The 57,179-nt window shown below is 62.2% G+C and carries 49 protein-coding genes and 1 tRNA gene; 30 read left to right on the forward strand and 20 right to left on the reverse strand.

Going from position 1 to position 57,179, the window contains the following annotated elements:
- The 5 genes from NCCP436_RS09260 to chrA all read left to right on the forward strand — a co-directional run.
- The coding region (locus NCCP436_RS09260) for an OprD family porin (RefSeq protein ID WP_259651474.1) at positions 1–1,311 on the forward strand (1,311 nt) is incomplete at its 5' end.
- A gap of 69 nt (positions 1,312–1,380) precedes the next feature.
- Positions 1,381–2,373, forward strand: coding sequence for an aliphatic sulfonate ABC transporter substrate-binding protein (locus NCCP436_RS09265; RefSeq protein WP_220803709.1), 993 nt, complete (start codon positions 1,381–1,383; stop codon positions 2,371–2,373).
- 3 nt (positions 2,374–2,376) lie between these two features.
- Positions 2,377–3,207, forward strand: a complete 831-nt coding sequence (locus tag NCCP436_RS09270) for an ABC transporter permease (RefSeq protein ID WP_220803710.1) — start codon at positions 2,377–2,379, stop codon at positions 3,205–3,207.
- The gene (locus NCCP436_RS09275) at positions 3,204–3,935 is read left to right on the forward strand and encodes an ABC transporter ATP-binding protein (protein ID WP_220803711.1); all 732 of its coding nucleotides are present in this window, start codon (positions 3,204–3,206) and stop codon (positions 3,933–3,935) included. The genes NCCP436_RS09270 and NCCP436_RS09275 overlap by 4 nt, the downstream gene beginning before the upstream one ends.
- A gap of 514 nt (positions 3,936–4,449) precedes the next feature.
- Positions 4,450–5,784: a chromate efflux transporter gene (gene chrA, locus NCCP436_RS09280; RefSeq protein WP_220803712.1), complete on the forward strand. Its 1,335-nt coding sequence runs from the start codon at positions 4,450–4,452 to the stop codon at positions 5,782–5,784.
- Here chrA and NCCP436_RS09285 read toward each other — a convergent pair.
- Positions 5,779–6,234: a GNAT family N-acetyltransferase gene (locus tag NCCP436_RS09285; RefSeq protein WP_220803713.1), complete on the reverse strand. Its 456-nt coding sequence runs from the start codon at positions 6,232–6,234 to the stop codon at positions 5,779–5,781. The genes chrA and NCCP436_RS09285 overlap by 6 nt on opposite strands.
- Before the next feature lie 119 nt (positions 6,235–6,353).
- Between NCCP436_RS09285 and NCCP436_RS09290 the strand changes: the two genes are divergently transcribed.
- The 10 genes from NCCP436_RS09290 to cysW all read left to right on the forward strand — a co-directional run bounded on the left by NCCP436_RS09290 (position 6,354) and on the right by cysW (position 14,965).
- Positions 6,354–6,992, forward strand: a complete 639-nt coding sequence (locus tag NCCP436_RS09290; protein ID WP_220803714.1) for a peroxiredoxin — start codon at positions 6,354–6,356, stop codon at positions 6,990–6,992.
- Positions 6,993–7,001: 9 nt separating this feature from the next.
- Positions 7,002–7,595 (forward strand): NADPH-dependent FMN reductase, encoded by a 594-nt coding sequence (gene ssuE / locus NCCP436_RS09295; RefSeq protein WP_220803715.1) that lies wholly within the window; start codon positions 7,002–7,004, stop codon positions 7,593–7,595.
- 82 nt (positions 7,596–7,677) lie between these two features.
- On the forward strand, positions 7,678–8,643 hold the full coding sequence (locus NCCP436_RS09300; RefSeq protein WP_220803716.1) for a sulfonate ABC transporter substrate-binding protein: 966 nt from the start codon (positions 7,678–7,680) through the stop codon (positions 8,641–8,643).
- Positions 8,644–8,751: 108 nt separating this feature from the next.
- Positions 8,752–9,900, forward strand: coding sequence for an FMNH2-dependent alkanesulfonate monooxygenase (gene ssuD / locus NCCP436_RS09305; RefSeq protein ID WP_220803717.1), 1,149 nt, complete (start codon positions 8,752–8,754; stop codon positions 9,898–9,900).
- Between the two features lie 53 nt (positions 9,901–9,953).
- Positions 9,954–10,748 carry an aliphatic sulfonate ABC transporter permease SsuC gene (ssuC, locus tag NCCP436_RS09310; RefSeq protein ID WP_220803718.1) on the forward strand — a complete coding sequence of 265 codons (795 nt, stop codon included), beginning with the start codon at positions 9,954–9,956 and terminating at the stop codon, positions 10,746–10,748.
- Entirely contained in the window at positions 10,745–11,545 is an 801-nt protein-coding gene (gene ssuB, locus NCCP436_RS09315) for an aliphatic sulfonates ABC transporter ATP-binding protein (RefSeq protein ID WP_220803719.1), read from the forward strand. Before ssuC ends, ssuB begins: the two co-directional genes overlap by 4 nt.
- Positions 11,546–11,588: 43 nt before the next feature.
- Positions 11,589–11,804: a molybdopterin-binding protein gene (locus NCCP436_RS09320; RefSeq protein ID WP_220803720.1), complete on the forward strand. Its 216-nt coding sequence runs from the start codon at positions 11,589–11,591 to the stop codon at positions 11,802–11,804.
- A 260-nt stretch (positions 11,805–12,064) separates the two neighbouring features.
- Positions 12,065–13,081, forward strand: a complete 1,017-nt coding sequence (gene cysP, locus NCCP436_RS09325) for a thiosulfate ABC transporter substrate-binding protein CysP (RefSeq protein WP_220803721.1) — start codon at positions 12,065–12,067, stop codon at positions 13,079–13,081.
- Between the two features lie 220 nt (positions 13,082–13,301).
- Positions 13,302–14,141, forward strand: a complete 840-nt coding sequence (cysT, locus tag NCCP436_RS09330) for a sulfate ABC transporter permease subunit CysT (RefSeq protein ID WP_220803722.1) — start codon at positions 13,302–13,304, stop codon at positions 14,139–14,141.
- Positions 14,138–14,965: a sulfate ABC transporter permease subunit CysW gene (gene cysW, locus NCCP436_RS09335; protein ID WP_220803723.1), complete on the forward strand. Its 828-nt coding sequence runs from the start codon at positions 14,138–14,140 to the stop codon at positions 14,963–14,965. Before cysT ends, cysW begins: the two co-directional genes overlap by 4 nt.
- A gap of 51 nt (positions 14,966–15,016) precedes the next feature.
- Here the strand turns inward: cysW and NCCP436_RS09340 are convergent, their stop codons facing one another.
- From NCCP436_RS09340 to NCCP436_RS09360, 5 genes are all read right to left on the reverse strand, one after another.
- Positions 15,017–15,394, reverse strand: coding sequence for an Hpt domain-containing protein (locus NCCP436_RS09340; protein WP_220803724.1), 378 nt, complete (start codon positions 15,392–15,394; stop codon positions 15,017–15,019).
- Positions 15,384–15,773, reverse strand: coding sequence for a response regulator (locus NCCP436_RS09345; protein ID WP_220803725.1), 390 nt, complete (start codon positions 15,771–15,773; stop codon positions 15,384–15,386). Before NCCP436_RS09345 ends, NCCP436_RS09340 begins: the two co-directional genes overlap by 11 nt.
- 74 nt (positions 15,774–15,847) lie before the next feature.
- Positions 15,848–19,588, reverse strand: a complete 3,741-nt coding sequence (locus NCCP436_RS09350) for a PAS domain S-box protein (RefSeq protein WP_259651475.1) — start codon at positions 19,586–19,588, stop codon at positions 15,848–15,850.
- Positions 19,585–20,700, reverse strand: coding sequence for a response regulator (locus NCCP436_RS09355; protein WP_220803726.1), 1,116 nt, complete (start codon positions 20,698–20,700; stop codon positions 19,585–19,587). Before NCCP436_RS09355 ends, NCCP436_RS09350 begins: the two co-directional genes overlap by 4 nt.
- A gap of 2 nt (positions 20,701–20,702) precedes the next feature.
- Positions 20,703–23,003, reverse strand: a complete 2,301-nt coding sequence (locus NCCP436_RS09360) for a bifunctional diguanylate cyclase/phosphodiesterase (RefSeq protein ID WP_220803727.1) — start codon at positions 23,001–23,003, stop codon at positions 20,703–20,705.
- 159 nt (positions 23,004–23,162) lie between these two features.
- Between NCCP436_RS09360 and desA the strand changes: the two genes are divergently transcribed.
- From desA to NCCP436_RS09375, 3 genes are all read left to right on the forward strand, one after another.
- Entirely contained in the window at positions 23,163–24,353 is a 1,191-nt protein-coding gene (gene desA / locus NCCP436_RS09365) for a delta-9 fatty acid desaturase DesA (RefSeq protein ID WP_220803728.1), read from the forward strand.
- Positions 24,354–24,453: 100 nt separating this feature from the next.
- The gene (locus NCCP436_RS09370; RefSeq protein WP_220803729.1) at positions 24,454–25,431 is read left to right on the forward strand and encodes a sensor domain-containing diguanylate cyclase; all 978 of its coding nucleotides are present in this window, start codon (positions 24,454–24,456) and stop codon (positions 25,429–25,431) included.
- Between the two features lie 414 nt (positions 25,432–25,845).
- Complete coding sequence (locus tag NCCP436_RS09375) at positions 25,846–27,165, forward strand: OprD family porin (protein WP_220803730.1); 1,320 nt, start codon at positions 25,846–25,848, stop codon at positions 27,163–27,165.
- 68 nt (positions 27,166–27,233) lie between these two features.
- Here NCCP436_RS09375 and NCCP436_RS09380 read toward each other — a convergent pair whose 3' ends face one another.
- The 4 genes from NCCP436_RS09380 to NCCP436_RS09395 form a co-directional block, all read right to left on the reverse strand.
- Entirely contained in the window at positions 27,234–27,581 is a 348-nt protein-coding gene (locus NCCP436_RS09380) for a DUF2388 domain-containing protein (protein ID WP_220803731.1), read from the reverse strand.
- 123 nt (positions 27,582–27,704) lie between these two features.
- Entirely contained in the window at positions 27,705–27,959 is a 255-nt protein-coding gene (locus NCCP436_RS09385; protein WP_220803732.1) for an NfeD family protein, read from the reverse strand.
- 162 nt (positions 27,960–28,121) lie between these two features.
- Positions 28,122–29,906, reverse strand: coding sequence for a GspE/PulE family protein (locus NCCP436_RS09390; RefSeq protein WP_220803733.1), 1,785 nt, complete (start codon positions 29,904–29,906; stop codon positions 28,122–28,124).
- A gap of 132 nt (positions 29,907–30,038) precedes the next feature.
- A complete protein-coding gene (locus tag NCCP436_RS09395; protein ID WP_220803734.1) occupies positions 30,039–30,374 on the reverse strand; it encodes a hypothetical protein in 336 nt (111 codons plus the stop codon).
- A gap of 129 nt (positions 30,375–30,503) precedes the next feature.
- Between NCCP436_RS09395 and NCCP436_RS09400 the strand changes: the two genes are divergently transcribed.
- Positions 30,504–30,974 carry an Lrp/AsnC family transcriptional regulator gene (locus tag NCCP436_RS09400; protein ID WP_220803735.1) on the forward strand — a complete coding sequence of 157 codons (471 nt, stop codon included), beginning with the start codon at positions 30,504–30,506 and terminating at the stop codon, positions 30,972–30,974.
- Between the two features lie 133 nt (positions 30,975–31,107).
- Here the strand turns inward: NCCP436_RS09400 and dctM are convergent, their stop codons facing one another.
- The 9 genes from dctM to rfbB all read right to left on the reverse strand — a co-directional run bounded on the left by dctM (position 31,108) and on the right by rfbB (position 41,011).
- Positions 31,108–32,388, reverse strand: a complete 1,281-nt coding sequence (gene dctM, locus NCCP436_RS09405) for a C4-dicarboxylate TRAP transporter large permease protein DctM (protein WP_220803736.1) — start codon at positions 32,386–32,388, stop codon at positions 31,108–31,110.
- Complete coding sequence (locus NCCP436_RS09410) at positions 32,388–33,023, reverse strand: TRAP transporter small permease (protein WP_220803737.1); 636 nt, start codon at positions 33,021–33,023, stop codon at positions 32,388–32,390. Before NCCP436_RS09410 ends, dctM begins: the two co-directional genes overlap by 1 nt.
- Positions 33,024–33,107: 84 nt before the next feature.
- Positions 33,108–34,103, reverse strand: a complete 996-nt coding sequence (gene dctP, locus NCCP436_RS09415) for a C4-dicarboxylate TRAP substrate-binding protein DctP (RefSeq protein WP_220803738.1) — start codon at positions 34,101–34,103, stop codon at positions 33,108–33,110.
- A 284-nt stretch (positions 34,104–34,387) separates the two neighbouring features.
- Positions 34,388–35,773 carry a sigma-54 dependent transcriptional regulator gene (locus NCCP436_RS09420; protein ID WP_220803739.1) on the reverse strand — a complete coding sequence of 462 codons (1,386 nt, stop codon included), beginning with the start codon at positions 35,771–35,773 and terminating at the stop codon, positions 34,388–34,390.
- The gene (locus NCCP436_RS09425; RefSeq protein WP_220803740.1) at positions 35,770–37,584 is read right to left on the reverse strand and encodes an ATP-binding protein; all 1,815 of its coding nucleotides are present in this window, start codon (positions 37,582–37,584) and stop codon (positions 35,770–35,772) included. Before NCCP436_RS09425 ends, NCCP436_RS09420 begins: the two co-directional genes overlap by 4 nt.
- A gap of 84 nt (positions 37,585–37,668) precedes the next feature.
- Positions 37,669–38,523, reverse strand: coding sequence for a dTDP-4-dehydrorhamnose reductase (gene rfbD, locus NCCP436_RS09430; protein WP_220803741.1), 855 nt, complete (start codon positions 38,521–38,523; stop codon positions 37,669–37,671).
- Entirely contained in the window at positions 38,520–39,068 is a 549-nt protein-coding gene (gene rfbC, locus NCCP436_RS09435; RefSeq protein ID WP_220803742.1) for a dTDP-4-dehydrorhamnose 3,5-epimerase, read from the reverse strand. The genes rfbD and rfbC overlap by 4 nt, the downstream gene beginning before the upstream one ends.
- Positions 39,065–39,937, reverse strand: a complete 873-nt coding sequence (gene rfbA, locus NCCP436_RS09440) for a glucose-1-phosphate thymidylyltransferase RfbA (RefSeq protein ID WP_220803743.1) — start codon at positions 39,935–39,937, stop codon at positions 39,065–39,067. Before rfbA ends, rfbC begins: the two co-directional genes overlap by 4 nt.
- A gap of 9 nt (positions 39,938–39,946) precedes the next feature.
- Positions 39,947–41,011 carry a dTDP-glucose 4,6-dehydratase gene (gene rfbB, locus NCCP436_RS09445; RefSeq protein ID WP_220803744.1) on the reverse strand — a complete coding sequence of 355 codons (1,065 nt, stop codon included), beginning with the start codon at positions 41,009–41,011 and terminating at the stop codon, positions 39,947–39,949.
- A gap of 70 nt (positions 41,012–41,081) precedes the next feature.
- Between rfbB and NCCP436_RS09450 the strand changes: the two genes are divergently transcribed.
- The 11 genes from NCCP436_RS09450 to NCCP436_RS09500 all read left to right on the forward strand — a co-directional run bounded on the left by NCCP436_RS09450 (position 41,082) and on the right by NCCP436_RS09500 (position 56,819).
- Entirely contained in the window at positions 41,082–41,234 is a 153-nt protein-coding gene (locus tag NCCP436_RS09450) for a hypothetical protein (protein ID WP_220803745.1), read from the forward strand.
- Between the two features lie 120 nt (positions 41,235–41,354).
- Entirely contained in the window at positions 41,355–42,491 is a 1,137-nt protein-coding gene (gene bcsQ / locus NCCP436_RS09455; RefSeq protein WP_220803746.1) for a cellulose biosynthesis protein BcsQ, read from the forward strand.
- Positions 42,492–42,512: 21 nt separating this feature from the next.
- Positions 42,513–44,648, forward strand: coding sequence for a UDP-forming cellulose synthase catalytic subunit (bcsA, locus tag NCCP436_RS09460; RefSeq protein WP_375709481.1), 2,136 nt, complete (start codon positions 42,513–42,515; stop codon positions 44,646–44,648).
- Positions 44,645–46,924: a cellulose biosynthesis cyclic di-GMP-binding regulatory protein BcsB gene (bcsB, locus tag NCCP436_RS09465; protein WP_220803748.1), complete on the forward strand. Its 2,280-nt coding sequence runs from the start codon at positions 44,645–44,647 to the stop codon at positions 46,922–46,924. The genes bcsA and bcsB overlap by 4 nt, the downstream gene beginning before the upstream one ends.
- A 3-nt stretch (positions 46,925–46,927) precedes the next feature.
- A complete protein-coding gene (gene bcsZ / locus NCCP436_RS09470) occupies positions 46,928–48,103 on the forward strand; it encodes a cellulose synthase complex periplasmic endoglucanase BcsZ (RefSeq protein ID WP_220803749.1) in 1,176 nt (391 codons plus the stop codon).
- Positions 48,082–52,182: a cellulose biosynthesis protein BcsC gene (locus NCCP436_RS09475; protein WP_220803750.1), complete on the forward strand. Its 4,101-nt coding sequence runs from the start codon at positions 48,082–48,084 to the stop codon at positions 52,180–52,182. Before bcsZ ends, NCCP436_RS09475 begins: the two co-directional genes overlap by 22 nt.
- Before the next feature lie 9 nt (positions 52,183–52,191).
- On the forward strand, positions 52,192–52,845 hold the full coding sequence (locus tag NCCP436_RS09480) for an SGNH/GDSL hydrolase family protein (protein WP_220803751.1): 654 nt from the start codon (positions 52,192–52,194) through the stop codon (positions 52,843–52,845).
- A 49-nt stretch (positions 52,846–52,894) separates the two neighbouring features.
- Positions 52,895–53,554, forward strand: coding sequence for an SGNH/GDSL hydrolase family protein (locus NCCP436_RS09485; protein WP_220803752.1), 660 nt, complete (start codon positions 52,895–52,897; stop codon positions 53,552–53,554).
- Complete coding sequence (locus tag NCCP436_RS09490) at positions 53,554–54,222, forward strand: alginate O-acetyltransferase AlgF (protein ID WP_220803753.1); 669 nt, start codon at positions 53,554–53,556, stop codon at positions 54,220–54,222. Before NCCP436_RS09485 ends, NCCP436_RS09490 begins: the two co-directional genes overlap by 1 nt.
- A 10-nt stretch (positions 54,223–54,232) precedes the next feature.
- Positions 54,233–55,648 (forward strand): MBOAT family protein, encoded by a 1,416-nt coding sequence (locus NCCP436_RS09495; RefSeq protein WP_220803754.1) that lies wholly within the window; start codon positions 54,233–54,235, stop codon positions 55,646–55,648.
- 10 nt (positions 55,649–55,658) lie between these two features.
- Complete coding sequence (locus NCCP436_RS09500) at positions 55,659–56,819, forward strand: cell division protein FtsQ (RefSeq protein ID WP_220803755.1); 1,161 nt, start codon at positions 55,659–55,661, stop codon at positions 56,817–56,819.
- Between the two features lie 266 nt (positions 56,820–57,085).
- Here the strand turns inward: NCCP436_RS09500 and NCCP436_RS09505 are convergent.
- Positions 57,086–57,161 (reverse strand) — tRNA-Thr (locus NCCP436_RS09505).
- Positions 57,162–57,179: the final 18 nt, after the last annotated feature.

The following is a 57,179-nucleotide window of genomic DNA, read 5'->3' on the forward strand; positions in this document are numbered from 1 at the left end:
ACCTCCCTGGCACTGGCTGTAGCCGCCAGCACCCTGGGCCTGAGCCAGGCAGCCGTTGCCGACTTCATCGGCGACAGCAAGGCCAGCCTGACCCTGCGCAACTTCTACTTCGACAACAACACCGTCAACACCGCCAACAACAATGGCGAGGCCAGCGAGTGGGGGCAGGGCTTCATTCTCAACTACCAGTCGGGCTTCACCGAAGGCACCGTGGGTTTCGGCGTTGACGCCGTCGGCCTCTTGGGCGTGCGTCTGGATGGTGGTGGTCGTGCCACCAAGGCCGGTCGTGACCGTACTCCGGGTGCTCTGTTCCCGCTGGAAAGCGATGGCAGCGCTGTCGACGAGTTCAGCAAGGCCGGGCTGACCGGCAAGGTTCGTTTCTCCAAGACCGAGGCGCGCATCGGTACCCTGACGCCGAAACTGCCGATCCTGGTATCCAACGACGGCCGCCTGCTGCCGCAGCTGTTCGAAGGTGGCCAGATCACCTCCAACGAAATCGACAACCTGACTCTGACCGCTGGTCAGATCGAGCGCGCCGTGGGCCGTGCTTCGAGCAACAGCACCGGTCTGTCGGTCAATGGCGGTAGCGAAGCGAGCAACAAGTTCTACTTCGCTGGCGGCGACTGGAAGGTCAACAAGGATCTGACCGCGCAGTACTACTACGCGAACCTTGAGGACTACTACAAGCAGCACTTTGCCGGTCTGACCCACAACCTGGGCCTGGGCGAAGGTTCGCTGAAGACGGATCTGCGCTACTTCCGCACTTCCTCCGACGGCAAGAACGGCAAGGAAGCAGGCTACGGGGTTGGTGGCTACACCAAGAATGGTGACGGCAAGATCGACAACAACACCTGGAGTGCAGCCTTCACCTACAGCCTGGGCGGCCATGCGTTGCTGCTGGGTTACCAGCGCGTTTCCGACGACAGCAACTTCGTCCAGCTCAACCAGGGCGGTATCGAAGGTTCGGCCGGTGCCAGCGTGTATCTGCTGACCGATCGCTTGGTAACCAACTTCACCCGTGCCGGTGAGCGCACCACTTTCGGCCAGTACAGCTACGACTTCGCCAGCGTCGGTGTGCCGGGTCTGAAGGCGTCGGCAGCCTACCTCAAGGGCACCAGCATCAAGGTGGCTGGTGGCAGCGAGGCGAAGGAGTGGGAGCGTGACGTGGCCGTGGACTACGTGTTCCAGGACGGCGCGCTGAAAGGTCTGGGTCTGGGCTGGCGCTACGGCGTACTGCGCAGCGACCTGGCCAGCCAGGCCGACACTGATCAGCACCGTCTGATCGTCAGCTACACCCTGCCACTGCTGTAACCCCCCTGTTGCCATCTCCTGACCGGCCCGCCAACGGGCCGGAAGGCGCTTTACCCGAAGGAGATGACCATGAAGAAGAACCTCTTGCGTACCGGCCTGGCGGCCCTGATTGCCGCCTGGCTGCCGGCCAGCGTGCACGCCGCACCACCGAAGGAAGTCCGCCTGGACTACGCCTACTACGCCCCCACCAGCCTGGTGCTCAAGCAGCAGGGCTTGCTGGAAAAAGCCCTCGCGCCGCAGGGCATCGCCGTCAAATGGGTATTCAGCCAGGGCAGCAACCGCTCGCTGGAATACCTCAACGGCGGTAGCACCGATTTCGCTTCCACTGCCGGCCTGGCCGCCGTGCTCAGCCGCGCCAACGGCGCGCCGATCAACACCGTCTACGTCGCCAGCCGCCCGGAGTGGACAGCGCTGGTGGTGCCCAAGGACTCGCCCATCCAGTCGCTGGCCGACCTCAAGGGCAAGAAGGTCGCCGCCACCAAGGGCACCGACCCTTTCCTGTTCCTCCTGCAAAGCCTGCAGAAGGCCGGGCTGGACAAGAACGCCGTGGAAATCGTCCACCTGCAGCACCCGGACGGCCGCGTCGCCCTGGAGCGCGGCGACGTGCAGGCCTGGGCCGGGCTCGACCCGCTGATGGCGGCCAGCGAGCTGCAGGCCGGTTCGCGCCTGCTGTACCGCAACCGCGACTTCAACAGCTATAGCGTGCTCAGCGTCACCGAGAAGTTCGCCAAGGAGCAGCCCGAGCTGATCCAGCAGGTGATCGCCGCCTACGAGCAGGCGCGCCAGTGGGCCATCGCCAACCCCGATGACCTGGCTCAGTTGCTCGCCGACGAAGCCAAGCTGCCGCTGGAAGTGGCTAGGCTGCAACTGTCGCGCACCGACTTCAGCAACCCGCAGCCGGGCGCCGAACACATCAAGGCGCTGAAAGCCGCCGCGCCGATCCTGCTCGACGAGCAACTGGTGCGTCCGGGTACCGACGTCGCCCAGGTGGTCGACCAACTGATTCAGCCGCAACTGGCCGCTCAGGTGATCGGCAGCAACCTGGCCAGGGCGGGGAACTGACCGATGGGCGCGCTCAATCTCGTCATCGGTCGCTGGGCTGAACGGCTTCCAGGCTGGCGGCCGGCACTGACCGACCTGCGCGGTTGGGTGGTGCCCCTGCTGCTGCTGGCCCTGCTGGAAACCCTGGTGCGCAGCGGCGTATTGCCCGCGCACCAGATGCCTGCGCCGAGCCAGGTGGCGCAAACGCTGTACCTGCTGGCGCAGAGCGGCGAGCTATGGCGGCACCTGAACGCCAGCCTGCTGCGCGTCGGCGCCGGTTTTGCCATCGGCGCCGCGCTGGCCATCGTCATTGGCACCTGGGTGGGCTTGAGCCGCCGCGCCGAAGCCTATCTGGAGCCGACCTTCCAGGCGCTGCGGGCGATTCCCAGCCTGGCCTGGGTGCCGCTGTTGCTGCTCTGGCTGGGCATCGACGAAACGCCGAAGATCGTGCTGATCGCCCTCGGCGCCTTCTTCCCGGTGTACCTGGCGCTGCTCGCCGGCATTCGCAATATCGACCGCAAACTGGTGGAAGTCGGCCGGCTCTACGGCTTGTCGCCGCTGGCACTGGTGTGCCGGATTCTCCTGCCCGCTGCGCTGCCTAGCCTGTTCACCGGCCTGCGCGGCGCGCTCAGCCTGAGCTGGATGTTCCTCGTCGCCGCCGAACTGATCGCCGCCACCCGAGGCCTTGGCTATCTGCTCAGCGATGGCCGGGAAACCTCGCGGCCGGATCTGGTGATCGCCGCCATCCTGCTGCTGGCGCTGCTCGGCAAACTCAGCGACAGCCTGCTCAAGGCCTGGGAAACCCGAGCCCTGCGCTGGCGCGACAGCTTTCAGGGCGGGGAGGGCGGAGCATGAGTGCGCTGTTGAAACTGCAGAACATCCACAAGGCCTTCGCTGACGTGCGTGTGCTCGAAGACGTCAGCCTGAGCCTGGCTGCTGGTGAAGTGGTCAGCCTGCTCGGCCCCTCGGGCTGCGGCAAGAGTACCTTGCTGCGTATCTCCGCCGGGCTGGATCAGGACTATCAGGGCGGGCTGGAACTCAACCCGCTGCTCAACTTCGGTCGCGGTAGCGGCATCGGCGTGGTGTTCCAGGAACCCCGGCTGATGCCCTGGCTCAGCGTGGCCCAGAACGTCGGCTTCGCCGATGGCTGGGTGGCTGATGATCAGTGGGTTGAACAACTGCTGCGCGATGTCGGCCTGCACGGACGGGGCGACGCGCTACCCAAGCACCTCTCCGGCGGCCAGGCCCAGCGCGTGGCCATCGCCCGCGCGCTGTACGGCAAACCGCAGGTGCTGCTGCTGGATGAGCCCTTCAGCGCGGTGGACGCCTTCACCCGCATGAAACTGCAGGATCTGGTGGTGGAGCTGGCCGCCCGCTATGAGATCGCCGTGCTGCTGGTCACCCATGACCTCGACGAAGCCTTCTACCTCAGCGACCGCGTGCTGATCCTCGGCGGCACGCCAAGCCGCCTGCAACGCGAACTGGCCGTGCCTCTGGCCCGCCCTCGCGACCGCCGCTCGGCCGAACTGGCCTATCTGCGTGGCGAAGCGCTGACCGAGCTGTACCAGTCGCACGCGCTGTAAACGAACTCTTCAAGGTGGAGTACTTTTTCGGGCCGCAAGGCCCGATTTTTTGTGCGTATCGCACGCGACGGCTGTTTGTAGCCCGGATGGAATCCGGGGGGCTTTTGTGGGATGTACTTGGGAGCAGGACAGGCCTTCCAAACCTACCCACAAATTCTGTGAACACCGCTGTGGATAACCTTTGCAAAAGCGCTCTACGCTTAGCATTCAAGCGGGCCACGGAAGGCCGTTCATTTTTTACCCAATGATGCTTTGCTGGAGTTATCGCCAGAAGGAATATCGCTTTTAATCAATTACTTGGCTCAGGTTTTCAACAGTGCGGCAGAGTCAGGGCGTGTCGCCGGGTGTCGTGCACAAAATCTGGGGAAAGCATTGTGGATAAGATGCGGGAAAACTTGTCCAGGCCAGGTGGGGCAAGGGCTGCGTGGGGCTGGTGATTTTTCGTGCGGTGACGCGCCGCTGTCATCTTTCGTGGCTATAGTGGCCGGTCGATTTTTAGCCGTTGGAGCCTTCGATGCCTGACTCGTCTGAACGTCCCGCGCCGGTCAGTCTGCTGCAGGCCTTCTGGTTCTGGTTGAAGCTGGGGTTGATCAGTTTCGGTGGGCCGGCCGGGCAGATTTCGATCATGCATCAGGAGTTGGTGGAGAAGCGCCGCTGGCTGTCCGAGCGGCGCTTTCTGCATGCGCTGAACTACTGCATGTTGCTGCCCGGGCCGGAGGCGCAGCAGCTGGCCACCTATATCGGCTGGCTGATGCACCGCACCTGGGGCGGGGTGATCGCCGGAGCGCTGTTCGTGCTGCCGTCGCTGTTGATCCTGATCGCGCTGTCCTGGGTCTATCTGGTGTTCGGCGATGTGCCGCTGGTGGCGGGGATCTTCTATGGTATCAAGCCGGCGGTGACGGCCATCGTGCTGCAGGCGGCCTGGCGCATCGGCGGGCGGGTGTTGAAGAATGCCTGGCTGTGGGCCATCGCGGCGGCGGCATTCGTGGCCATTTTCGCCCTGCAGCTGCCGTTCCCGCTGATCGTGCTGGGGGCGGCGCTGGTCGGCTACATCGGCGGGCGACTGGCGCCGCAGCACTTCGCGGTTGGCGCCGGGCATGGCGAGGCGGGTGGGGCGCATGTGCCCGCGCTGATCGATGACGAGACGCGTCTGGCGCATACGCATTTTCGCTCCGGTCGGCTGGCGCTGATCCTGCTGGTCGGCGCGCTGCTCTGGCTGCTGCCGATGGGCCTGCTGACTCTGGCGTTCGGCTGGCAGGGCACGTTGCCTCAGATGGGCTGGTTCTTCACCAAGGCGGCGCTGCTCACCTTCGGCGGAGCCTATGCGGTGCTGCCCTACGTGTACCAGGGCGCCATCGACCACTTCGGCTGGTTGACGCCGCGGCAGATGATCGATGGCCTGGCATTGGGCGAAACCACGCCGGGGCCGCTGATCATGCTGGTAGCCTTCGTTGCCTTCGTCGGTGCCTATGGCCAGCCGGTGTTCGGCGGCGAATCGGCCTTCGCCAGTGGCGCGCTGGCGGCGGTGCTGGTTACCTGGTTCACCTTCCTGCCGTCGTTCCTGTTCATCCTCGCCGGCGGGCCGCTGGTGGAATCGACCCATGGCCAGATGAAGTTCACTGCGCCGCTGACCGGGATCACCGCCGCCGTGGTGGGGGTGATCCTCAACCTGGCGCTGTTTTTCGGTTATCACGTGCTCTGGCCGCAGGGTTTTGCCGGGGCGTTCGACGGGGTGTCGGCGTTGATCACCCTCGGTGCGGGCGTGGCGTTGTTGATCTTCAAGCGCGGGGTGATCGAGACACTGACGGCCTGTGCGTCGCTCGGCCTGGCGGCGTATCTGGCGTTATAGCGTCAGCGCCAGACGCAGGCGATCGCGATGCTGCAGGCCGTTCTCGTACAGCGGTTCGGGATAGTGCTGCAGAAAGTAGTCCGGCTCTACTGCTACCACGCGAAAGCCGGCGCGCTGGTAGAAGGTCAGTTGGTGGCCGAAGCTGCCGGTGCCCAGTTCCAGGCGCTGTGCGCCAAGCTGACGGGCCTGGTCGATGGCATGGCGCAGCAGCAGGCCGCCGATGCCCTGGCCCTGGTGTTCGGGCGCCACGGCGATGTTCATCAGTTCCCAGGTGCTGGCGTGCAGGGCCTTGATCACGTAGACGCCGATGATCGCGTCGTTCAGGCGCGCGACCACGCAATGGCCCTCCTGCAGATAACCCGCGATGACGGTGGTGCTGGGGTCGGCTTCCAGCAGCAGCGCCATCGGCGCCTGTTCTCCGGGAACCTTGTGCAGGCTTGGTATGGTCATGACGGTCTTTCTTTAAAGGTGTTTCAGTTATAAATAAATCATTATTTATTCTTTTTGTTTCTCTTTGTTCCTGAGCATAGTGAGCGCCACGCAACAAGCTACTGCCAAGGAGCACGATCATGAGTATCCGTCTGGGCGATATCGCCCCCGACTTCGAACAGGATTCCAGCGAAGGCCGCATTCGTTTCCACGAGTGGCTGGGCGACAGCTGGGGCATCCTCTTCTCCCACCCGGCCGACTTCACGCCGGTGTGCACCACCGAACTGGGTTTCACTGCCAAGCTCAAGGACGAATTCGCCAAGCGCGGCGTCAAGGCCATCGCCCTGTCCGTCGATCCGGTCGACTCGCACATCAAGTGGATCGACGACATCAACGAGACGCAGAACACTGCGGTCAACTTCCCGATCATCGCCGATGCCGATCGCAAGGTCTCCGATCTCTACGACCTGATCCATCCGAACGCCAATGATACCCTGACCGTGCGTTCGCTGTTCATCATCGACCCGAACAAGAAGGTGCGCCTGACCATCACCTACCCGGCCAGCACCGGGCGCAACTTCAACGAGATCCTGCGGGTAGTCGATTCGCTGCAGCTGACCGACAACTACAAGGTCGCCACGCCGGCCAACTGGGTGGACGGCGACGAGGTGGTCATTGTTCCCTCGCTGAAGGATGAGGCCGAGATCGCCGAGCGCTTCCCGAAAGGTTATCGCGTGGTTAAGCCTTACCTGCGTCTGACCCCGCAGCCGAATCGCTGAGGAGCGGCCATGCACGTTGTCTTGCTGTCCGGCAGCCCCTCGCTGCGCTCGCGCACCGAACTGCTGCTGGATTACGTGCGTCAGCGCCTGGAGGCGCAGCAGGTGGAAGTGAGCCTGCTGCGCGTGCGCGACTTCCCGGCCGAGGACCTGCTGCATGCACGCTTCGACAGCCCGGCCGTGCAGCATCTGCAGGCTGTGGTGGCCAGCGCCGATGGTCTGGTGGTCGGCACGCCGGTGTACAAGGCGTCGTTCACCGGCGCCTTGAAGGTGCTGCTGGACCTGCTGCCCGAACGTGCCCTGGCGCACAAGGTGGTACTGCCTCTGGCCAGCGGTGGCAGCCCGGCGCATCTGCTGGCTGTGGATTACGCGCTCAAGCCGGTGCTGGCCGCGCTCAAGGCGCAGGAAATGCTCTCCGGCGTATTCGCCGTGGACAAGCAGATCGCCTATCCGGAAGGGGACAGGCCCGCGCAGATTGATGACGAGCTGCGCGAACGCCTCGACGACGCGCTGGAACAACTGACTGCCGTATTGGCGCGGCGGCCGAAACCGATCGATCCGAACGTATTGAACGACCGGCTGGTAAACGCCCGCTGGAGCATCTGATCCACCCGTAATACCCCGCCTTACTCGCCCGTCAACGGGCAAGCAGGTAGCCAACCAAGACATCACTGCAAAGGAGAGGGCCATGCGCACCATCACTTTGCGTCGAAGCCTGGTCGCCCTGTTTGCCGCGGCCATTTCCTTCGGCGCCATCACTCAAGCTCAGGCCGAGACACTGCGTATCGGCTATCAGAAATACGGCACCCTGGTGCTGCTCAAGGCCAAGGGCACCCTGGAAAAACGCCTGGCCGAACGCGGCGTGGACGTCAAATGGACCGAATTCCCGGGCGGCCCGCAGTTGCTCGAAGGCCTCAACGTCGGCTCCGTGGATTTCGGCGTCACCGGTGAGACCCCGCCAGTGTTCGCTCAGGCGGCTGGCGCCGATCTGCTTTACGTCGCTCATGAACCGCCAGCACCGACCGGCGAGGCGATCCTCGTGCCGAAGGATTCGTCGATCAAATCGGTGGCCGAACTCAAGGGCAAGAAGGTCGCCCTGAACAAGGGCTCCAACGTGCATTACCTGCTGGTGCGCGCCCTGGAAGATGCCGGCCTCAAGTACAGCGACATCACCCCGGTCTACCTGCCGCCGGCCGATGCCCGCGCCGCTTTCGAGCGTGGCAGCGTCGATGCCTGGGTGATCTGGGACCCGTTCCAGTCCGCCGCCGAGCAGCAGCTGCAGGCGCGCAGCCTGCGTGACGGCAGCGGCCTGGTGGACAACCACCAGTTCTACCTGGCGACCCGTCCCTATGCCGAAAAGAACCCCGAAGTGGTCGGCATCCTGATCGACGAGATCCGCGGTGTGGGTGAGTGGGTCAAGAACAACCTGGACGAGGCCACCGACCAGGTCGCGCCACTGCTGGGCCTGTCCCGCGAGATCACCTACAGCGCCGTCGAGCGCCAGGGTTACGGGGCCAGGTTCATCACCCCGGACGTGGTCGAGGCGCAGCAGAAGATCGCGGACACCTTCACCGATCTCAAGCTGATCCCCAGGAAGCTGACGATCAAGGACGTGATCTGGACTCCGCCCGCCAAGCTGGCCCAGGCCCAGTAAGACCCTAGCCCGCGTACCCAACCCCTCGCTCGTCGAGCCGAGGGTTGGGGGGGCCGAATTTCCCGGATTGATCCGGACTATGACGATTTCCGGAAAGGAGACAACTCCATGAGCCTCAATATCTTCTGGTTCCTGCCTACCCATGGTGACGGCAAGTACCTGGGCACCGCTGAAGGCGCCCGTGCCGTCGATCATGGCTATCTCACCCAGATTGCCCAGGCCGCTGATCGTCTCGGCTTCGGTGGCGTGCTGATCCCCACCGGGCGTTCCTGCGAGGACTCCTGGCTGGTGGCGGCTTCGCTGATTCCGGTGACGCAGAACCTCAAGTTCCTTGTCGCCCTGCGCCCGGGGATCATTTCGCCGACCGTGGCCGCGCGCCAGGCGGCGACCCTGGATCGTCTGTCGGGCGGCCGCGCGCTGTTCAACCTGGTCACCGGCGGTGACCCGGACGAGCTGGCCGGCGACGGCCTGCACCTATCGCATGCCGAACGCTACGAGGCTTCCGTCGAATTCACCCGTATCTGGCGTCGCGTGCTGGAAGGCGAAACCGTCGACTACGACGGCAAGCACATCCAGGTGAAGGGCGCCAAGCTGCTCTACCCACCGATTCAGCAACCGCGTCCGCCGCTGTATTTCGGCGGCTCTTCCGACGCGGCGCAGGATCTGGCCGCTGAGCAGGTCGAGCTGTACCTGACCTGGGGCGAACCGCCGGCTGCGGTGGCCGAGAAGATCGCCCGGGTCCGCGAGAAGGCCGCCCGCCAGGGTCGCAGCGTGCGCTTCGGCATCCGCCTGCACGTGATCGTGCGCGAAACCAATGAGGAAGCCTGGGTCGCGGCGGATCGCCTGATCAGCCATCTGGACCAGGACACCATCGACCGCGCCCAGGCGTCGCTGGCGCGCTTTGATTCGGTGGGCCAGCAGCGCATGGCCGCCCTGCACGGCGGCAAGAAGGACAACCTGGAAGTGTCGCCGAATCTCTGGGCCGGAGTCGGCCTGGTGCGCGGCGGTGCCGGCACCGCGCTGGTCGGCGACGGCCCGACCGTGGCGGCGCGAGTGAAGGAATACGCGGATCTGGGCATCGACACCTTCATCTTCTCCGGCTACCCGCATCTGGAGGAGTCCTACCGGGTCGCCGAGCTGCTGTTCCCGCACCTGGACGTGGCCCAGCCCGAGCGCCCGGAGAGCCGCGGCTACGTCAGCCCGTTCGGCGAAATGATCTCCAGCGACATTCTGCCGAAGGCGGCTTCGGCGAGTTGAGGCAAGCGCGGGTCTGGGGAATACAGACGCTACACAAGGTTTTCGAGGCAACCATGAGCAACACGACCCTTCACAAACTGGCCCTGCGCGCTGCGCCCTGGGCCTTGCCGCTGGGGCTGCTGGCCGTCTGGCAGCTGGCGGTTGCCAGTGGCTGGCTGTCCAGCCGCATCCTGCCGGCGCCCAGCGCCGTGCTGGCCGCCGGCTGGGAGCTGCTGTCCTCCGGCGAAATCTGGCAGCACCTGGCGATCAGCGGCCAGCGCGCCGGTATCGGCTTCGCCATCGGCGGTGGTATCGGCCTGCTGCTGGGCTTTGTTACCGGACTGTCGAAATGGGGTGAGCGCTTTCTCGACAGCTCGGTACAGATGATCCGCAACGTGCCGCATCTGGCGCTGATCCCGCTGGTGATCCTCTGGTTCGGCATCGACGAGGCCGCGAAGATCTTCCTCGTCGCCCTCGGCACCCTGTTCCCCATCTACCTCAACACCTACCACGGCATCCGCAACGTCGATCCGGCATTGGTGGAAATGGCGCGCAGCTATGGACTGTCCGGCTTCGCCCTGTTCCGTCAGGTGATCCTGCCCGGCGCGCTGCCGTCGATCCTGGTCGGCGTGCGCTTCGCCTTGGGCTTCATGTGGCTGACCCTGATTGTTGCTGAGACCATCTCGGCCAGCAGCGGCATCGGCTACCTGGCGATGAACGCCCGCGAATTCCTGCAGACCGACGTGGTGGTACTGGCGATCCTGCTCTACGCGGTGCTCGGCAAGCTGGCCGATGTCGCCGCCCGTGGCCTGGAACGCGTCTGGCTGCGCTGGCATCCGGCCTATCAGGCCAAGGCAGGTGGGCAATGACCGCGCTGCAGAATATCCGTCAGGGCATTCCGCTGGCGATCGAGAAGATCGAGAAATCCTTTGGCGAGCGCCAGGTGCTCAAGGGCATCGACCTGCACATTCCCGCCGGACAGTTCGTCGCCGTGGTCGGTCGCAGCGGCTGCGGCAAGAGCACCCTGCTGCGCCTGCTGGCCGGCCTGGATCAGCCCAGCGGTGGCCAGTTGCTGGCCGGCACTGGGTCGCTCAACGCGGTACGCGAGGACATCCGCCTGATGTTCCAGGACTCGCGCCTGCTGCCGTGGAAGCGGGTGATCGACAACGTCGGCCTGGGGCTGTCCGGTGACTGGCGCAAGCAGGCCGAGGAAGCGCTGGCGGCGGTCGGTCTGGCCGATCGCGCCAATGAGTGGCCAGCGGCGCTGTCCGGCGGACAGAAACAGCGAGTGGCGCTGGCTCGTGCACTTATCCACCGTCCGCGCCTGCTGCTGCTCGACGAGCCGCTCGGCGCGCTGGATGCACTGACCCGTATTGAAATGCAGCAACTGATCGAGCGCCTGTGGCAGCAGCATGGCTTCACCGTGCTGCTGGTTACCCACGACGTGGCCGAGGCAGTGACCGTCGCTGATCGGGTGATTCTGATCGAGGACGGCCAGATCGGTCTTGATCTTGAGGTTCACCTGGAGCGTCCGCGTCGGCATGGCTCGGCGCAACTGGCGGCACTGGAAGCCCGCGTGCTCGATCGTGTGCTGGCCCAGCCGCAGCAGCCGTTACCCCCGGAGCCCGTATCGCCCTTGCCCACGCAACTGCGCTGGGCACTTTAGACCCTATTCACAGCAAAAAACCGTCAGTCTCAGGAGAGCAAACATGAGCATCAAGGCCATCAACGTCCGTAACCAGTTCAAGGGCACCATCAAGGAAATCGTCATCGGCGACGTACTGTCTGAAATCGACGTACAGACCGCTGCCGGCATTGTCACCTCGGTCATCACTACCCGTTCCGTACGTGAGCTGGAGCTGCAGGTCGGCAGCGAGGTGATTGCTTTCGTCAAATCCACCGAAGTCTCCATCGCCAAGCTCTGATCCTGTCGTCTGGTCTGGCTGTACCCGTTGCAGCCAGGGCAAATGAGGCTTCCGGCAGACCGCCTGGCAGCTTCCCGACAGTTGGAAACGGCCAACGATCACCCTGTTGCCTTATGGCAACGGGGTGTTTTCGTTCGTCAAAAATAAATTGATTATAAGAAGATAATAAAAAGATATTTTTCAGGAATATGAGATGTGCGCCACAATCGCGCCATCACATAGCCTGCCTGCAGGCCCGGACCCCGAGAAGGAAGCCGTTCATGCTCAAGAAGATTTTCCTGGCCAGCGTGGCCAGCGCCACGCTGCTGACTACATCGCTAACTCATGCTGCTGCGGACACCCCGTTCCACAATGCCTCCTATGACATTGCCCGTGAACTGTTTGGCGAGATCAATCCGTTGTTTGTCGAGCACTGGAAGCAGCAGAGCGGTAAGGAAGTGAAGATCATCCAGTCCTTCGCCGGCAGCTCGCGTCAGGCGCAGGACATCATCCAGGGCAAGAAGGTCGACGTAGTCACCTTCAACCAGGTTTCCGACGTGGACATCCTGGCCAAGCGCGGCCTGTTGCGTGATGACTGGGCCAAGCAGTTCCCCAACAACGCCTCGCCGTACTACAGCACCACCGCCTTCCTGGTGCGCGAAGGCAATCCGAAGAACATCAAGGGCTGGGACGACCTGATTCGCGATGACGTGAAACTGGTATTCCCCAACCCGAAGACCTCCGGTAACGCCCGCTACAGCTACCTGGGCGCCTGGCTGTTCGCCAACGAGAAATTCAACGGCGATCAGGAGAAGGTGAAAGCCTTCGTCGGCAAAGTGCTGAAGAACGTCGAGAACTTCCCTACCGGCGGCCGTGGCGCCACCGTGGCTTTCGCTCAGAACGGCCAGGGCGACGTGCTGCTGACCTTCGAATCGGAAGTGATCAACATCGCCAATGGCGACGAGTTCAAGTCCGCCAACCTGGAAATCGTGGTGCCGGAAGTCAGCGTGCTGGCCGAATTCCCGGTCGCCATCGTCGACAAGGTAGCCGACGAGCGTGGCACTCGTGAGCAGGCCAAGTCCTTCCTCGAATTCCAGTACAGCAAGGACATCCAGCAACTGCTGACCCGCTACAACTACCGTGTGCACCATCCGGAAGTGGTTGAAGCCACCAAGGCGCAGTTTGCACCGGTACGCCTGATCAACCCGAACGAGGTACTGGGCAGCTGGGACGATATCACCGCCAAGCATTTCGACAACGGTGGTATTCTTGACCAGTTGCTGGCCGAGGGCCGCTGAGCGCTCGTCAACGATCTGCTGCGCGTCGGCCCTGCGGCGTTAAAAACAGGCTCGGGATGCTCATGTACAAAAGTACACTCCGCTCCCTCGCCTGTTTTTGCCTTGCAGGGCTCTAGCTCGCGAGATCTCACATGGGCTGTATTCGTCGTGGGCTATTGAGTTTCTGGTCCGTTGGCCGCCTTATTGGCGGCCAACTGCATTTGTAGAGCCGGGCTTCTTCGTGAGTAAACCAACGCTGTTCTTCCTGCAAACGCCGCTGCTGCCGGGTTTTGGCCTGAGCTTCGGCGTCAGTGTGCTGTATCTGTCGCTGGTGATCCTGCTGCCGTTGTCGGCACTGCTGCTGTACGTCAGCGACATGAGCTGGTCGCAGTACTGGTTCGCCATTAGCGATCCGCGTGTGGTGCAGACCTACAAGGTGACCATCTCGGCGGCGTTCTACTCGACCCTGGCGGTACTGGTGATCGGCCTGCTGCTGGCTTGGATCATCACCCGTTACGACTTCCCCGGGCGGCGCATTGTCGATGCGCTGGTCGACCTGCCATTCGCCTTGCCCACCTCGGTGGCCGGCCTGACCCTCGCTGCGCTATTGGTGCCCAATGGCTGGATCGGCCAGTGGCTGGGTTTCAAGGTGGCCTATGCCTACGCCGGCATCGTGGTGGCGATGGTGTTCACCAGCATTCCCTTCGTGGTGCGCACGGTGCAGCCGGTGCTGCAGGATCTCGGTTCGGAGTACGAAGAGGCCGCGCGCACCCTCGGTGCCAGCCGACTGCAGACCTTCCGCAAGGTGATCCTGCCGACACTGATTCCAGCGCTGGTTACCGGCGGTTCGCAGTCGTTCGTGCGCAGTCTCGGCGAGTTCGGCGCGGTGATCATGATCGCCGGCAACATCCCCTACCAGACGGAAGTCAGTTCGCTGATGATCTTCGTCCGTCTGCAGGAGTTCAATTATCCGGCGGCGGCGGCCATTGCCTCGGTGATCCTGCTGGCGTCGCTGATTCTTCTGTTCCTCCTGCAGGTCGTGCAGGGGCGTCTGTTCGCATGGCAACGGCAAGGTCGATGAAAAAACCTCAGGATTGGCGCCAGTGGGCGCTGGTAGTACTCGGTCTGGCGGTAGTGGTTATGTTGCTGCTGATGCCGCTGGCCCTGATCTTCACCAAGGCGCTGGGCGGCGGCCTGGAACTGTTGTGGAGCAATCTGAGCGAGGACTACATGCTCCACGCCATCGGCCTGACGCTGCTGGTGGCGGTGATCACCGTGCCGCTGAACCTGTGCTTCGGCATCTGCCTGGCCTGGTGCGTGACCCATTACGACTTTCGCGGACGCAAGCTGCTGACTACGCTGATCGACATTCCCTACGCGGTGTCGCCGGTGGTGGCTGGTCTCTGCTATCTGGTGGTCTACGGTCTGGAGAGCTTCATCGGCCGCTGGTTCTACGATAACGGCATGCAGCTGATGTTCGCCTGGCCGGGTATCGTCATGGTCACGGTATTTGTCACTGCGCCCTATGTGGCGCGCATCCTGATTCCGGTGATGCAGGCCCAGGGCCAGGACGAGGAAACCGCTGCCATGTGTCTGGGCGCCAGTGGCTGGCAGATCTTCCGCCGCATCAGCCTGCCGAAGATCAAATGGGCGCTGCTCTACGGCGTGGTGGTGACCAACGCCCGTGCGGTGGGCGAGTTCGGCGCGGTATCGGTGGTTTCCGGCACCATCATCAACCAGACCCTGACCCTGCCGCTTCTGGTCGATCAGCTCAATAATGACTACAAGCCGGCCGCGGCCTTCACTGCCGCTGGTCTGCTGGCCTGCATGGCACTGCTGACGCTGCTGCTCAAGAGTTTCATGGAGTGGCGCCAACGCCGCTTGCTGCAGCGTGCGGAAGCATGAGGGGCTGAGCGTTTTCAGTCCTTCCTCTTGTGCCCGATGCGAGTGGTCAGGTCAGGGGTTCTGGAACGTTTGCACGGCAGTAGATGTGTTCGTATGAGCAGTAAGCTGGCTTATGGCTTCGACGAAGGTGGCAAGCTCTGCCGGTTGCAGAAGGTCACTCTGCAGCCAGTGCTGCAGTTGCAGTTCCTGCTCGCGGGTTCGCTGACTGAGCTGAGCGAAACCGAAGGTGCCGGCACTGCCGGCTAGGCGATGCAGGGCGGCACGCAATTGCTCCATCTGCTGTCGGCGCTGGGTTGCGTCGCTTGCGGGCAGCCGCTCGGCCAGTTGCCGCAGGCGCGGCAGTTCTTCGGCCAGGTGGCTGGCGAATTGCTCGACGAGCTGATTCAGTTTTTCCTGCAAAGCCGCAGGAAGAGGGCTTTTAGCGTCCATTGTGCTGCTCCCAGACCCGTTTTACCTCGCCGGCCAGCTGCATCGGATCGAATGGTTTGATCAGTACGTCACTGGCGCCCAGGCTGAGGTAGTGGTCGATTTCCGCAGGGTGCGCCTTGGCTGTCATGAAGGCCACCGGGATTTGCCGGATATTGATCCTCTCTCGCAGCCGTTCCAGGGTTTGCATGCCGTCCATGCCGGGCATCATCACGTCCAGCAGGATGAAATCCGGAGCAAAGGCCTCGACTTGTTCCAGGGCTTCGGCACCGCTGCTACAAGTCAGCACCTGGAATCCTCCTACAGCCTCCAAAGACAGCCTGGCTACAGCCTGGATGGACGGATCGTCCTCGATATGCAGGATGCGTCTGAGTTCAGCCATGGGCTGCCTCCGCGGTCGGTTACCAATGATGGCAGTGTGACTCACCTGGATGGTAGCAGGCCAGTGCGGGGGCTTCAGCATGGCGCCGCCTCGTCCACTGGCAGCTGGAACCAGAACGTGGCGCCTTCGCCCGGTGGCGACAGAAAGCCGATCTCGCCGTCCATGCGTTCGACGATCTCCTTGCAGATGGCCAGACCCAGGCCGGTGCCGCCGCGCTGGCGGGCGTCGCCAGAATCGGCCTGGGAGAATTTGCCAAATAGCCGTGACTGAAACTCGAGCGGAATACCCGGGCCTTGGTCCTGTACACTGACGCGCTGTTGCCGGCCGCAGGTCTCCAGGCGCACCTGTACCGTGCTGCCTGGCGGGGAGAACTTGGCGGCGTTGGACAGCAGGTTGGCCATGACCTGAGCCAGGCGCTGAGCATCGACGCGCACCGGCAGGTCGCTGATGATCTCCAGCTTCAGGCGCACCTGGTGCTGATCTGCATAGGGCTGATTGTGCAGCAGCGCCTGTTCCAGCAGTGGCCCGAGATTTCTGGAGTGCAGCTCGAAATGCATCTTGCCGGCTACCAGTTTTTCCATGTCCAGCAGATCGTTGATCAGTTCGCTCAGGCGCTGGCTGTTGGCCTGAGCGATATCCAGCATCTGGCGCATGGTCGGCGGCACCTCACCCAGCACGCCGCCGTTGATCAGTCCCAGCGAACCAGCGATAGCGGTCAGCGGGGTGCGCAACTCGTGGCTGACGGTGGCGACGAACTCGCTCTTCATGCGTTCGATGCGCTTGCGCTCGGCAATGTCGCGAATCACCACAATAAAGCGCGCCTGGCCCTGGTGACTGATGTGCGAAACCGCCACTTCCGCCGGGAAACGTTCGCCGTTGCTGCGTAGCCCCTCAAGCTCACGCGTCTGGCCGGTGATCTGCCTGGGCAGTGGTAGCACAGTGGCGGGCTCGGCCAGCAGGCAGGCAACGCTGTGACCGGCGACATCGGCCTGGCGATGGCCGAAGATTCTTTCGGCAGCCCGGTTGAAGGTCTCGATATGGCCTTTTTCATCGAACGTGATGATGGCGTCAATGACGTTGTCCAGCAGGGTGCGCAGGTAGTGCTCGCTCTCGCGCAGTTCGTCCTCCATGACCTTGCGTTCGCTGATGTCCCAGATGAATCCGTCGAGCCATAGCACTTGGCCTTCGGCGTCGTACTCGGCACGGCCTTTTTCGCGAACCCAGACACTGTGGCCGTCGGCATGCTGAATACGGTAGGTACGTTCGAACACTCCCTGGCGTTCGATACAGGCGTTGATCGAGGCGGAGAGTTGGCGGTCGTCCGGGTGGATGACGCTGGCGAAACTGCGCACCCGGTTGTCGATGAAGTCGCTCGGCGGATAGCCGCTGAGGCTGAGGATGCCGTCGCTGATGTAGCTCATGCTCCAGTGCTGGTCGTTGGCGCAGCGATAGACCACGCCGGGCAGGTTGGCCACTAACCCGCGGAAGCGGCTCTCGCTGTGTTGCAGGGCCAGGGTGGTCTGGTGCAGAGCACTGATGTCGCTGGCTATGCCGAGGAAACCGGTAATCTGTCCTTCGGCGTCGAAGATGGCATTGGTGGTGAGGTTGACCAGGCGTCGGCTGCCGTCCTTGTGCAAGTAGGTCCATTGACCGGTTTCCGGTTCGCCGTTGTGAGTGCCGTAGGAAAACAGCTCGATGCCCGTCAGAGTCAGACCAGTGCTGCGACGCAATCTCTCGGCGCGTGCGGCAATCTCCTCGGGGCAGTGGAAGGCATCGGGGGTGAGCCGACCTACGACTTCCTCGCTACGGTAGCCCAGCAGGCGCTCGGCGCCGGAGTTGAACAGGGTAATGCGACCTTCCAGATCGGTGGCGATGATCGATACCCCGGTGGCGGAGTTGAGCACGGTCTGCAGAAAGGTACGCGCCTCGACGATGGCGTTCTCCCGTTCCCGCGCTTCGCTGATATCGGTGTTGGTTCCATACATCAAGAGGGGGCGGCCCTGCTCGTCGCGCTGCGACAGGCTGCCACGTATCTGTACCCAGACCCAGTGCCCGTCACGGTGGCGCAGGCGCACCTGTTTGCTGTAGTGCGTCACCTTGCCGGCGAAGTGGCGTTGCAGCAGGCGTTCGCTGGCGACAAGATCTTGTGGGTGACACAGCCTGCGCCAGGTATCGATGCTGGTGGGTTGCAGCTCCTCCAATTGATAGCCGAGCATCTGGGCCCAGCGCTCGTTGAAGACCATGGCGCCGCTTTGCACGTTCCATTCCCAGGTGCCGACATTGGTGCCTTCGATGATGCTGGCCAGACGCTGTAGTAGGTTCTGGCGGGCCTGCTCCTGCTTCCGGCGCTCAAGGATGGCGCCGACCCAGCGGGCAAACAGGTGGACAAACTCACGCTCGTTGGCGTTGAACGATTGCTGGCGCGGTTGCGGGCCGAAGAACGACAGGATGGCGCTCTGGTGTTCGCCAATCCGCACTGGAATGCCGATGTAGCTTGCCACTTCGCTGCGTGTGCGTGCCGGATGATCCTTCCAGGGCGAAACGGCGACGTGCTCGATGGCGAGTAGTTCGTTGCCTTGCAGTGTCAGGTCGCAAAAGCTTTCGTCCAGTGCCAGTGGCTGACCATCTTGCAGCGCGCTATCGGTTGAGACCTGTACCCGGTACTGCTTGCCTTCGAGCAGGCTGATCAGCCCATGGGGCAGGTGGAAGTAGTCGGCTCCGATGCGCAACGCGCGACGCAGTTGTTCCTGACTGCTCAGGCCGGTCAGTGCGGATATTTCATTCAGTGCGCGAAGGGCACTCTGCTGACGTTGCATCAGGCGCTGGGTGCTGCGGCGGGTGGCCAGAAGCAGGATCAGCAGCATGGCTTCGGCGCCGATCCAGGCCAGTAGCCACTTGCCCATCAGCCAGTAATCCTTTTTCCGGTGCAGGCTGTATAACTCGCAGATGTCGCGCCAGATCAGGATGCCGGCACGCCCGTTGTCGTCCTCACTGAGCAGCAGGTGGCTGAGGAGGAAGTGGTGGCCGTTGTCGTTCAGTAGCAGGGGGCTGTCGAAAGTGCCTGTCGTCAGCAGCTTGCCCGTGTCCAGCCAGTGCTGCGCCTGCGGTCGCGATTGACTGATGATCTGCCAGTCTGCACTTGCCGGTGGCTCATCCTGTGAAGCAGAGCTGCGCAGCAGGGCGATACCGCTGGCAAGGTTCTGGTCCAGGCGGGGCAGCTCGTCGAGCAGATTGAGGGTCACGCTGACGCTGCCGGCCGGTTGCAGATCGCTGCCTGTCACTGGAGCGACAGCTCGTATGAGGAGCTGATCGTCCTCCAGTTGGAAGCCGGCCAGGCTACCGGCACCCTGTAGCACATCACGCTCCATGGCCTGCGGTCGGTCGCCGAAACGCTCGGGAGCATGAAGCCGCAGAAATATTCCTGCTTCACCCGGCAGTGACAGTCGAAGCTGGAACGGCTGGTGGGGTTGCAGCCTGCGCCAGCGCGGCGCGAGAAAATCGTAGAGCTGGCGGCGAATCTCGTTCAGACGCTCCGTTTCGCTTGCCGGAACGGAGCCAGCCTGCAGTAGCAGCGCGCCGAGATGAGTGTCATCGGCAATCGTCTGGGCCAGTAGCAGGGCGCGCTCACGCATGCTGCTGTGCACGCTCTGCCAGGCCAGGTGCTGAGCCGAGGACTGCTTGTTCAACTGTAGCTGCCAGAGGGCGTGGCGTTCGTTCATCGCCTGGCCTCCGAGCAGGCCAAACAGCAGGGCCAGACAGAGGCTGCCGGCAACGACGATCCAGCGTACCGAAAGCGGCCGCTGCAGATGGATCACGGCGTGCCAGCCTCGTCGATTCCCGCCAGTCGGCGCAGGCGTTGCAGCTCCTGGGTATCGGTGTGCTGCAGTTCGGCGCTGGCCAGGCGCATGAGAATCGGCTCACGCCGGGTGTTGCCAACCGCAAGGGTGTAGCAGGCACCGATCAGATCACGCAGTGGCCCAGGCAGGCGCCAGTGAGCCTTGAGTCGGCTGGCGAACTGACCGCTGTAGCTGTGCAAAGCCTCGCGCACGGTGGATTCGTCCAGTAGGGTGTGCCGGCTGAACCACTCCTGCGCCTGCTGTAGCACGCTCAGTTCGCCCATGTGCAACAACAGCGCGGCACTTTGCAGTGGCGCCGGATCGATTCGGCTACGTGCGGCCAGCTCAGTGACCCGCTGGCGTAGGCGCAGTGCCTGCAGGAAGTATTCTTCGGCCAGATGCTGCAGCGGTTCGTCACGCAGAGTAGCGAGTGGGCGCAGGGCCAGTCCCTGCAGCAGGCTGAGGGCAGTGCCCGGGCCCAGGCGCTGCAACGCCTCACCCAGGCTGGTGCAGGCCAGGCCGCTGGGGTTGTAGATGGAACTGTGGGCGGCGGCAATCAGACGGGCGTGCACGGCCGGTTCGTTCTGCCAGTGCTCGCCGAGTTGGCGCAGTTCACGGGCATTGGGATTGAGCGGGCGTAGCAGTGGCAGGTCAAGCTGTTCGCCGTCTACTGTGGCCAGGTGCTGGAGAAAGTCGCCGGTCGCCGGCACGGACGCTGCCTGCGCTTGGCTCTGTTTCAGCAGCGGCTCCAGACTGGCGAGAATCTTCGGCACCTGGAAAGGCTTGCTGATGAAGGCGCTGATGCCCAGTCGGCGCACGCCCAGCACGCTGTTACGGTCGGCGCGGGCAGTCACCATCACCAGTGGCACCTGAGTATCGGTCTGGCGTATCCGCTCCAGCAGTTGGGTGCCCGGGCCGTCCGGCAGGTTCCAGTCGGCGATTACCAGTTGCGCGGGTTCGCGTTGCCAGGCGTCGACAGCATCGGCCACCAGACTCTGGCAGTCGATTCGCGCATCACTTCGCAGATTCTGCACTATCTGTTTGAGCAGATCCGTCATCCAGGGATCGTCTTCCAGTATCAGTACGCGCATGTTCAGCTTCTCACGCTGTTCTGCTCAGGCTCCGGAGGCTGTCCGCAAGTGCTGCCCGTTTGTTCTTCGGGAGCCGGCAGGGGGCGGCCGAAATAATAGCCCTGACCGAAGTCGCAACCCAGTTCGCGAAGGAAGCCGGCCTGTTCGGCGGTCTCGATGCCCTCGGCCAGTACCATCAGATCCAGGCTGTGGCCCAGGGCAATCACTGCCCGGGCAATCGCCGCGTCCTCGCGGGAATCTGGCAGGCCGCGGACAAAGCTCTGATCGAGTTTCAGTTTGTTGACCGGCAGGCGCTTGAGGCGAGCCAGTGAGCTATAGCCAGTGCCGAAATCGTCGATGGCCAGGCGAACGCCCAGGGCACGCAGACGGGTAAGCAGATTCTGGGCTGTCGCCGGATCTTCCATCACTGCGCTTTCAGTGACCTCCAGCTCAAGTTGGTCCGCGCGCAGTCCGGTTTGCTCCAGCACCTGGGCGACCTTTTGCTCCAGCTCGCCCCGGCCGAACAGCCGACTGGAGATATTTACTGCAACAAAGCTCGGTGCGTCTGCCTGCCCGCTCCAGCGCTTCATCTGTCGGCAGGCCTGATCCAGTACCCAGGTGTCGATGGCGCTGATCAGGCCGCTGTCTTCAGCGATGGGAATGAATTCGCCCGGAGGGATCAGGCCACGCTGCGGGTGTAGCCAGCGTATAAGCGCTTCCATACCTACCAGACGATTGCTGCGCAGGTCGTGCAGAGGCTGGTAGTAAACGCGCAGCTCCTGGTTGTCGAGTGCGTGACGCAGGCTGCTGGCCAGCTCTACCCGCTGGCGGGCGTAGTCGGTCAGTGCCTGCACGTAGAAGGCATAGCCTTCCCGGCCACTGCTCTTGGCCTTGAACAGCGCCGAGTCGGCGTTGCGCAGGATCTGCTCGACGCATTCGGTATCGTCCGGGAACAGACTTATGCCGATGCTGGCGGCGATGTAGAGTTCGTGGTCGTCGAGGCGGAAGGGGGGGGCCAGACTGCGCAGCAGCCGCTGGGCCAGCTCTGCGGCCTGCCCTGCATCGTTGCAGTGCTCGTAGAGCAGGCCGTATTCGTCACCGCCGAGACGGGCAAGGGTGCCTCCGTCAGGCAGGCACTGCTGCAGGCGCTCGCCAACGCTCTTGAGCAGTAGGTCGCCAACATTGTGGCCGAGGCTCTCGTTGATGTGCTTGAAGTGGTCGAGATCGATCAGCAGCACGGCGCCGCGCAGCTGCTCGCTTCGGCTGCGGGCCAGAGCGTGAGTAATGCGCTCGGTGAACAGCAGGCGGTTGGGCAGTCCGGTTAACGCGTCATGGTGCGCCAGGTAGTTGAGCTCGCGTTGCGAGCGCTTGAGTGCGGAAATGTCGGAGAACACCGCCACGTAGTGGGTGATGTTGTCCTTGTCGTCTCGGATGACGCGGATCGACTGCCACTGTGGGTATATTTCGCCGCTTTTGCGCCGGTTCCAGATCTCGCCGCTCCAGCTGCCGTGGGTTTGCAGGGTATTCCAAAGATTCTGGTAGAAGGTGGTGTCGTGACGGCCCGACTTGAGTCGGCTGGGATTTTGTCCCAGCACTTCCTCGAGGCTGTAGCCAGTGATGCGACAGAACGCCGGGTTGGCATGGATGATCCGTTGTCGAGCATCGGTGACCAGCACGCCTTCCTGGGTGGCATCGAAAACTGCGGCGGCCTGGCGCAGGCTATCCTCGATGGCGCGTTGGCGGGAAATATCGCTGGCAATACCGATCAGGCGCTGCGGACGGCCATGAGCATCACGTATTAGACGACCGCGCGAGTGAACCCAGCGGTAACTGCCGTCGGCATGACGCATGCGGTAGACGTTTTCGTAGTAGCCGTCTTGCAGATCCTCGTCGAGAGCCGTTGTGGCAAGCCAGCGATCATCCGGGTGCAGCCGGCTGGCCCAGGCTTCGCGGGTGTTGCCCAGTTGTTTGGGGGTGAGTCCGAGCAGGGCTGCATAGCTGTCGGAGAAAAATACCTGGCGCCTGGCTATGTCCCAGTCCCAAAGGCCGTCACGAGTGGCATCCAGCGCCAGTCGCAGGCGTTCCTCGTTGTTGGCAAGCAGAAACTGGGACTGATGGTGATTCTTGGTGTGACGGTAAAGGATCAGGTAGAGCAGTGTGCCTGTCAGCAGTATGAACAGAAGTGCCGTTAACAGGTGCAAGTACTCCTGCAGCTTGACGGAAAAGCCGAGCGCTGGCGGCACCTCATGACTGAAGAAAATCCACAGGCTGGACAGCAGCACATAGCCCACGGTCAGGCGCAAAGCGGCAGGATCGGTAGTCATGAGCGGGCTGCTAGTTTCCAGTGGATGTGAGGCAGTATAGAGGGATTGACCCTCTTATCTAAAAGACCAACTGGTTTTCTGCCTTTGGTCAGGGATAATGATTCAGGGTTCGTTCGTTCAGGACAAGCCCGATTCTATTCTCAAGAGGCAATTGCGCCCATGTGGTACGACGGTATTCTCGATCTTTCGGTTTGGCAGCTGGTAGCTGTCACCCTGCTGATGACTCATGTGACCATCGTCAGCGTCACTATTTATCTTCACCGTTATTCGGCGCACCGGGCGCTGGAGTTGCACCCTGCACTCAAGCATTTCTTCCGCTTCTGGCTGTGGTTGAGCACTGGCCAGAACACCCGTGAATGGACGGCTATCCATCGCAAGCACCACGCCAAGTGCGAAACCAAGGACGATCCCCACAGCCCCGTGATCAAGGGCCTTGGCACCGTGTTGCGCAAGGGGGCCGAACTGTACCGGGAGGAGGCGAAGAATCAGGAAACCCTGCGTATCTACGGCAAGAACTGCCCGGACGACTGGATCGAGCGAAATGTCTACAGTCGCCATCCCTATGCCGGCATCGTGTTGATGGCCCTGATCGACGTGTTGCTGTTCGGGGTACTGGGCATCACCGTATGGGCCGTCCAGATGATGTGGATTCCGTTCTGGGCTGCCGGGGTTATCAACGGCCTGGGCCATGCGGTGGGCTATCGCAACTTCGAGTGCCGTGATGCGGCTACCAACCTGCTGCCCTGGGGCATCCTTATTGGCGGTGAGGAACTGCATAACAACCACCATACCTATCCCAACTCCGCCAAACTCTCGGTGAAGAGTTGGGAGTTCGACATGGGTTGGGCCTGGATCAGGCTGTTCAGCTTCTTCGGTCTGGCCAAGGTGCAGCGTGTGGCGCCGATCGCCCACCGGGTTGAGGGTAAGAGCAGTCTTGATATGGATACCGCAATGGCCATCCTCAACAACCGGTTTCAGATCATGGCGCAGTACCGCAAACTGGTTATCGCGCCATTGGTCAAGCAGGAAGTTGCCAAGGCCGACGCCTCGGTGCGTCACCTGTTTCGCCGGGCCAAGCGTCTGCTTAGCCGTGAGCCGAGTCTGCTGGAGGAAAAACATCAGGCCCGCATTGCCGATCTGCTGGCGCAGAGTCAGGTACTGCAGGTGATCTACGAAAAGCGCCTGGCCCTTCAGCAGATCTGGGCCCGCACCAGCAGCAACGGGCATGACATGCTCGAAGCCATCAAACAGTGGGTGCATGAGGCCGAAGCCAGCGGCATCCAGTCGCTGCGCGATTTCGCCGGGCAGCTCAAGACCTACTCGCTGCGTCCCTCCGGCGTAGCTCTCTGAGCTGGCTGTTCACCTGCAAAGGCCTTGTCGAACCGGCGGGCCTTTGTATTTGTCCAATCCTCGCAATAGCTTCACTTTACAGGCGAATGCGAGGGGCCAGATGGCTGTTGCAGCAGATGAGCAGGCAGTATCCGAACTGGAGGAACTGACTCTTGCGTTGTTGCACTGCCGCGCCGAGGTAGCGCGGCTCGGCGAGCGTGAGCAACTGTTCAGCAGCCTGCTTGCAAGTGTCAACGCAGTTCTCTGGGCGCTGGACTGGCCGCAGCAGCGGGTAATCTACGTCAGTCCGGGCTATGAGCGCATTTTCGGCCGTTCGGCGGCGCTTCTGCTTGCTGACTATAGCGAGTGGCGCAACAGTATTTATCCAGACGATCTCGACTACGCCGCACAGAGTCTGGCATCGGTGCTGGATACTGGTGCGGTCGAGTCGCGCGAGTACCGCATCATTCGTGCTGACGGCCAGCTGCGCTGGCTAAGCGACAAGTGTTTTGTCAGCCCGCAACCGGGCAATGAATCGAGTCGGGTGATCGTTGGTATTGCTGAGGACATCACCGAGAAGAAGCATCTGGAGGGTGAGTTACAGCGTCTGGCTGCTACCGACGTGCTGACTCAGGTCAGCAACCGTCGGCATTTCTTCGAATGTGCTTGCCAGGAGTTCCAGTTGGCCTGCCGGACGGGGACGCCGCTGGCGTTCCTGCTGCTGGATCTGGACGACTTCAAGAAGATCAACGACAGCTACGGCCATCAGGCGGGTGACCAGGTATTACAGCGTCTGGCGCACTGCGCTGCCGGCGCCTTGCGTCGCGGAGACCTGTTCGGTCGTATTGGCGGCGAGGAGTTTGCCGCGCTGTTTCCCGGTTGCGATCAGGCAGTGGCGCTGCAGGTGGCCGAGCGTCTGCAGCGCGAGGTGCAACGGCTGAATTTCCAGTATGACGGAGCGAAGGTCGGTATTACTGTCAGCCAGGGACTGACCATGTTACGGCGCAGCGACAGTCAGCTCGATACGCTTTATGCGCGGGCCGACCTTGCCATGTATGAGGCCAAGAAACAGGGCAAGAATCGCATTGTGGTGAACTGAGTTGGCGGAATTCCGCCTTTTACGACTCTCTGTTCGGCGATAAATCGCCTGTCTAGAGGGTGTCACTGACTTGCAATGTATTCATCATCTGTTTGTAACCTCCTTTTTAGAGGGCTTTCCCGCCTGGGTTCGGGTTCTGGCATGCAACCTGCTCTGGCTTGGCCTAGCCCGAGTTGGCCATGCCTGCCGGGCACAATAACAACGATGCGAGTGCCGACCATGATCCGAGCTGCCTGTTCCTGCCTGCCCGTCCCACCGGTTTTCCCGTTGTTATTCCCTTACTGACTTTTGTCCGTTGCTGGTGCCGCTGAGTTTGCGCGCCCGAGCGTTCATCCAGTTCGTCACGAGTCGGCCCTGGCGCCGATGCCGTACTCGTAGACGATGCGTCACATCAAAAACATTGGAGAACCACTAATGAAAAAGACCTCCCTGGCACTGGCTGTAGCCGCCAGCACCCTGGGCCTGAGCCAGGCAGCCGTTGCCGACTTCATCGGCGACAGCAAGGCCAGCCTGACCCTGCGCAACTTCTACTTCGACAACAACACCGTCAACACCGCCAACAACAATGGCGAGGCCAGCGAGTGGGGGCAGGGCTTCATTCTCAACTACCAGTCGGGCTTCACCGAAGGCACCGTGGGTTTCGGCGTTGACGCCGTCGGCCTCTTGGGCGTGCGTCTGGATGGTGGTGGTCGTGCCACCAAGGCCGGTCGTGACCGTACTCCGGGTGCTCTGTTCCCGCTGGAAAGCGATGGCAGCGCTGTCGACGAGTTCAGCAAGGCCGGGCTGACCGGCAAGGTTCGTTTCTCCAAGACCGAGGCGCGCATCGGTACCCTGACGCCGAAACTGCCGATCCTGGTATCCAACGACGGCCGCCTGCTGCCGCAGCTGTTCGAAGGTGGCCAGATCACCTCCAACGAAATCGACAACCTGACTCTGACCGCTGGTCAGATCGAGCGCGCCGTGGGCCGTGCTTCGAGCAACAGCACCGGTCTGTCGGTCAATGGCGGTAGCGAAGCGAGCAACAAGTTCTACTTCGCTGGCGGCGACTGGAAGGTCAACAAGGATCTGACCGCGCAGTACTACTACGCGAACCTTGAGGACTACTACAAGCAGCACTTTGCCGGTCTGACCCACAACCTGGGCCTGGGCGAAGGTTCGCTGAAGACGGATCTGCGCTACTTCCGCACTTCCTCCGACGGCAAGAACGGCAAGGAAGCAGGCTACGGGGTTGGTGGCTACACCAAGAATGGTGACGGCAAGATCGACAACAACACCTGGAGTGCAGCCTTCACCTACAGCCTGGGCGGCCATGCGTTGCTGCTGGGTTACCAGCGCGTTTCCGACGACAGCAACTTCGTCCAGCTCAACCAGGGCGGTATCGAAGGTTCGGCCGGTGCCAGCGTGTATCTGCTGACCGATCGCTTGGTAACCAACTTCACCCGTGCCGGTGAGCGCACCACTTTCGGCCAGTACAGCTACGACTTCGCCAGCGTCGGTGTGCCGGGTCTGAAGGCGTCGGCAGCCTACCTCAAGGGCACCAGCATCAAGGTGGCTGGTGGCAGCGAGGCGAAGGAGTGGGAGCGTGACGTGGCCGTGGACTACGTGTTCCAGGACGGCGCGCTGAAAGGTCTGGGTCTGGGCTGGCGCTACGGCGTACTGCGCAGCGACCTGGCCAGCCAGGCTGACACTGATCAGCACCGTCTGATCGTCAGCTACACCCTGCCACTGCTGTAATCCGGAGCCAGCGGTTCCGGCTCGCGGAACCTGGAAAAGTGCCCGTCTCCGCAGGAGGCGGGCATTTTTTATGAGCGTTTATTGAGTGTTCGGTGTGAGGGTTCGGCTGTGGTGGCGGTGGCCATGATGGCGCTGGCCAGAGTCAGGTCGTCCTGCGCTTGCAGCTCCGGGTGTTCGCTGCGCAGTTGTCGTAGGACGGCCTCCAGGTGCGGGCCGCGGATCTCGCCAGCGCTGGCGACGAAGCTGACGACATCTTCCTCGGTGCTCCCGACGAGCTTGCGATCCTTGACGGTCAGGTAGGTGGATGCGGTGGTCGCGCCCGAGGACAGGATATCGCGCAGCAGACCATCGGCCGTTGCAGTTTGAATGATTAGGCAGGCGCTGACTGCCAGAATGGCTCGGCTGGGTAAAGGCATGGGGATACTCCGCTGGGTTGTGCTGGGCCGGAATCGTGCAGGCCGCACCCGCATGAAAGAAGCCCGCTCTTTTAGGAGTGAAAAAGCGCCGAAGGGTTCCGAGCCAGCGATGTTCAGGCCGGCTCAGTGGCGATTGCGGTTTGCGCGTCGCTGCAGGTGCCGCCAGAGCAGCGAGGACAGCGTTGCAAGTGTGACGAACAGCAGCAGTTGCCAGAACCAGGCGAGATCCGGCAGCAGCATGCTCAACAGACCGACAGCCACGGCTATCAGGCTGATCCACAACAGGTAGCCAGCGGCGCCGAATACCTCGAAAACCAGCAACAGGGTAGCTAGAGCCAGCCAGTGCCAGAAGGACAGATGGTTCAGGTAAGCAATCATGGGCGGGCGCAGCTCTCCACGCTCGTCCCAATGACAGATCTCCTTACGCGCTGCATTGCATCAACTCCATTGTCTGACATCTTCCATCTAAGCACAGTTGTCGGTGCGTTGCCGCCGACCCCTTCGCAAGGTGGAAAAATGATTGTGTCGCAGCGGTTTTGTTCAGCGTTGTTCGCTCTGCGGCGTGACGCGCAGTACCTCCTCGATGGTGGTCAGGCCGGCAGCGACCTTCTGCGCTCCAGACAGGCGCAAGCTGCGCATGCCGTCCTTGAAGGCGGTGCGGCGCAGGGCGTTGAGATCGGTGTCGGCGGTAATCAGTGGCTTGATACTGTCGTTAAGCAGCATGATCTCGTAGACACCGGCCCGGCCGCGGTAACCGGTCTCGCGGCATTCCAGGCAGCCTACGGCATGATGTGCCTGGCTTGGCAGTGGCGCTTGCCAGGGGCGGGTCAGATCCTTCCAGGTATCCTCGTCGAGCTGCACCGGCTGCTTGCAGTGCGGGCAAAGGGTGCGCACCAGGCGTTGGGCCATGACGCCGAGGATCGTGGCTTTGAGCAGGTAATGCGGTACGCCCAGCTCCAGCAGGCGGGTAATGGCGCTGGGAGCATCGTTGGTGTGCAGGGTCGACAGCACCAGGTGCCCGGTTAGTGCCGCCTGGATGGCCATCTCGGCGGTTTCCAGATCGCGGATCTCGCCGATCATGATGATGTCCGGGTCTTGTCGCATCAGCGCACGTACGCCGCTGGCGAAGGTAAGGTCGATGTTGTGCTGCACCTGCATCTGATTGAAGGCGCCCTCGATCATCTCGATGGGGTCCTCGATGGTGCAGACGTTCACCTCCGGCGTGGCCAGTTGCTTGAGCGTGGTGTAGAGCGTGGTGGTCTTGCCCGAGCCTGTGGGGCCGGTAACCAGAATGATGCCGTTGGGCTGACAGGTCATGGATTCCCAGCGCCGCAGATCGTCGGGTGAAAAGCCGAGTTGATCCGGGCTCTTGAGCAGCACCTCGGGGTCGAAGATACGCATCACCATCTTCTCGCCGAAGGCGGTGGGCAGGGTCGACAGGCGCAGTTCCACCTCATTGCCGTCCGGGGTCTTGGTTTTGACCCGGCCGTCCTGCGGCTTGCGCTTTTCGGCGATGTTCATCCGCCCGAGGTTCTTCAGCCGGCTGACCACCGCCATGGTGACCTGGGCCGGGAACTGGTAGACATTGTGCAGCACGCCGTCGATGCGAAAGCGTACGGTGCCCTGCTCGCGGCGTGGTTCGATGTGGATGTCGCTGGCGCGCTGCTGGAAGGCATACTGGAACAGCCAGTCGACGATGTTGACGATATGCGCGTCGTTGGCGTCCGGTTCCTGATCCTGCGCACCGAGGCTCAGCAACTGCTCGAAGTTGCCGACACCGCTGATTCTCTGGTCGTTGGCGTTGGCCCCGCTGACCGAACGGGCCAGGCGGTAGAACTCGGTGGTGAAGCGCTGGATGTCGGCCGGGTTGGCCACCACGCGCCTGATCGGTCGCTTGAGCACGTGTACCAGGTTGGCTTCCCAACTGCGTACCAGCGGCTGGCTGCTGGCGACGGTGACACTCTCACTGTCCACCGCTACGGCGAGGATCTTGTGCCGCTGGGCAAAGGCGTAGGACATCAGCGGGGTGATGGCGGCCACGTCGATCTTCAGTGGGTCGATACGCAGGTACGGCTGTCCGGCGAACTCGGCCAGCCAGACCGTCAGAGTTTCCAAATCCAGCTTTTTGCCCGGTCGCTTGAGATCGTCCAGCTGCTGCGCGGCGAGAAACTCCAGTGGGTGCTGGGCGTTGTTCGACGTACTGCGTCGTATGGCCAGGCACTGCTCGGCCACATCCTGATCAACCCGACCCTGGGCGACCAGTTCGCGCAGCAACTCTCCAAGATCCAGCACGCGGTCGGGGGCGTTGGCGGCAAAAGCAGACATGCGGGCTCCTTGGCTGAACTACCTGCTGATACATCGTGCAGCGTGCCGAGCGGCCAGTGGTCGAATCGGCTTCACGTCAGCGTCTAGGATGCCCGAAAAGCGCCGTCGGGGCGAAGCGTGCAGCGTGATCTGCTAGCCAGTGCGCAGGATCGCTGTTTCCGCATTGTGATTGAGGTGGCGCCAGTCCACTTGCCAGACGCAGACCAGAGCTCGGAGCTTTTCCGCCAGCAAGTTGGCGCGGTGCAGCGATAGCCCGTCCAGTTGCAGGCGTACGTCCATGTCACCATCACGACACTGTACCTGCATCTGTCCGGGTACCAGCTGCAACTGGGCAAACAGCCCGAGTAGGCGACAGAGCACATCGGCTTGCGCCTCGGCGCGCAGGCGATATTCGACACCTGATTGCGGGCAGTCCTGCCAGGGATCGCGGCGTACGGCCGGGCAGGTTCGGGAGGTGGCGTTGGGCATGACGGTATCTCGTAGTCGGAGCTGACTCCAGTTTCCTTCTTTCGGTGGCAAAAGTTCTGCCTTGTTTTCTTTTGTTCAGCCAGTTTCGTAGATAATCTTTCCCTTTATATTGCTGATTGGGGATTTTTTATGTCCGTTGTCCTGGATTCGTATGACCGGCGCATTCTGGCTTTGCTGCAGGAGGATGCCGGCCTGTCTACCGGGGAGATCGCTGAGCGTGTGGGGCTGTCGCAGTCGCCCTGCTGGCGGCGTATCCAGCGGCTCAAGGAGGAAGGGGTAATCCGCCGTCAGGTAACCCTGCTCGATCGCAAGCGCATCGGCCTGCATACACAGGTGTTCGCTCAGGTCAAGCTCAACGCCCACGGGCGCTCCAACCTCACCGAGTTCGCCGAGGCCATGCGCCGTTTCCCGGAGGTGCTGGAGTGTCACGTGCTAATGGGCTCGGTGGATTTCATGCTGCGCATCGTCACCCGTGACATCGAGGCTTATGAACGTTTCTTCTTCGAAAAGCTGTCGCTGGTTCCGGGAATCCAGGAGGTCAACTCCACGGTGGCCTTGTCCGAGATCAAGTCCACCACCAGCCTGCCATTGGAGAGTTAGCAGAGGAATGCTCGGCAGTCTGCGCATGATCGCTCATGCAATCCCCAGGCAGTTGATCACGGGGCAAAAAAAACCCGGCCAAAGGCCGGGTGGAGGAGGTACATCGAAGTACCAAAGCAGCAAGTTGTCGGGCCTACATGCCGAGGAAGTTCGGCAGACCCAGCGAGATGAACGGCACGTAGGTAACCAGGATCAGGAATGCCAGCATCACCAGCAGCCAAGGCGATACCGCCTTGATGGTGCGGGTCAGTGGCATGCCGGTCACCGCCGAGGTTACGAACAGGTTCAGCCCGGTAGGCGGGGTGATCAGGCCGATTTCCATGTTTACCACCATGATGATGCCCAGGTGGATCGGGTCGATGCCCAGCTGCATGGCAATCGGGAACAGGATCGGCGCGAGGATCAGGATGATCGCCGACGGCTCCATAAAGGTGCCGGCCACCAGCAGCACGATGTTCACCACGATCAGGAACTCGATCGGCGAGAAGCCCTGTTCCACCACCCAGCTGGTGATCGACTGCGGGATCTGCTCAGTGGTCAGCACGTGCGCGAACAGCATGGCGTTGGCGATGATAAACATCAGCACCACGCTGAGCTTGCCGGCTTCGATGATGACCTTCGGGCACTGGCGGATGGTCATGTCCTTGTGGATAAAGATCGCCACAAAGGCCGCATACACTGCGGCTACGGCCGCTGCCTCAGTCGGGGTGAACATGCCCGAGTAGATGCCGCCGAGGATGATCACGATCAGCAGCAGGCCCCAGACGGCGCGCTGACCGGTACGCAGCACTTCCTTGAACGAAGCACGCGGCAGCGACGGCATGTCCTTGATGTGGGCGATGATGTAGATGGTCACCATCAGGAACACGCCCAGCAGCAGGCCCGGTACAACACCGGCCATAAACAGCTTGCCGACCGAGGACTCGGTGGCGGTGGCATACACCACCATCACAATCGACGGCGGAATCAGGATGCCCAGGGTGCCGGCGTTACACACGATGCCCGCAGCGAACTCCTGCTTGTAGCCGGAACGCACCATACCGGCGATCACGATCGAGCCGACCGCCGCGACCGTGGCCGGCGAGGAACCGCACAGGGCGGCAAACAGCATGCACGCCAGGATCGCGGCAATTGCCAACCCGCCTTTGATGTGGCCGACGCAGGCGTTGGCAAAGTCGATCAGACGATGGGCCACACCGCCGGTGGTCATAAAGGCACCGGCCAGCAGGAAGAACGGAATGGCCATCAGGGTGTAGTGCTCGCTGGTTTCGAACAGCTTGATTGCCAGCGAACGCACCGAGTCATTACTGAACAGCAAAATGGTCATGGCCCCGGACAAACCCAGGGACACCGCCACGGGAATGCCGATAAACATCAGCACAAACAGGGCGATAAACAGGAATGCGATGGTCATTACTTGGCCTCCGCCTGGGTTTCTTGGGCGAGTTTGAGCGCGTCTTCGGCTTCGCCGTGGCCGCCCAGACCCAGTTGCTCATTGCGCAGGATGCGCACGAACAGTTGCAGGAAACGCAGGAACATCAGGGCAAAGCCGATCGGTACGATCATCACGATCTGCCACTGCGATACGCCAAAGCGGTCCAGGTCCTCGGCACCGGTGCCAATGCTGTAGAGGGTCGCGACCCACTGCTCACTGGAGTAGGCCATCAGCGCGCAGTAGCCCAGGCAGATGGCCACTGCCACCAGGGCAATGGCTTTCTGCACGCTGGGGGCGAAGTTACGCACCAGAAGGTCGACACCAATGTGCGCACCGATGCGCACGCCCCAGGCCAGGCCGATAAAGATCAGCCAGCCGAACATGGCCTTGGACAGGGCGATGCTCCAAGTCATTTCCTGGGAAACGAACAGGATGCCGTCGCCGATGGCGAAAAGGGCGCCTTCAGCGAACGGGAACGTATCGGCGAGCGAGTAGAACACCGCATAGAGGTTGTTGACCAGCACATAGGTGAAGGTCACCAGTGTCATGCCTGCAAGCAGGATGGCCACGAGGATTTCCTCTAGCTGGTTCCAGACACGAACGACGGCGTGCATAAGGATTTCTCCGTCAGTGGAACGAGTGACGAATGGGAGAGCAGACGCACGGAGCGCTCGTCGAACGCTCCGTGACAGGTTGCATCAGTTAGCTTCGTTGGCGCGCTCTGCCGCTTTGATCAGATCGGCGCCGATTTCGTCCTCGAACTTCTTCCAGACCGGACGCATGGCTTCACGCCACTGACTGCGTTGCTCGGGGGTGAGGGTAAGGATCTCGGTGGTACCGGCTTCCAGAATACGCTTCTTGTCGTTCTGGTTCAGGCTTTCGGCCTGCTTGTTCACCTCGACGGATACCTCGGCCAGAATGGCTTCCAGTTCGGTGCGGATGTCGTTCGGCAGGCCGTTCCAGAATTTGGTGTTGGTGATCACCATGTAGTCCAGCACGCCGTGATCGGTCTCGGTGATGAACTTCTGCACTTCGTGCATCTTCTGGCTGTAGATGTTCGAGTAGGGGTTCTCGGCACCATTGACCACGCCGGTCTGCAGGCCCTGGTAGACCTCGGCGAAGCTCATCTTGCGCGGCGCAGCGCGCAGAGCCTTGAACTGCTCGTCCAGTACGGCAGAAGCCTGTACGCGGAACTTCAGGCCGCGGGCATCCTTCGGCTCGACCAGTTTCTTGTTGGCCGACAGTTGCTTCATGCCGTTGTGCCAGTAGCCTAAGCCGGTGATGCCTTTGTCTTCCATGGACTTGAGCAGGGCCTGGCCTTCAGGACTTTGCTGGAAACGGTCAACCGCATGAATGTCATCGAACAGGAACGGCAGGTCGAAGAGCTGGATCTGTTTGGTGTAGTGCTCGAACTTGGCCAGCGACGGGGCGATCAGCTGGACGTCACCCAGCAGCAGTGCTTCCATTTCCTTACCGTCACCAAACAGCGAGGAGTTCGGGTAGACCTGTACGCTCACCTTTCCGGGCAGGCGCTCTTCCACCAGTTTCTTGAACAGCATGGCACCTTGCCCCTTTGGGGTGTGCTCGGCCACGACGTGGGAGAACTTGATAACGATCGGATCGGCAGCCTGTGCCAGTCCGGCAATGCTCAGCGATAGCGCGCAAGCCAGCGCCTTGGCAGTCATTTTGAACATGCGCTTACTTCCTCTTGTTGTGGTTTGGCCTGGCGCAGAAGGCGCCATTTACGAACGCACAAGAGCAGGTTTAGGCTCCTGGTGGAAGGACGTCGGGTTACCTGTCGCGTGGCCTGAACTTGTACTTGTAAGGTTCGCTTACCCGGCAGCTAGAGCAACCGATGTGCCAAGGCGCGGAATCTGCCCGGAAAAAGTGCGCAGATGCTCTAAATTGGGGATTCTCGTGCGCAGGTAAATGACCGGGCAGAGTGTGGCAGGGAGAACTCTTGGCGGTTTCTCGCCAGTCATTCAAGGTCCTCTGGCGAGCTTCCGCCAGCTCCGGAGAAGTTCAGTCCGTGCTTGCGCAGCTTGTCGTGCAGGGTCTTGCGTGGCAGCCCCAGCGCCTCTGCCAGGCTGCGTAGCGAGCTGTGCGGGCGGGCAAGTTCGGCTGCGATCAGGGCACGTTCAAAGGCTTCCACCTGCTCGCTCAGGCCGCCGCTGCCTGGTGGCAGTTCCGGCGTGGCGTTGTCCAGGGCCAGATCCAGTCCGAGGGCGAAGCGCTCGGCAGCATTTTGCAGCTCACGCACGTTGCCGGGCCACGGGTGGCGCAGCAGCAGGGCGCGTTGGCCCGGTTGCAGCTCGCGTACCGGCAGGCCGTGGCGGCCAGCAGCGTTTTCGCTGAAATACTGGAACAGCAGCAGTGCATCCTCACCGCGTTCGCGCAGTGGAGGAATGCTCAGCGGGGCGACATTGAGCCGGTAGTACAAGTCAGCGCGGAAGCGGCCTTCATCGGCGGCCTGGCGCAGGTCTTCCTTGGTTGCCGCAATGACGCGAATATCCAGCGGGATCAATTGGTTGCCGCCGAGGCGTTCGACCACTCGTTCCTGCAGCAGACGCAGCAGCTTGACCTGTACATCCAGGCTCATGCTCTCGATTTCGTCGAGAAACAGGGTGCCGCCATTGGCGAACTCGAACTTGCCGATGCGGCGCTTCTGAGCGCCGGTAAAGGCGCCGGCCTCGTGGCCGAAGAGTTCGCTTTCGACCACTGACTCGGCCAACGCTCCGGCATTGATGGCGACGAACGGACCGTTGCGACGGCTGGAGAGGTCGTGTAGCGCACGCGCCACCACCTCCTTGCCGGCGCCGGTTTCACCGAGGATCAAGACGTCGGTACTGATCCCGGCCAGCGCACCGATCTGTTCGCGCAGGCGCTGCATGGCCGGGGACTGGCCGACCAGGCGGGCTGCCAGTTGCTGTCGATCGGCCAGTGCAAGGCGCAGGCTGCGGTTGTCCAGTACCAGACGGCGTACCTCCAAGGCGCGCCGCACGCTGTCGAGTAGCGCGTCGTTGGCAAACGGCTTTTCCAGAAAGTCGTAGGCGCCAGCGCGCATCGCCTGTACTGCCAGCGGTACGTCACCGTGACCGGTGATCAGCAGAACCGGCAACTCGGTGTCATGCTCCTGCAATTGCTTGAGCAACTCCATGCCATCTATACCGGGCATTCGAATATCGCTGACCACCACCCCGGGCCAGTCGTTCGGAATGCGTCGGGCCAGGCCCTGGGCGTCTTCCAGGCTAAGTACCCTGAGACCGGCCAGATCGAGGGTCTGGCTGAGCGCCTGGCGCAGGTGAGGATCGTCGTCGATCAGCACAACCTGAATGCGGCTGTCGATGGCGTTGTCGCTGGTCATGGCGAAGGATCCTCCGGAGGTTGCAGGTTGATGCCGGGGCTGGTCAGGCGCATGCGCAGGGTAATCAGCGCACCACCATCCGGGTGGTTGGCCAGCCGCAGTTCACCGTCAAGCGCTCGCATCAGACTTTCGCAAATGGCCAAGCCAAGGCCCAGACCCTGCGCGCTGGTCTTGGTGGTGAAGAAGGGCTCGCACGCGCGTGCTAGCGATTCTGCGGAAAAACCGGGGCCGTTGTCGCGCAGCAGCAGTTCGAGGTGCTCCGCGTTGCTTTGCACGCTGATCCACAGACGCCGTGGTGGTGCACGGTCGGCCAGGGCATCGAGGGCATTGCCGAGCAGGTTGCTGAGGACCTGGCGCAGGCGGGTTTCTCCGGCCTGTACCCAGAGAGTGGCGTCGGGCAGGTCGCGGATCAGTTCGACATCCATGGCGCGGCGGCGCTTGGCCAGCAGTGCGAGGGCATCGTCCAGCGCCGGCTGCAGGGCTACCCGTTCGGGGGCGTGGCGGTCGCGGCGGGCGAAGGCACGCAGGTGTGCGATTATCGAGGCCATGCGCTCGGTCAACTCACTGATCAGTCTGAGATTGGCGCGGGCGTCGTCGTTGCGCTGGTGGTCGAGCAGCGTGCTGGCGTTTTCGGCGTAACTGCGGATGGCAGCCAGCGGCTGGTTGAGCTCGTGGCTGATGCTGGCACTCATGGTGCCGAGGGCCGAGAGTTTGCCGGCCTGCACCAGTTCGTCCTGGGCGCGTACCAGCTCCTGCTGGGCATGCTCGCGTTCCAGTACTTCCAGCTTGAGGCGGCTGTTGAGCAGTTCCAGATCGTGAGTACGCTCGGTTACGCGCTGTTCCAGTTCGGCCTTGGCACGGCTGTCGAGGGCGATGCGCTCGAGGTAGTGGCGGCGCCGCTGCATCAGCAGACCGAGCAGCAACAGTAGTACCAAGAGGGCGGCAGCGCCTACTGCTACGGCGCTGCGCACCGGGCGGTCAATAAGTAGGCGTGGGGCGAGGATGCTGACAGTCCAGCCGGTTTCCTCCAGTGCCCGGCTTTGTGTCAGCCAGTCGTCGGGCGAGAGTCTGAGGCTTGGTGGTGTCTGAGTAGGGTAGGGCTGGTTGGCGGCGATGGCGGCGCGTTCTACAGCGTCCAGGGGGCGACTGGCGTGGAAGCGCCACTCCGGACGTGAGGTAAGGATCACCACGCCATTGGTGTCGGTGACCAGCAGCTGCTCCGGGGTATTGCCCCAGAGCGTTTCGGTGTGGTCGAGATCCACCTTGACCACCAGTGCGCCGATGTTGCGTTCGTTCTCGCGCACTGGGTAGCCGAAGTAATAGCCACGCTTGCCGGAGGTGGTGCCGAGGCCGAAAAAGCGCCCCAGGCGGCCAGCCAGAGCTTCACGGAAATAAGGGCGGAAGGCGAAGTTGCCGGCGACGAAACTGTCGGGCTTGTCCCAGTTCGAAGCGGCCAGGGTCAGGCCCTCGGGGTTCATCAGGTAGATCACGTCGGCGCCGGTTTGCTCTCGTACGCGCGCCAGCAGGTGATTGGCGCGCTCGATAATCAGATCGTCGGCCGGTGCGTAGAGGGCGGCGCGCAGTCCGGGCAGGTCGCCGAGAATTTGTGGCAGTACCTCATAGCGGCGCAGGGTGCCGAGCAGGTTGGCCACGTACAGGTCGAGGGTTTGCCGGTTCTGTTCCAGCAGCACCTCGCGGTAGTAGCGCTCGGCCAGGAAGTGCACTGGCCAGAGCAGGGGCGCCAGCAGCAGGGCCAGCAGCAGCAGGCTGCGCCAGCGGGGACTGTGTGGGGAAACGGGCGTCGTGCTCATGGAAAGCCGCATCGGAATGACCGCGTCATTATGCACTTTCCGTCCGCAGGCGCGTTCCCTGCGGCGCGATTTTCCGCTGCGGCGCTAGCCGAGGCAGGCGTCCAGTGCCTCTTCCCAGTGCGGCAGGCGCAGATTCCAGTCGTGTGCCAAGCAGCGGCCATCCAGCCGCGAGTTGAGTGGCCGGCGGGCCGGTGTGGGGTAATCACTGCTAGGAATTGGCAGGATCTCCGCGCAAGGCCGGCCGGCAGCGCGCAGGCGCTCGCCGATGGCCCGGGCAAAGCCGAACCAACTGGTTTCGCCGTGACAGGTCAGGTGATAAAGGCCGCTGCGGCGGTTACCCTGTTGCCATGCCGTGATTAGTTCTGTGCTGGCCTGGGCGATGCTGCCGGCCCAGGTCGGTGCGCCGATCTGGTCGTCAACCACGCGCACCTGCTCGCGCTCCTGCAGCAGTCGTTGCATGGTCAGCAGAAAGTTGTGGCCGTGACGGGCGTAGACCCAGCTGGTTCGCAGGATCAGGTGCTCACAGCCGCTGCTGGCGATGGCGCGTTCGCCGGCCAGCTTGCTGGCACCATAGATGTTCAGAGGGTTTGGAGTGTCGCTTTCCAGGTACGGGGCTGGCTTGTGGCCGTCGAACACGTAGTCGGTCGAATAGTGGATCAGCGCAATACCCAATTCGGCGCAGGCCGCCGCCATGACGGCGGGAGCTTCAGCATTGATGGCAAAGGCCAGTTGTGCCTCCTGCTCAGCCCGGTCGACAGCCGTGTAGGCAGCGGCGTTGATCAGCAGATCCGGGCGTTCGCGGACAATCAACGGGCGCAGGCTGTCTGGTCGGGCCAGATCGAATGTCGACCTCTCCGGGCAGATCAGTTCATGCCCGCGCAAGGCCCGCTGCAGTTCACGTCCGACCTGTCCGCTGTGCCCAAAGAGGAGAATCCTCATGCATAGGTCTCGGCATCGGCCAGCGGCAGGCCGAGCCGATCCTTGGCCGACAACTGCGGTGTCAGGCCGGCCAGCGGCCAGTCGATGGCCAGTTGCGGATCATCCCAGCGGATGCAGCGTTCATGCTCGGGGGCATAGTAGTCAGTGGTTTTGTAGAGGAATTCGGCATGTTCGCTGAGCACCAGGAAACCATGGGCAAATCCTTCCGGAATCCAGACCTGACGACGATTCTCCGCTGACAGATGCACGCCCACCCAGCGGCCGTAACCGGGTGAGCTGCGACGTAGATCCACGGCTACGTCGAAGACCTCGCCGGTCACTACGCGTACCAGCTTGCCCTGCGGCTGTTGCAGCTGGTAGTGCAGGCCGCGCAGCACGCCGCGACTGGAGCGGGAGTGGTTATCCTGAACGAACTCACGGCTCAGGCCGGTGGCTTCGCTGAAGCGCCGGGCGTTGAAGCTCTCGAAGAGAAAGCCGCGCTCGTCGCCGAACACCTGAGGTTCGAGTATCAGGACATCGGGCAGTTCTGTGGGCAGCACCTTCATAGGGGTTCCTCTGCCAGATTGTACAGGTACTGGCCGTAGCCAGTCTTGCCCAGTGCCCGGGCCTGTTCAAGCAGGCGCGTGCGATCGATCCAGCCTTGCTGGTAGGCGATCTCCTCCAGACAGGCGACCTTCAGTCCCTGGCGCTTCTCGATCATCTGCACGTACTGCGAGGCGTCGATCAGGCTGTCGTGAGTGCCGGTATCGAGCCAGGCGAAGCCGCGGCCGAAGCGCTCCACGCGCAGGTCGCCACGGGCCAGGTAGGCGTTGTTGACGTCGGTGATCTCCAGTTCACCACGGGCCGAGGGCTTCACCGAGCGGGCGATCTCGACCACGTCATTGTCGTAGAAATAAAGTCCGGTCACGGCAAAGCTGGACTTAGGCTTGCTTGGTTTTTCCTCGATCGACAGCGCGTTGCCGTCCGCGTCGAATTCGACCACGCCAAAGCGCTCCGGATCGTTGACCCAGTAACCGAAGATGGTGGCGCCGGAAGTCTGGCGGGCAGCTCGCAGCAGCTTCTCGGTGAAGTGCTGGCCGTGGAAGATGTTGTCGCCGAGGATCAGGCAGACCGGATCGCTGCCGATGAACTGCTCTCCGATCAGAAAAGCCTGAGCCAGCCCGTCGGGCGAGGGCTGCTCGGCATACTGCAGATCCAGGCCGAACTGACTGCCATCACCGAGCATCTTGCGGAAGTTGGGCAGATCTTGCGGGGTGGAGATGACCAGGATCTCGCGAATGCCGGCCAGCATCAGCACCGAGAGCGGGTAGTAGATCATCGGCTTGTCGTAGATCGGCAGCAACTGCTTGGATATGCCGAGAGTGATCGGGTGTAGCCGGGTGCCGGAACCGCCGGCGAGGATGATGCCTTTCATTGCTATTCCTTACAGTGGTGCGCCAAGCCGCTGGCCCTGATAGCTGCCATCCTGCACGCGGCGACACCAGTCGAGGTTGTCCAGATACCACTGCACGGTCTTGCGCAGACCGCTGGCGAAGGTTTCCTGCGGTGCCCAGCCCAGTTCACGCTCGATCTTGCTGGCATCTATGGCATAGCGCAGGTCATGACCGGGGCGATCGCGCACATGGGTGATCAGATCCTGGTAGCGGCTTACTCCTGCCGGTTTGTGCGGTGCCAGCTCTTCCAGCAAATCGCAGATGGCATGCACCACGTCGATGTTCCGCTGCTCGTTGTGTCCGCCGATATTGTAGGTCTCGCCAGGCTGGCCGTGCTCCAGTACGCGAATCAGGGCGCGGGCATGATCCTCCACATACAGCCAGTCACGTATCTGCAGGCCATCTCCGTACACAGGCAGTGGTCGGCCCTCCAGAGCGCTGAGGATCATCAGCGGAATGAGCTTTTCCGGGAAGTGGTAGGGGCCGTAGTTGTTCGAGCAGTTGGTGACCAGCACGGGCAGACCGTAAGTGCGGTGCCAGGCGCGTACCAGGTGATCGGACGCGGCTTTACTTGCCGAGTAGGGGGAGCTGGGAGCGTAAGGCGTGCTCTCAGTGAACAGTGCCTGGCTTGCGTGCAGGTCGCCATACACCTCATCGGTGGATATGTGATGAAAGCGAAATGCGGTCTTGCGTGCAGGCTCCAGATTCAGCCAGTAGCGACGCACGCAGTCCAGCAGGCTATAGGTGCCGACGATGTTGGTCTGGATAAAGGCTGCCGGGCCGTCGATGGAGCGGTCGACATGGGACTCGGCTGCCAAGTGCATGATGGCATCGGGCTGGAAGCGCTCCAGGACCTGGGTTACGCAGTCGCTATCGACAATGTCGGCGTGGACAAACTGGTAGTGCGGGCTGTCAGCGACTGGTTGGAGCGACTCCAGGTTGCCGGCATAGGTCAGTTTGTCGAGGTTGAGTACCTCGTGCCTGCTGTGGCGGATCAGGTGACGAATCAGTGCCGAGCCGATAAAGCCGGCTCCCCCGGTGATCAGTATGCGCATGCCTTGTATTCCGCTAGTGGCGTCGTCCAGGAAGACTCATATATGAAGCACTCGTGATATGGAGTCCGAAATGATAGTTGCGCCGAGCGCAATCACCGTGCTGGCGCAGCAGGATGGCTATTTCAACTTCAGCCTATTTATTTCCAGAGAAGATATCTATTTCAGTTTGATGGCTTTCGTTGAGAAGAAAGTTGGGTTAGTGGCATCAAAGGTATCATCTTGACATCATTGGGACTGTGCTTGACATATTGACACATGTATAATTCTAAGGCGCATTTTGACTTTATTTTGACGCTTTAAAATTGACTGCTCAGTCCGTGAGCCTAACACCAGTAGCTGAACTATGAGTGTATCGAGTGATATCAGTGGTCTGTTCAAATGGTTTGGCGGTCGTCCTGAGCGCTATCAGGAGATGACTCACGATGACCTGCATTTTGCGGCCGATACGCCAGCCGGGAATCAGGTAGCTGAGCGCGAAAGCACGGATGACGGTCAACAGGATGCCCAGCCTCACGATGCGCCTGGCGCTGCTCCGGTCGCTCGTGAACGTGGCGAGCGGGTTGAAGTCGCGCCGACCGCTGCACGCACTGGCGATGAGGGTGTGTGGTCGCTGGCCGGCCTGCAGGGGCTGTTAAGCCGACTCAGTGGTGAATCCATCAGTCCCGCTAGCGAGCATGAGGCAGTGCCGACACTGGATCATGTACATGTGGTGGCGATTGTCTCGGCCAAGGGTGGCGTCGGCAAGACGACGCTGTCGGCAAACCTGGCGGTGGCTCTGCAGCAGGCTGGACGCACTGTCGTGACGCTGGATCTGGATCCACAGAACGGTCTGCGTCATCACTTCAAGCCGGCTGCCGAGGCTGCTGCGCAGTCGGGCAATGGCATCGCGCTGGCTGAAGACTGGCGCGATTGCGCCATGCCCAGCGATAGTGGCGTGCTGGTGTTGCCCTATGGCGAAGTCGACGATGTTCAGCAGCAGTCCTTCGAGGAGCATCTGGCGGTGAACCCGGAGTGGCTTAAGCAGCGTCTGGCCGCTCTGCGTCTGGAGGAGGGCAGTGTGATCCTGGTGGACACACCTCCTGGCTCATCCGTATACCTGCGCCAGCTTCTCTCGTTTGCCAATGCCGCATTGGTGGTCAGCATGGCTGACGCAGCGTCCTACACCGCGCTGCCGCAGATCGACCGGCTGATCAAAACCTATGCTGGAAACCGAAAGGGCTTTGTCGGCACTTCCTATCTGATCAATCAGGTTGACAGCTCCCGGGCTTTGAGCCGCGATATTGCCCGTGTGCTTCACGAACTGCTTGGCTCGCAGATCCTTGGTGTGGTGCATCACGATCCGGCGATCGGTGATGCTCTGGCCTACAACCGTAACGTACTGGAGTATGACCCGCAGGGACGCGGCACTGGCGATATCCTCGAGAACGCCAATGCGCTGATTGCCCGTCTGGTCAACGCACCCGCTGCGTGCGCCCGCTAGATGAGGCCTAAGGGGGGCATAGTGCCGGACTTGCTGGCGAACCGCTGGTGTTCCGCGATCCTCGGGCTGCTCGCTGTTGCCCTGCTGCTGATGGTAGTGGCGGCACCGCTTGAGCTCGAGGCGCAGATGATTTTCTGCGCTTTGTGTCTGTGCGCCACGCTGATATTGCGGCGCCGGGCCGGACGTCTGGCGATTCTGGCACTGATCGTCATGTCCGTGATTGCCTCGCTGCGCTACATGTACTGGCGGCTGACTTCCTCGCTTGGCTTCGAAAGTCTCCTGGACATGGCCTTCGGCTATGGTCTGGTCGCTGCCGAACTGTATGCTTTGCTGGTTCTGCTGCTTGGTTACGTGCAAACGGCCTGGCCATTGCAACGCAGACCTTATCCGCTACCCGAAGACCCCCGGCAGTGGCCAAGCGTCGATCTCTACATTCCCACCTACAACGAGCCGCTGGACATCATCCGCCTGACCGTGCTGGCGGCTCAGGCCATCGACTGGCCGCGCGACAAACTCAACATCTATGTGCTTGATGATGGCCGCCGGGATGAATTCCGGCGGTTCTGTCAGCAGGCCGGGGTAGGCTACATCACCCGTAACGACAACAAGCATGCCAAGGCCGGCAATCTCAACAATGCGCTGAAGATAACCAGGGGCGAGTACATCGCCATCTTTGACGCCGACCACGTACCGACCCGCTCCTTTCTGCAATTGGGCATGGGCTGGTTCCTCAAGGATCCGAAGCTGGCGCTGTTGCAAACGCCGCACTTCTTTTTCTCTCCGGATCCGTTCGAGAAAAACCTCAATACCTTTCGCAGCGTGCCCAACGAGGGCGAGCTGTTCTACGGCCTGGTACAAGACGGTAACGACCTGTGGAACGCTACCTTCTTCTGCGGTTCCTGCGCGATTATCCGTCGCGCTCCGCTGGAAGAGGTCGGCGGTATCGCTGTGGAGACCGTGACCGAGGATGCGCATACCGCGCTGAAGCTCAACCGTCGCGGTTACAACACTGCCTACCTGGCGTTGCCGCAGGCCGCCGGACTGGCCACCGAGAGTCTTTCCGGGCATATCGGCCAGCGCATTCGCTGGGCCCGCGGCATGGCACAGATCTTCCGGACAGACAACCCGCTGCTGGGGCGCGGTCTGTCGTTCGGTCAGCGGCTCTGCTACCTCAATGCCATGTTGCACTTCTTCTACGGGCTGCCGAGGCTGGTGTTTCTCACTGCCCCGCTGGCCTACCTGGTATTCGGTGCGCAGATTTTCCAGGCCCAGGCGATGCTGATCGTCGCTTATGCATTGCCGCATATCCTGATCGCCAGCCTGACCAACTCCACTATCCAGGGGCGTTTTCGCCACTCGTTCTGGAACGAAGTCTACGAGACGGTACTGGCCTGGTACATCATGCCCCCGGTGTTGCTGGCGATGATCAACCCGAAGCTGGGCAAGTTCAACGTGACGGCCAAGGGCGGGCGCATCGACAAAGGCTACTTCGACTGGAAGATGGCGCGGCCCTATATCGTAGTGCTGGTGCTTAATCTGCTCGGCACTCTGATCGGCCTGTGGCGGCTGGCATTCGATGGTGATGCCGATAGCACGACTGTGCTGATCAATCTGAGCTGGACGCTGTATAACCTGATCATTTGTTCGGCTGCCGTGGCGGTGGCCAGTGAGACGCGGCAGATTCGTGCCGAGCCGCGGGTGTTTGCCCATTTGCCGGTGACCCTGCATTTTCCTGACGGCTCCAGCGTCGATTGTGAAACCAACGACTTCTCTCAGCGCGGCATGGGGGTTCGGTTGCCGGAAGGACTGGCCGTTGCTCACGGTCAGACATTAAGGGTCTCGCTCAACCGCGGTCGTGAGGCGTGCACCTTGCCGGCACGAGTGGTGTTCAGCAAGGACAGCACGCTGGGTCTGAATTTCATCAATCTTGACCTGCGGCAGCAGTTCGAGCTGACACGTATGACATTTTCTCGCGCTGATACCTGGGCTTCCACCTGGGGGCAGGGGAGTGTCGACACTCCTCTGGGCTCACTGGCGGAAGTCAGCACTATCGGCTGGCGAGGTATCCGTCAGTTGGCAAGCGCCACGTTCGACGAGTTGCGACGTCTGGCACGCGCTACCACTGACCTGGAAAGCACACAACCGAGGAAAACATGATCTCCTTTCACTCCGGCTCATCGATCACTCGGGCGCTTTTCGCCTTGTCTTCCGTTCTGGCGCTGGCGGTCAGCGCGTACGTGCAAGCGGACTCGGAAGAACCGATAGCCGAGATATCCGATGACACTGCCCAGGTAGAGTTCGAGCCGAGCTACAGCGCGACACTCCGGCAGCTCGGCGCCAATTACGTCATGAATCTGCGCGGTATCGAAGGCAGCGACAGTGTGAGCTTCGATATTCGCGCTGATCAGGTGGTGACAGGTGCGAGACTCAATCTTGAATACAGTTATTCGCCTGCACTGATTCCTGAGCTGTCGCAGCTCAACGTGATGGTTAACGACCAGCTCGCCGCCAGCCTGCCGTTGCCGCGTGAAGGTGCGGGTAGCCTGCAGCAAGAGCTGGTACAGATTCCGCCGCATCTGATCACCGAGTTCAACCGCCTGACGTTGCAGCTGATTGGCCACTACACCATGCAGTGCGAGGATCCGCTGCACTCGAGCCTGTGGGCCAAAGTAAGCAACGAAAGCCGTCTGGATCTCAGCACAACGCCCCTGATTCTGGCCAATGATCTGGCGCTGCTGCCGCTGCCGTTCTTCGATCCGCGTGACCGCCGCGAGCTGGAGTTGCCGTTCGTATTTGGCGGGCCACGCGACAGCCATACGCTGGAAGCGGCGGGGGCGGTGGCATCCTGGTTTGGCGCCTTGGCCAGTTATCGCGGTGCGCGTTTTCCAGTGAGCATCGATGAGCTGCCGCAGCAGGGCAGTGCCGTGGTGATGCTGGTGGGGGAGCACCGCCTGACCGGTCTCGACAGCGAGCCGGTGGACTACCCGACCCTGAGCGTGCAGAGCAACCCGAACGATCCCTACGGCAAGCTGCTGGTGATTGCCGGGCGTGACAGTCAGCAACTCAAGCAGGCTGCCCACGCCCTGGTCAGTGGCAGTCGTGCGCTCAGCGGGACCAGTGCGCGAATCGATCAACTGGTCGTGCTGCAGCCGCGCAAGCCCTACGATGCGCCCAACTGGCTGCCCAGCGATCGCCCGGTACAACTTGGCGAACTGCTCGAGTTGCGGCGTATGAGTGTGTCCGGCTACGACCCGGGCACCATCAGCGTGCCGTTGCGTCTGCCGCCGGATCTGTTCAACTGGCGCGAGAAGGGCGTGCCGCTGCATCTGAAATACCGCTACACGCCGCAGCAGCAGTCGACCAACTCATCGCTGCTGGTCAGTGTCAGCGGCAAGTTCCTCAAGTCGCTGCCGCTGCCTTCTCTGGAGAAGTTGCAAGATGAGCAGAGCACGATGGCGCGTCTGGGTGGGGACGATAGTCTGCTGCGTGAGACGCACCTGCTTCTGCCGCTGGACAGCCTGCCGGTGCAGTCTGCGTTGCAACTGCGCTTTATGTACGACTACATCAAGCAGGGCGAATGTCGCGACATCATCATCGACAACATGCGTGGCACCATCGAGCCGGATTCGACCATCGACATCAGCGGCTATCGCCATTTCATCGCCATGCCCAACCTGGGGGTATTCCAGAACAGCGGTTTCCCCTTCACCCGCATGGCCGACCTCTCGGAAACCGCGCTGGTGATGCCGCTTGATGCTGGAGGCGCCGAGATTTCCGCCATGCTGGAGATTCTCGGTCGCTTCGGCGAGTCCACCGGGCTGCCGGCTACCGGGGTCAGCGTGGTGTCTGGTGAGGCTGACGAGCAGTTGCGCGACCGCGACCTGCTGGTTTTCGGCTCTGCTGCCAGTCAGCCGCTGTTGCAGCGCTGGGCGCAGTACCTGCCGGCGGCACTGGACGGTCAGGCACGTTTTGAATTCTCGGATCTGGTTCATCAGGTGCGCACGTGGTTTGCTGGCGACTCGCGCGCCAACCTGCGCCAGGCTCGCAACAGCCTGACGCTCGGCAGCGGCAGTGTGAACAACTACCTGGCCGGCTTCGAGTCGCCGGTCAGCAGTGGTCGCAGCGTGGTGGTGGTGGCTGCCCGGGGCGAGGAGGGCTGGCGTGAGGTCACCGCGGCGCTGCGCGGTGGCGAAGATTTCGAGCAGTCAGTCCAGGGTAGTCTGGCGGTGGTCAACGGCAAGCGCATCCACTCGTTGGTAGCGGAGGAACAGTATTTTGTTGGCGAGCTGGGCTGGTTCCGCTATCTGCAATGGCTGTTGTCGCGTCATTTGGGACTGATGCTGCTGGCTACCGCGCTTGGGGTGCTGCTGGCCAGTCTGCTGCTCTTTGTCAGTCTGCGTGCACGTGCACGTGCTCGCCTCAAGGTGAACTGAAGCATGGCCCGTCGTCTCCTGAGTCTGTGTGCCGGTGCACTGCTGTTTGCCGCCAGTGGTGCATTGCAGGCTGCTGGCTGTGCGGTGGAGTGGGCGCACTGGCAGCACTTTGCCACACGCTGGATTCAGCCGGACGGGCGTGTATTGGAGTCGAGCCTGGAGAAGAATCACACCACTTCCGAAGGTCAGTCCTATGCGCTGTTCTTTGCCCTAGTGGCCAATGACCGGGAGCGTTTCGACAGAATCTGGCGCTGGAGTCGCGAGAATCTGGCGGGTAATGACCCGCACAGCATCCTGCCTGCCTGGCACTGGGGCCAGGGCAAGGATGGGCGTTGGCAGGTACAGGACGCCAATTCGGCATCCGATGCCGATCTCTGGTTTGTCTATGCCCTGCTCGAAGCGGATCGACTGTGGGGTAGGCCGGCTTACAAGGCGGACGCCCTGGGGCTGCTGGAACAGGTCAAGAAGCAGGAAGTCACGAACTTGCCCGGGCTTGGGGCAGTGTTGTTGCCCGGGCCGATCGGCTTCTCGCACATAGGTCATCTCTGGCGAATCAATCCCAGTTATCAGCCTTTGCCTTTGTTGCGTCGTCTGGCAGCGGTGGATCCGGGTGGCCCCTGGAAGGACATTGCCGGGCAGACCGTTACGCTGGTGCGTGAAAGCGGCTCGCATGGCTTTGCCGCTGACTGGGTCGGTTATCGAGCCGTCTCGGAGACCGCCGGGTTGTTTACCAGCGATCCGATGAAGGGCGATACGGGCAGTTATGACGCCATTCGTGTCTATCTCTGGGCCGGAATGACCGACCCGCGTGACCCACTGGCAGCGGATCTGCTCGACAGCCTGAGCGGAATGGCGCGTGCGACTGCCTCCACCGGCCTGCCTCCGGAGAAGGTCGATGTACGCACTGGGACTGTCGAGGGTCATAGCCCGACGGGTTTTTCGGGGGCTCTGGTGCCCTTCTTTATGGCCAGAAAACAACCCTGGCTGGCAGAGCTTCAGTATCAGCGTGCCAACGAGGCGTTGGTGCAGTGGCAAGCGGGCGCTGCCGCGCCGCCCCTCTACTACGACTACATGTTGAGCATGTTCGGCCTGGGCTGGGCCGACAACATCTATCGTTTTGATGAAGACGGTCGTCTGCAGCCGTATTGGGAGTCCTCATGTTCCATTATCGCCCGCTGACCCTGGCACTGCTGGCTGCCTTGACCTGCGCGGAGGTCCAGGCACAGTCCGATGACGCTCGTACCTTGCTTATCCAGCAGGGCTACTTCTGGCAGGGGCAGGACAGGTCGGAGCGTGCGGCCGAGGTGTGGAACAAGGTTCTGCTGATCGACTCCCAGCAACCGGATGCACTCTATGGGCTGGGGCTGATTGCGTTAAAGGCCGGGCGACTGCCGGAAGCCAGAACATATCTGCAACGCTTGCAGGCACAATCGCCTCTGCCGCGCCAGGCCTTGCTGCTGGAACAGGATATTCGTCTGACCGAGCCGGCCAACCTCAAGTTGCTGGAGGAGGCGCGCCTGCTGGTGGAGGAGGGTGATCGCGCGCGCGCGGCCCAGGTCTATCGTCAGGCACTGGGAGGCAAGCCCGGACAAGGACAGATTGGGGTTGAGGTCTACAACAACCTTGCCTATGTCGAGCAATTCTGGAATGAAGCACGTGGTGGTCTGGAGCGCCTGCAGCGCGAATACCCGGATGATCCCTATGTTGCGTTGTTCCTGGCCAAGCATATGGCGCGTTACGAGAGCACTCGTGCCGAAGGTATTGGTGCGCTGGCCCGACTGGCCCAGCGAGAAGACATCGGCGGTGATGCCAGTGAGAGTTGGCGTCTGGCGCTGACCTGGATCGGGCCACCGAACAAGGCGCAGCAACCCTTGTTCGAACAGTTTCTGCGCAGCCATCCGGATGATGAAGAGATTCGTGGCCTGCTGGCCCGGGGGCGCAGCCAGGCCGCCGCTAGCGGTAAGGCGGGCTGGACGCGTGCTCCGGCTCTGGAACGGGGGTTCCGGGCTCTGGAAAAGGGAGAGTTCGAAGCCGCAGAGCGTGAATTTGCCGGGCATTTGAAAAACCACCCGAACGATGCCGATGCATTGGGTGGTCTGGGTGTTGTGCGGCAGCGCCAGGAGCGTCTGGAGGACGCCGAGATGCTGCTGGCCAAAGCGTCGCAACAGCCTGGCGGACGCGCCTGGCGTACTGCGCTGAATGATGTGCGCTACTGGGCATTGCTCCAGCGTGCTCGTGAAAGCGTGGCACGCCAACGGATAACGGATGCTCGCCAGCAATTGGCTGAGGCGCAGCGTCTCAAGCCCCGTGACAACGAAGCGCTGCTGATGCTGGCTGATCTGCAATTGCAGCAGGGTGAAACAGCGCAGGCTGAAAAGGGCTATCGCCAGGTTCTGTCGCAGAAACCCAAGGAGCCTCGTGCCCTGCGTGGTCTTGCCCAGGTTTTGGCTAAGCAGGACAAGCCGGATGAGGCTCTGCGTCTGCTCGAAGAGCTGTCGCCGGCTGAGCGCGAGAAGTGGGGCGGGCTGGCTCAACTGCGCGCCGAGCAGTCGATGATGCGCGCTCGCGATGCCGAGGCTCGGGGTGATGTGCAAGGCATGCGTGAGGCGCTCGAATCGGCCCTGCGTGATGATCCGAACAATCCCTGGGCGCGTTTGTCGCTGGCGCGTCTGTATGTGGATCTGGGAGCGGTCGACGAAGCGCGTAGCCTGGTCGATGGCTTGCTGGTAAGCAAACCTGATGATCCGGATGCGCTTTACACCAGTGCACTGCTTTCGGTTCAGCTCGGTGAATGGGCCAAGGCGCAAGCGACGCTGGCGCGCATTTCGCGTGAGGCGCGTACGGCCGAGGTCAACCGTCTCGTCAGTGAAGTCGATTTCAACCTGCAGCTGGAACGTATCGCTGAACTAAGCCGCACCGGGCAGCGTGCCGAGGCTCGTGTTTTCCTCAAGCGAATGGAGCCCTCGGCCGGGACACAGCCGGGCCGTCTCTCCGCCTTGGCCTTGGCCTACGCCAGTGCCGGCGACCCGCAGCGTGCCATGGACATCATGCGTGACCTGTTGGCGCGCAGTCCGCGCCGGGATGTGGGGCTGACCTTGAGTTATGCCGGGGTATTGCTGCAGGCGGAGCAGGATGTGGAAGTCGCTGGTATCCTGCGTGATCTGCAGGGTAGCCGCATGACGCTCGATGAGCGCAAGCAATACGACGATTTGCTGTTCCACTATCGTGTACGCCAGGCCGAGCAGTTGCGTGAACGTGGAGAGTTGGCTGCGGCGTACGATACCCTGGCACCGGCGCTTGCCCAGCGACCACAGGATCCTCTGGTGGTAGGCGCACTGGCGCGCATGTACAGCGCCAATGGTGATTCTGCCAAGGCGTTGTCGCTGTACAAGCCGTTGGTGCAGCGTAATCCCAACGATGCCCGGCTACAGGTAGGTGCCGCTGAAATGGCTGCCCAGGCCCGCGAGAATGCCTATGCCGAGGCGGCATTGGAAAAGGCCGTTGAGCTGGCTCCACAGGATGCGGAAATCCTCACCTCGGCAGCGCAGGTCTATCGCTCGCTGGGACGCAGCGGTACCGCCGCCAAGTTGCTGAGTCGAGTCGTAGCGCAGGAAAAGCGCCAGCAAACGCCGGCTTTTGCCGTGGCCGAACCTTCCGGTACGAAAACGGCCAACCCTTTCTCGGGGGTTGGCTCGTTGGCCGCGGCGCCAGAAGCCATACCGACGCCCGTGCAGAGCATGCGTGAGTCGTCACTGGGTAATGGCATTCCTGCTCCTGCCAGCGGAGGTGACCAGGCACTGCCGCTGGGTGGCGAATACCGCAGGCTTTTCAGTCTCGATTCGGAGCAGGTCGCTGATACGTCGGCAGATAATCCCTTCGCACTTTCCGATCCACGCAGGCCGCATGATCCTCGAGCGGGCATGAGCGTGGCTGCCCGGGCGCTGGATGAAATCCGTGAGGAGCGCAGCCCTTATGCGGTTCAGGGGCTGACTGTGCGCAGCAACGACAGCGAGTCCGGATTGAGCAGGCTCACCGACGTGCAGGCTCCGCTGGAAATTAATTTTCCGGCCGGCGATAGCCGAGTGGCACTGCGGGTGACGCCGGTACACCTGAATGCTGGCAGCATCGATGACAATGCCAAGACACGCTTTGGCGGTGGAGCCCTCGGAGCCGCATCTGAAATTGCAGATATCGCCGATGTGCGTAATGCGTTGGAGCGGGTCGACGTCAGCACGCTTACAGCCGATGAGCAGGCTGAGCATGAGCGGGAGCTGGCGATGGTCAACAGCCGGATCGGCAGTGCACTCAGCGGCGTCACGGGGGCGGTCGGCCGCCAGCGCGACAGTGGCGTGGGTCTGGCCGCCGCCTGGGAGAGCAAGGCCAATGGTTTGAAGGCCGATATCGGCGTCAGCCCCATGGGCTTTCTCTATAGCACCGTAATCGGTGGCGTTAGCCTGGATCGTCCGATCGCCGGAACCGACCACGCGCGTTACGGCGTGACACTGTCACGACGCATGGTGACTGACAGCCTGACTTCCTTTGCCGGAGCCAAAGATGCACGCAGCGGGCTGGAGTGGGGCGGTGTGACAGCCAATGGCGGGCGTGCACAGATCAGCTATGACGATGGCGATATCGGCGCTTATGGCTATGGTGCCCTGCATGCCTTGCGTGGCCATAACGTCAAGTCCAACACGCGTGCCGAACTGGGTGGTGGCGTCTACTGGTATCTGCTCAACGACGAGAACAGCATGCTTACCGCCGGGCTGAGCCTGACTGGCATCAGCTACGACAACAACCAGGGGCATTTCACCTACGGCAGCGGTGGCTACTTCAGTCCGCAGGGCTTCTATTCCCTGGGTGTGCCGGTGAGTTGGTCGCATCGCGGCGATCGCTGGACCTATGCGTTGCGCGGTTCCCTCGGCGTTCAGCACATCAAGCAGGAGTCTGCCGACTATCACCCGAACGATAGTGATATGCAGGCCGCCCTCGAGCAAACCTCCAGGACGGCTGCAGGGTTGGGCATCTTTATCCCGACCCGTATATCCGGCTCAAGCGATACCGGCATCGGCTACAGCCTGGCCGGCAACGCGGAGTATCGACTGGGCAATCAGTTCTTCCTTGGCGGGCAACTGGGTGTCGACAACGCCCAGGACTATCGCCAGTGGAGCGGTGGTTTGTATCTGCGCTACATGCTTGAGGACATGACCGGGCCGATGGCGCTGCCGGTTTCCCCTTATCAATCTCCCTACGCTAACTGAAGGTTTCCCATGGCTTCCTCTTTGCTTGCTGGCCTGACCATCCTGATCATCGGCGATAGCCATATGGCCACTCCCTACTATCTGATCGGCGGGCTGCATGACGACCTGATCCGCAAGGGTGCCAATGTCCACTCCATTGGCATCTGCGGTGCTAATGCCGGTGACTGGCTGAAGGCCTCGCCAGGCGGTGCCTGTGGCGCTGCGGAGCGACGCGGCAAGGAGGCGGCGGTATCCCTGCGTGGCAATGTCACGACCACACCGATCAAGGAGCTGATCGCCAAGGACAAGCCGGATCTGGTGCTGATCGTCATCGGTGACACCATGGCCGGCTATGACAAACCGTCGTTTCCCAAGGCCTGGGTCTGGCAGCAGACCTCCAGCCTGACCAAGGCAATTGCCGAGACCGGCACCCAGTGCGCCTGGGTCGGGCCGAACTGGGGAACCGAGGGCGGCAAATATGGCAAGACCTACGCCAAGGTGAAGCAGATGTCGACCTTCCTGTCGGCCAATGTGGCGCCTTGCAGTTACATCGACTCGTTGAAGTTTTCCAAGCCCGGCCAATGGGCGACCACTGATGGGCAGCATCTGACCGAGCAGGGCTACAAGCTCTGGGGGGCGGCAATCAGCACAGCGCTGGAAGACGTGCGCAAAGGCAGCAGGTAGACCGCGCTGTCCGTCCATTTGAGTTGATCTAGCCGAGGAGCCGCTATCGATGTCATCTTCCGTTCTTGCAGGACTGAGCCTGCTGATTCTGGGCGAGAGTCACATGAGTCTTGCCAACCATCTGACCGAACCCCTCAATGCCGCTCTGGTTGCCAAGGGCGCCAAGGTGCACTCCATTGGCGCCTGTGGTGCCAGTGCTGCTGACTGGCTGGTAGTCAAGAAGGTCGACTGCGGTGCCGAGCAGATCAATACCGGAAAGCTCCAGGTCAGGGCCAGCAGTGCCACTACCACGCCGATCAAGGAACTGATCGCTACCCACAAGCCGGACGTAGTGGTGCTGGTGATCGGCGACACCATGGCCTCCTATGACAAGCCGGCCTTTCCCAAGGCCTGGGCCTGGCAGAGCGTTACCGGGCTGACCAAGGCCATTGCCGAGACCGGCACCCGTTGCGTATGGGTTGGCCCAGCCTGGGGCAAGGTTGGCGGCATGTACAAGAAGAACGACCAGCGTACCCAGCTGATGTCGCAGTTCCTGGCTACCAACGTGGCGCCTTGTACTTATGTCGATTCGCTGCAGATGTCCAAGCCTGGTCAATGGATAACCACCGACGGCCAGCATTTCACCGTTGCTGGCTATAAGGCCTGGGGCAACGCCATTGCCGAGGCCATCAGCAAACTGCCAGCGGCCAGCCTGCGGGGGGAAAAGTGATGAGCAGACTGCACCAAGTTGTGGGCGCGGCCGCACTGCTGCTCGCCGCTAGCGCTCAAGCCGCCGAGATCCCGCTCTATCCCACAGGGCCGAGCGAGGATGCCGCCTTCCTGCGCTTCTTCAATGCCGGCAGCGAGCAACTGGCGTTGCGTGCCGCTGGCTCCCAGGCCAGCCTGGGGGTTGAGCCGGGTCGGGCCTCCGACTTTCTCACAGTTCCGGCCGGCAAGCCGGTGCAGGGCAGCCTGACGTTGGGCAGCCACGAGCAAGCGCTGGATATCAGGGTCGAGCCGGGTGAGTTTGCCACCGTGGTGGGTGTTGCCGATGCAGAGCAGGGGCTGCGCCTGCTGACGGTGCGCGAGCAGCCTGATGACTTCAATGCACTGAAGGCCTCGCTGGCCTTCTACAACCTTGATGGCCGCTGTGCCGCGGCCGGCGTACAGGTGGCGGGGCGCAGCGTCGCGATTTTCACCGACGTAGCCGAAGGCAGCCTGCAGCGCCGTTCGATCAACCCGGTGAAGCTGGCGGTGCAGCTCAGCTGTGCCGGCGAGCCGGTGGGCGAGCCGCTGGATCTTGGCGAACTGGCCGCCGGCCAACGCTACACCCTGCTGCTGGTGCCTTCGGCCAAAGGGCCAACGCTCCACCAGGCGCAGGACAATCTGGCCAACTGATGACGCAATCATGGTATTCGCCTCTCTGGAGTTCCTCATCCTGTTCCTGCCGGCATTCATGCTGGCCTACGCCCTGGCCAGGCCCGGGGGGCGCAACCATGTGCTGCTGCTCGGCAGCTGGTTCTTCTATGGCTGGCTGAGCCCGGCGTTCCTGCTGCTGCACATCGTCCTGACGGTGATCGGCTGGATTGGCGGGCTGCTGGTCGAACATACCCGTGAGGACTCGCGCCAGCGTATTCGCCTGCTGGTGGTGCTGATCACCATCAACGTGCTGGTGCTGTGCTGGTACAAATACGCCAACATCCTGGCCGCCACCTTCAACCAACTGATCACCCGCTATGGGGCGCTGCCGTTCGAGTGGCAGAAGGTAGCGCTGCCCGCGGGCCTTTCGTTCATCGTGCTGCAGGTGATTTCCTACCTGGTCGATGTGCACCGGCATGTGGTTCCGGTAGAGCGGCGTTTCACTAACTTTGCCACCTACCTGGCAATGTTCGGGCACTCCATCGCCGGACCGATCATTCGCTACGACTGGGTGCGTCAGGAGCTGAATCAGCGCTACTTCAACGCGCAGAACTTTGCCCTCGGTTCGCGCCGTTTCATGATCGGCATGAGCATGAAGGTGCTGGTCGCCGACAGCCTGTCCCCGCTGGTGGCGGTGGCCTTCGCTCAGCAGAATCCGTCCTTCGTCGACGCCTGGATCGGCTGCCTGGCCTACTCGCTGCAGCTGTTTTTTGACTTTGCCGGCTACAGCGCAATGGCCATCGGCCTGGGGCTGATGCTGGGCTTCCACTTCCCGGAGAACTTCAACCATCCGTACTGGGCGCGCAACATCCAGGATTTCTGGCGGCGCTGGCACATCTCGCTGTCGAGCTGGCTGCGTGACTATCTGTACATCGGCCTGGGCGGCAACCGCCGGGGGCTGTGGAAGACCTATCGCAACCTGTTTCTGATCATGGCCATCGGCGGCCTGTGGCATGGCGGCGACAGCTGGAACTACGTGCTCTGGGGCGCCGCCCACGGCATTGCGTTGTGTGTTGATCGCGCCTGGTCGCGCAACGGCCTGCCGGATCTTCCGGCGCCGCTGGCTCATGTGGTGACGTTGCTGTTCGTCTGTCTGGCCTGGACGCTGTTCCGCTCGCCGGATTTCGCCACCGCCCTGGACATGTACGCCGGCCAGTTTGGTCTGCACGCCTTCGCCCTGGGTGACGCCATGGCTGCCACCCTGCGTCCGGCCCATGGTATCGCCGCAGCGCTGGGCGTCGCCTGCCTGTTGCTGCCGCTGTGCCAGGCGCGTGCCGAGTCTCGCTTCGGTGAGCTTTGGCTGTTCCGCGCCGTCGGTGCGCTATGGCCGGTCTGTGGTTTCCTGCTGTCGTTCGCCCTGATCGCCAGCCGGGAAACCGTGCCGTTCCTGTACTTCCAGTTCTGAGGGCCTGCGCATGCCGAAGAAAGACGCTTCCCTCGCACCGGTCATGCCCAGCGCCATGATGAAGCGGCTCAGCCCGTTGGCAGGCGTGATCATGGCCCTGTTCCTGCTCGCCGGTCTGCTGTTCAGCCTGTGGGCGATGTTCGTCAGCGGTCGCGTCCAGTTGCTGCCCGAGCAGGTGAGCTGGGCCGATATACGTGAAGGCGAGATCACCCATCGCATTGCCCGTGAGCTGGCCAAGGTGCCTTTCGCCCAGCGTGCCGCCGACCTGGAACGGGCTGCCAGTTGGCTGCTGATCGGCGACACCGGGCCGCGGGTGCGCCCGGGCTGCCCGGGCTGGCTGTTCCTTGCCGACGAGTTGAAGATCCACCCGCAGTCCGAGGCCAGCGCCGCGGCACGGGTGGAAAAGGTGCGCGCCGTGCACGCCTGGCTGGGTGAACGCAACATCCGCCTGCTGCTGGTGCTGGTGCCGGACAAGAGCCGTATCGTCAGTGAGCAGCTGTGCAGTCTGGGACGCTCGCCGCAGCTGGCCGGTCGCCTGGCGCAGTGGCAGCAGGCGGTGCAGGCGGCCGGTGTGCCGGTGCTGAACCTGACCGACACCCTCGCCCCGCTGGGCAACGCGGCGTTCCTGCGCACCGACACCCACTGGAGCGAGGCCGGCGCCTCGCAGGCGGCGCAGCGGGTGGCTCGCGAGGTCAGAGCGCTGGGAATCGAACCCTCCCCGGTCAGGCAGTGGACACGCAGCGTCGGACCGGAACGGATTCGCCCCGGGGATCTGGTGCGCCTGGCCGGTCTGGACTGGCTGCCGGCGACTCTGCAGCCGGCTCAGGAGAGGGTCAGCGATTCACAGTTCAGCGCCGCCGAGGCAGCGGATGACGCCCTCAGCGAGGACGACCTGTTCGGTGACAGCCAGTTGCCCAACATAGCGCTGATCGGCACCTCCTTCTCCCGCGAATCCAACTTCGCCCCCTTCCTCGAGGCCGCGCTGGGCACCAGCCTGGGCAACTTCGCCCGCGACGGCGGCGAATTCTCCGGCGCCGCCAAGGCCTACTTCGGCAGCCCGGCATTCCGCCATACACCGCCGCAACTGGTGATCTGGGAAATCCTCGAACGCGACCTGCAGATGCCTTTCGAGGACTGGCCTCTACCGGAGCAGGGCACTGGCGCGTCCTGAACCGGGGCGGGCTTGGCGAGGGCTGCCGGTTTGGCCGGCAGCCTGACGAGTGAACGCCTGGAGTTCTCGACGAGGTGGAGTCACGGCTCTGTTCAGACGATCCGTGGAAGTAGGGTAGAACCCGACCTTGGTTGCTGACTCGGAGGGATATGACAGCAGGTAAAAACGGCAGGCGGGAGGTGCTGGTGCGATGGAATGCGTCTAGCGGAATGTAACCCCGGGGTAGAAACAAAAAAGGCCCACATCGCTGTGGGCCTTTATTTGTATGGTGCCGGCACCAAGAGTCGAACTCGGGACCTACTGATTACAAGTCAGTTGCTCTACCAGCTGAGCTATACCGGCGTAGAGTGGGGCGCCATT

This window comes from Pseudomonas sp. NCCP-436 (assembly GCF_019656335.1).
Taxonomy (GTDB): Bacteria; Pseudomonadota; Gammaproteobacteria; order Pseudomonadales; family Pseudomonadaceae; genus Aquipseudomonas.

Excerpts from the sequence above, each read along its gene's own strand:
- desA (WP_220803728.1), top strand. The coding sequence starts at position 23,163 with ATGTGGTACGACGGTATTCTCGATCTTTCGGTTTGGCAGCTGGTAGCT.
- NCCP436_RS09395 (WP_220803734.1), bottom strand. The coding sequence starts at position 30,374 with ATGCCCAACGCCACCTCCCGAACCTGCCCGGCCGTACGCCGCGATCCC.
- NCCP436_RS09400 (WP_220803735.1), top strand. The coding sequence starts at position 30,504 with ATGTCCGTTGTCCTGGATTCGTATGACCGGCGCATTCTGGCTTTGCTG.
- NCCP436_RS09420 (WP_220803739.1), bottom strand. The coding sequence starts at position 35,773 with ATGACCAGCGACAACGCCATCGACAGCCGCATTCAGGTTGTGCTGATC.
- rfbD (WP_220803741.1), bottom strand. The coding sequence starts at position 38,523 with ATGAGGATTCTCCTCTTTGGGCACAGCGGACAGGTCGGACGTGAACTG.
- dctM (WP_220803736.1), bottom strand. The coding sequence starts at position 32,388 with ATGACCATCGCATTCCTGTTTATCGCCCTGTTTGTGCTGATGTTTATC.
- NCCP436_RS09410 (WP_220803737.1), bottom strand. The coding sequence starts at position 33,023 with ATGCACGCCGTCGTTCGTGTCTGGAACCAGCTAGAGGAAATCCTCGTG.
- NCCP436_RS09495 (WP_220803754.1), top strand. The coding sequence starts at position 54,233 with ATGGTATTCGCCTCTCTGGAGTTCCTCATCCTGTTCCTGCCGGCATTC.
- NCCP436_RS09450 (WP_220803745.1), top strand. The coding sequence starts at position 41,082 with ATGATAGTTGCGCCGAGCGCAATCACCGTGCTGGCGCAGCAGGATGGC.
- bcsB (WP_220803748.1), top strand. The coding sequence starts at position 44,645 with ATGATCTCCTTTCACTCCGGCTCATCGATCACTCGGGCGCTTTTCGCC.
- NCCP436_RS09390 (WP_220803733.1), bottom strand. The coding sequence starts at position 29,906 with ATGTCTGCTTTTGCCGCCAACGCCCCCGACCGCGTGCTGGATCTTGGA.
- NCCP436_RS09490 (WP_220803753.1), top strand. The coding sequence starts at position 53,554 with ATGAGCAGACTGCACCAAGTTGTGGGCGCGGCCGCACTGCTGCTCGCC.
- NCCP436_RS09290 (WP_220803714.1), top strand. The coding sequence starts at position 6,354 with ATGAGTATCCGTCTGGGCGATATCGCCCCCGACTTCGAACAGGATTCC.
- NCCP436_RS09285 (WP_220803713.1), bottom strand. The coding sequence starts at position 6,234 with ATGACCATACCAAGCCTGCACAAGGTTCCCGGAGAACAGGCGCCGATG.
- NCCP436_RS09300 (WP_220803716.1), top strand. The coding sequence starts at position 7,678 with ATGCGCACCATCACTTTGCGTCGAAGCCTGGTCGCCCTGTTTGCCGCG.
- NCCP436_RS09475 (WP_220803750.1), top strand. The coding sequence starts at position 48,082 with ATGTTCCATTATCGCCCGCTGACCCTGGCACTGCTGGCTGCCTTGACC.
- NCCP436_RS09370 (WP_220803729.1), top strand. The coding sequence starts at position 24,454 with ATGGCTGTTGCAGCAGATGAGCAGGCAGTATCCGAACTGGAGGAACTG.
- NCCP436_RS09480 (WP_220803751.1), top strand. The coding sequence starts at position 52,192 with ATGGCTTCCTCTTTGCTTGCTGGCCTGACCATCCTGATCATCGGCGAT.
- bcsZ (WP_220803749.1), top strand. The coding sequence starts at position 46,928 with ATGGCCCGTCGTCTCCTGAGTCTGTGTGCCGGTGCACTGCTGTTTGCC.
- NCCP436_RS09360 (WP_220803727.1), bottom strand. The coding sequence starts at position 23,003 with ATGACTACCGATCCTGCCGCTTTGCGCCTGACCGTGGGCTATGTGCTG.
- NCCP436_RS09320 (WP_220803720.1), top strand. The coding sequence starts at position 11,589 with ATGAGCATCAAGGCCATCAACGTCCGTAACCAGTTCAAGGGCACCATC.
- dctP (WP_220803738.1), bottom strand. The coding sequence starts at position 34,103 with ATGTTCAAAATGACTGCCAAGGCGCTGGCTTGCGCGCTATCGCTGAGC.
- NCCP436_RS09270 (WP_220803710.1), top strand. The coding sequence starts at position 2,377 with ATGGGCGCGCTCAATCTCGTCATCGGTCGCTGGGCTGAACGGCTTCCA.
- NCCP436_RS09485 (WP_220803752.1), top strand. The coding sequence starts at position 52,895 with ATGTCATCTTCCGTTCTTGCAGGACTGAGCCTGCTGATTCTGGGCGAG.
- ssuE (WP_220803715.1), top strand. The coding sequence starts at position 7,002 with ATGCACGTTGTCTTGCTGTCCGGCAGCCCCTCGCTGCGCTCGCGCACC.
- NCCP436_RS09425 (WP_220803740.1), bottom strand. The coding sequence starts at position 37,584 with ATGAGCACGACGCCCGTTTCCCCACACAGTCCCCGCTGGCGCAGCCTG.
- NCCP436_RS09500 (WP_220803755.1), top strand. The coding sequence starts at position 55,659 with ATGCCGAAGAAAGACGCTTCCCTCGCACCGGTCATGCCCAGCGCCATG.
- NCCP436_RS09385 (WP_220803732.1), bottom strand. The coding sequence starts at position 27,959 with ATGATTGCTTACCTGAACCATCTGTCCTTCTGGCACTGGCTGGCTCTA.
- NCCP436_RS09345 (WP_220803725.1), bottom strand. The coding sequence starts at position 15,773 with ATGGCTGAACTCAGACGCATCCTGCATATCGAGGACGATCCGTCCATC.
- NCCP436_RS09275 (WP_220803711.1), top strand. The coding sequence starts at position 3,204 with ATGAGTGCGCTGTTGAAACTGCAGAACATCCACAAGGCCTTCGCTGAC.
- NCCP436_RS09340 (WP_220803724.1), bottom strand. The coding sequence starts at position 15,394 with ATGGACGCTAAAAGCCCTCTTCCTGCGGCTTTGCAGGAAAAACTGAAT.
- rfbB (WP_220803744.1), bottom strand. The coding sequence starts at position 41,011 with ATGCGCATACTGATCACCGGGGGAGCCGGCTTTATCGGCTCGGCACTG.
- ssuC (WP_220803718.1), top strand. The coding sequence starts at position 9,954 with ATGAGCAACACGACCCTTCACAAACTGGCCCTGCGCGCTGCGCCCTGG.
- cysW (WP_220803723.1), top strand. The coding sequence starts at position 14,138 with ATGAAAAAACCTCAGGATTGGCGCCAGTGGGCGCTGGTAGTACTCGGT.
- NCCP436_RS09375 (WP_220803730.1), top strand. The coding sequence starts at position 25,846 with ATGAAAAAGACCTCCCTGGCACTGGCTGTAGCCGCCAGCACCCTGGGC.
- bcsQ (WP_220803746.1), top strand. The coding sequence starts at position 41,355 with ATGAGTGTATCGAGTGATATCAGTGGTCTGTTCAAATGGTTTGGCGGT.
- NCCP436_RS09355 (WP_220803726.1), bottom strand. The coding sequence starts at position 20,700 with ATGCGCGTACTGATACTGGAAGACGATCCCTGGATGACGGATCTGCTC.
- ssuB (WP_220803719.1), top strand. The coding sequence starts at position 10,745 with ATGACCGCGCTGCAGAATATCCGTCAGGGCATTCCGCTGGCGATCGAG.
- NCCP436_RS09380 (WP_220803731.1), bottom strand. The coding sequence starts at position 27,581 with ATGCCTTTACCCAGCCGAGCCATTCTGGCAGTCAGCGCCTGCCTAATC.
- NCCP436_RS09265 (WP_220803709.1), top strand. The coding sequence starts at position 1,381 with ATGAAGAAGAACCTCTTGCGTACCGGCCTGGCGGCCCTGATTGCCGCC.
- rfbA (WP_220803743.1), bottom strand. The coding sequence starts at position 39,937 with ATGAAAGGCATCATCCTCGCCGGCGGTTCCGGCACCCGGCTACACCCG.
- cysP (WP_220803721.1), top strand. The coding sequence starts at position 12,065 with ATGCTCAAGAAGATTTTCCTGGCCAGCGTGGCCAGCGCCACGCTGCTG.
- chrA (WP_220803712.1), top strand. The coding sequence starts at position 4,450 with ATGCCTGACTCGTCTGAACGTCCCGCGCCGGTCAGTCTGCTGCAGGCC.
- ssuD (WP_220803717.1), top strand. The coding sequence starts at position 8,752 with ATGAGCCTCAATATCTTCTGGTTCCTGCCTACCCATGGTGACGGCAAG.
- rfbC (WP_220803742.1), bottom strand. The coding sequence starts at position 39,068 with ATGAAGGTGCTGCCCACAGAACTGCCCGATGTCCTGATACTCGAACCT.